This is a genomic window from Cyanobium sp. BA5m-10, from assembly GCF_024346255.1.
GTDB classification, from domain to species: Bacteria; Cyanobacteriota; Cyanobacteriia; order PCC-6307; family Cyanobiaceae; genus Cyanobium_A; species Cyanobium_A usitatum.
In genome coordinates this window covers 1-54,040 of the sequence record NZ_JAGQCP010000009.1, presented here as the reverse complement: position 1 = coordinate 54,040, position 54,040 = coordinate 1, and the positions used below count along the sequence as shown (strand labels likewise).

The following is a 54,040-nucleotide window of genomic DNA, read 5'->3' as shown; positions in this document are numbered from 1 at the left end:
AGCAATAACTGTCTGGCTGGTTTCTGGATCGGTGGAGACCCGGAAAGTGGGGTCTTCTTCTGAAAGTGACTGAAGAGCTTTGGAAAGCTTCTCCATATCACCCTTGGTTTTTGGCTCGACAGCCACCGAGATCACTGGCTCTGGGATGAAGAGCGATTCGAGGATGATCGGGTCAGATTCGATGCAAAGTGTGTCTCCAGTGGTGGTGTCTTTAAGGCCCAAGACTGCTCCAAGATCACCTGCACGGAGCTCGTCCACCTCTTCGCGGTCAATAGCCTTGAGCAGGATCAAGCGGGAAATGCGCTCCTTCTTGTCCTTGGTGGAGTTGAGTACGTAGCTGCCTTTATTGAGTACCCCGGAGTAGATGCGTACAAAAGTAAGCTTGCCGTAGGGGTCAGCCATTACTTTGAAGGCCAACGCACTAAATGGTGCGCTGTCTTCGCAGGAGCGGTTTGCCTCGCTGCCATCTGCCAGTAGGCCAGTGATGGGAGGTAGATCAACTGGTGCTGGTAGGTAGTCAACCACTGCGTCTAGCACCAGCTGAACGCCCTTATTTTTAAAGGCTGAGCCACAAACAATGGGCACTAAGCCATGATGGATGGTGGCTTGGCGGATGCCTTTGACCAGCTGCTCTTCGGTGAGCTCGCCATTTTCCAGGAAGGGATCGATTAAGTCTTCGACGGACTCAGCGACCGTTTCCATCAACTTGAGGCGCCACTTTTTAGCCTCTTCAACCATGTTTTCAGGAATTTCACTCTCAATGATGTCGGTGCCGAGATCATTCGTGTAAATAATCGCCTTGTTGCGCACAAGGTCAATAATTCCCTTCAGATCTCCCTCGGCTCCGATCGGCAGTTGGATCGGGGCAGCATTGGCTTTGAGTCGATCCTTGATTTGCTCGTAGACCTTGAGGAAGTCGGCACCGGTCCGGTCCATCTTGTTGACGAACACGATCCGGGGCACGTTGTAGCGGTCAGCCTGACGCCAAACGGTTTCTGACTGAGGCTGAACGCCACCAACGGCGCAGAAGACAGCGACCACTCCGTCCAGGACCCGCATCGAACGCTCCACCTCGATGGTGAAGTCGACGTGCCCGGGGGTGTCGATGATGTTGATGCGGTTGTCTTTCCAAGTGGTGGAAATGGCAGCTGCGGTGATCGTGATCCCACGCTCCCGCTCCTGCTCCATCCAGTCGGTCACCGCTGCACCGTCGTGGACCTCGCCCATCTTGTGGACAACGCCTGAATAGAACAGAATCCGTTCAGTCGTCGTGGTTTTGCCCGCATCGATGTGGGCGGCAATACCAATATTTCTTACGCGTTCCAGTGGAAAGGCGCGGGCCACGGGGGAGGTCTCCGAAAGGTCAACAAAACGTGAGCGTCACTCTACAGACCGGGTCTGTAGAGGCTGAAGTCGCCCTGGGCTTCAGCAGTTTCAGGCAGGATCAGTAGCGGTAGTGGGCGAAAGCCTTGTTGGCTTCAGCCATCTTGTGGGTCTCTTCCCGCTTGCGAACCGCGCTACCGGCTTCGTTGGCTGCATCCATCAGCTCACCGGCCAATTTCTGGGCCATGCTGCGACCGTTGCGGGCGCGGGAGAAATTCACCAGCCAGCGCAGAGCCATGGCTGTACCGCGCTCCTGGCGAACTTCCATCGGCACCTGGTAAGTGGCACCGCCAACCCGGCGGGCACGAACCTCAACCAAAGGGGTGGCATTGCGTACAGCTGTCTCAAACAGCTCCAGGGGATCAGTACCGGTGCGGTCGTTGATCAGGGAGAAGGCATCCGAAAGGATGCGCTGCGCCGTGGACTTTTTGCCGTGCTTCATGAGCCGGGCCACGATCATGGAGGCCAGGCGGCTGTTGAATTGGGGGTCGGGAAGCACTGGGCGCTTCTCGGCGGCATTGCGGCGAGACATGGTCGACCGGAGCGGGGAGAACTAGGGGAAGGGAATGGAGCGGGCATCGGTGACGCCCTTTGCTGAAGTTGCTGCTCAGCGGCTGGTCACGCTGAGCTAGGCGGTTTCAGCTCTTTGGCGTCTTGGCGCCGTACTTGGAACGGGACTGGCGACGGTCCTTGACGCCCGCGGTGTCCAAGGTGCCGCGGATGATGTGATAGCGGACGCCAGGCAGATCCTTGACGCGTCCACCCCGGATCAGAACCACAGAGTGCTCCTGAAGGTTGTGTCCAATGCCGGGGATGTAGGCGGTCACCTCAAAGCCAGAGGTGAGACGCACCCGAGCGACCTTGCGCAGGGCCGAATTCGGCTTCTTGGGGGTGGAGGTGTACACGCGTGTGCACACACCGCGGCGCTCGGGACAAGCGCGTAGGGCGGGCGACTTGGTCTTCCGAGAAAGACTCTGGCGCTCAGTACGGATTAGCTGCTGAATGGTGGGCATCGAGGACCGGGGTCTGGTCGGAGAATATTGGTCGGACGTCCGACCGATTTCGACAATCCGCCACCTTACTGGGTCGCCTGTCGCCCTCCTCCTAAGCGGCTGAATGCAGTGCCGCAGGCGCAACTCACCGTGCCTTCGCCTGGACGTACCAAAAAGCCGCCGCCGCTGATGTCACCCCGGTAGTCCAGGCTCAGGCCGCTCAGCAGGTTCAGTTGCTCTGCTGGCGCATAAAGGGTGATGCCATCGGCGCGAGCAACCGGCGTGCCCGCCAGGTGGCCGGGGCGCAATCGAATCGCCCAGCGCTCACAGCGCCCATCAACTAAATCCAGATGCATCATCCCGGGGGTGCCCGCCACAGCCGCGTGGCGGCCCAGCTCGGCGGCGGCGGCGGCGGTCACGCGCAGGCTGTGCGCCTTGGCCATGGGGGTCTGCATATCTGAACTAATTTTGGCAGCTTTCTCACGGCACTAGGCCGACACCGTTGTGAACTGATCCGGCCACACCCCGACCTTTCACCTGCAGGGAACCCCCCAGCACCAGCCCGGTGGAGCTGCCGCCATCGAGATTTAGGGCATCTTGCAGGCCTAGCTGTTGCAGCAGCGCGGCGGTTTCCCCCAGGGAGGGGCCGCTGTCCTGGATCCCCTCCAGGGTGATCAGCCAAATCTGGCGGTCGTCTCTGGCCAGCACGGTGCGGGGTGCTCCTTGGCTGAGGAAGGCGGAACTGAAGTTTTCGGCGGCGCCATTGAGCACGATGCGGCCTGCCTGCAACAGCAATGGCCCCCCGCCAATCACGTGTGTTGCGAGGCCGAGGTTGCTGCTGGGGCGGCTTTCGATCTGGAGCCGATCGCCTAAGCCCCAGGGCAGCTCCGCTCCGCCCCTTCCCACCAGCAGCAGGTCATCGCCCCGTAGCGCCACACCCGCATCCAATTCGGAGGGGCCAAGCTGCTTTCGCACCAGGCCCCCTTGGATTAACAAGCCAGTCTCAGAGCCACTCAGGGCTCGGTAGTTGGGCCCCCAGTCGGCGGTATAGCGGCTGATACCTCGCTGCACGTAGCCACTGTTGACAACGGCGACCGGTAGACGCAGAGCTCCGGGGCCCACAACCCACTCTGAAAGCTGTAGCCGGCCAAAGCGGGGCATGGTTCGCCCGTCCCAGGCGGCGACTCCCCGGTTCAAAATTGGTCCGGAAAGCCAGCGGCCGTCTTGTTTGAGAGCTCCCAAGGGCAGGCGCCTTACCCGGTTGAAGTAACCCCCATTGATCGCTACCCAGGCCTGCTGCTGGTTGGCGAGCTGCACCAGGGAGCTGAGGCCCTCCATGCCTCCAGGTCTGGCCAGGGGCCGCAGCTGCAGTGAGGCCTTAAGTGGATCAATGCGGATCGCATTGATGCGCACCCCCTGGCGCACCAGGCGATCCCACTGAAGTTCTTTGCCAAGTAGGGCCTGCAGGCGCGGATCGATCGGGGCTGGACTGTCAGTGCGGCTAGCGGCCCCCTGATCCAGCCACTCGATCACCACCCGGTTGGGTTCGCCCAGGCTGAATACCCGCGTCAATTTGGCTGCGGAGGGTTTGAGCCTCAGCCCAGCGCTGTCCTGCCGGGCCTGGAGGCCCAGGCTCCCCAGCAGGGTTTGTTGGTCACTGCGGCTGAGCAGGTCAACCACCAGTCCGGCGTCGTCTCTACCAATGGCCGCCGGGCCACCCAGGTCGAGCACGATGCGCTTGACGGGGCCAGGGTTTGAGCTGCGCACCTGGAGCAGCTGGGGCCTGGCCAGCTCCAGGCTGAGCAGGCTGCCCTCGTGGCGTAGGCCCACGCCGACGCGGCCAAACAGGCTGCTCACGTCTACCGCTACTTCGTCTTCGAGGCTGCGCTGGGCGCTGGCGGGCACCTTGAGTTCCTGGCCAAACCACTCCAGCTCCAGAGCGCCATCGCTGCGGCTGCGGCTGGTGACTCCGAGCTGGTTCTCGAGCACCTCTAGGGGGATCCACAGTTGTTGGGGCGTGTCGCCCAAGCCCCTAACCCAGAGCCAGCGGGCGCTCTGGAGCCGGCCATTAATGCGGATACTGCTGCCCTGGCGCTCAGTTGTGGCGGCCGCACCGATTGGAACAAGAGGCGGCGGCGGTGGCGGCGTAATCGGCATGGCCTGGCCAACCCCTGGCAGGCACAGAACTAGGAGCCAGCCAGCCAGGAATGCAGTAGAGGCCATGGGCCAGCCTGGCCGACAGCCTTGAAAGCTAGCCCTCTTTAAGGGTTTGGGCGCACTGCTTTGAGGATGTGCATCCCTAGGATCAGCTGCTCTGCTGCTGCCAGCACCTGTGGGTGTTAGCGGCGCTGCCCTGACAGATCAACTGCCGGACCGTCTCGGGTTATGCCTCACTTCTCTCGCCCTGTTTGGCCCCATTGCGATAGCGCTGCGCCGACCGCTGTCGCTGGCGAAAAGGACGCCTGTGGTGTGGGCTTTCTGGCCAATCTTCAGGGCGAAGCCAGCCACTGGGTGCTGCAGCAGGCCCTGCGCGGCCTTGACTGCATGGAGCACCGCGGCGGTTGCGGTGGCGATGGTGATTCCGGCGATGGGGCCGGGGTGCTCTGCGGCATCCCCTGGAGCTATTTAGAAGAGGTATGGCCTGAGGCGGCGGCAGCGAAGGGAGCGGCTCGCGGGCTGGGCATGGTTTTCCTGCCAGCCGATGCTGCAAAGCGCGAGCAGGCAAAACTTTTCTGTGAAGATGAGGCCGCCAAGCTGGGCTTGGGCAGCCTGGGATGGCGTGCAGTCCCTCTGGATGCATCTGTTCTCGGCTCCCTGGCCCGCCAGACCGCTCCTGCCATTGAGCAGTGGCTAATTGCCGCAGACCAAGCCGGTGACGATCTGGAAGCGTTGCTATTCAGGCTGCGCCGCCGTTGCGGCGATCGGGCCCGCGCCGTTTGGGGGCCAGGGCCTGGTGAGCTCTATTTCGCTTCCCTGAGCAGCCGAACTGTTGTCTACAAGGGCATGGTGCGCTCAGCGGTGCTGTCTGCTTTCTATGGCGACTTGCGCGATGCACGCTTTGCCGTGAGCTTTGCGGTGTATCACCGCCGTTTCAGCACCAACACCCTGCCCCGCTGGCCCCTAGCCCAGCCCATGCGGCTGCTGGGTCACAACGGCGAGATCAATACTTTGTTGGGCAACCTCAACTGGGCAAGGGCTTCGGAAGCAAATCTCGATGCGGTCTGGGGGGAGGCGGCTGCAGAACTGAAGCCAGTGGTGAACCCCGCCTTCAGCGATTCCGCCAACCTCGACGCCACCCTTGAGCTGCTGGTGCGCAGCGGCCGGCCGATCACCGAGAGCCTGCTCACCCTGGTGCCAGAAGCTTTCCGCGACCAGCCCGAGCTGGCAGATAAGCCCGATATCCAGTCGTTTTACGAGTATTCCGCCTGCACCCAGGAGCCCTGGGATGGTCCGGCCCTGCTGGTGTTCGCCGATGGCCGCTGCGTGGGAGCCACCCTCGATCGCAACGGCCTGCGCCCCGCCCGCTACTGCATCACCAGCGACGGTTTTGTGGTGATGGGCTCAGAAACCGGTGTGGTCGAGCTTGAGGAGAGCCGGATCATCGAAAAGGGTCGCCTCGGCCCTGGCCAGATGCTGGCGGTGGATCTGGAGCAGGGCCGCCTGCTGCGCAATTGGGAGGTGAAGGCCGAGGCTGCCGCCCGCCATCCCTACGGTGACTGGTTGGCGCAGCATCGTCGCAACCTCGTTCCCCAGCCCTGGACCAAGGAGCGTCAGCTGGGAGATCTGGAGCTGCTGCAACAGCAAACGGCCTTTGGCTTCACCGCCGAAGACTTCGAGCTGGTGATCGAGGACATGGCCGGCGCGGCTAAAGAGCCCACCTATTGCATGGGCGACGACATTCCCTTGGCGGTGCTTTCAGACAAGCCCCACCTCCTCTACGACTACTTCAAGCAGCGCTTCGCCCAGGTCACCAACCCGCCGATCGATCCCCTGCGGGAAAAGCTGGTGATGAGCCTGGAGATGCATCTGGGCAGGCGGGGCTCGCCGCTGCGCCCCGAAGCTGCCTCGGCGGCGGTGCTGCACCTGGCCAGTCCGATCCTCAATGAGGCGGAGCTTGCGGAGGTTGGCCGGCAGGGCCTGCCCACCACCACCCTTTCCACGCTGATGGCCGTCACCGACGGCCCCGGAGGTCTCGAGCTTGCGGTTCAGCGCCTGCGCAGCTCTGCCGAGGCGGCCGTGCGCGCCGGCAGCCAGATCCTGGTGCTGAGCGATCGGGGCGGCGAGGCTGGTGGGATCAATGCCACCACGGCCACCATTCCACCGCTGCTGGCTGTGGGCGCGGTGCATCACCACCTGCTCAACCTGGGCTTGCGCCTGCAGGCTTCCCTGGTGGTGGAAACGGCCCAGTGCTGGAGCACTCACCACCTGGCCTGCCTGATCGGTTATGGCGCCAGTGCCGTTTGCCCCTGGCTTACCTGGGAAACCAGCCGCCACTGGCTAGCCCACCCCCGGGTGCAGAAGCTGATCGAAACCGGCAAGTTGCCGGCGCTCAGCCCCGATCAGGTGCAGGCAAATGTGCGCAAGGCCCTAGAAGACGGCCTGCGCAAGATTCTCTCCAAGATCGGCATTTCCCTGCTGGCCAGCTATCACGGCGCCCAGATCTTCGAAGCCATCGGCCTTGGCGCCGATCTGATCCAGCTTGCCTTCAGTGGCACCACCAGCCGGGTGGCTGGCCTCAGCTTGGGCGAGCTGGCCAGCGAAACCCTCAGCTTCCATGCCAAGGCCTTCCCCGAGCTCCACCGCACCAAGCTCGAGTTCATGGGCTTCGTGCAGTACCGCACTGGCGGCGAGTATCACCTCAATAGCCCGGAGATGGCCAAAGCCCTGCATGCCGCCGTCAAGGCGGGCCCCGGCTACGACCACTTCTCCACTTACAAAACCCTGCTGGAGCACCGGCCAGTCACGGCCCTGAGGGACCTGCTGGAACTCAAGCCCGCTCTCGCCCCGCTGCCGATCGAGCAGGTGGAGAGCGTGGAGAGCATCTGCAGTCGCTTTTGCACCGGCGGCATGAGCTTGGGGGCCCTCTCGCGCGAGGCCCACGAGGTGTTAGCCATCGCCATGAACCGCATCGGCGGCAAGAGCAACAGCGGTGAGGGCGGCGAGGATCCGGCCCGCTTCGGGTTGCTCAGCGATGTGGACGGCGACGGTCATTCGCCGACCTTGCCCAGCCTCAATGGCCTGCGCAACGGTGATACCGCCTGCTCCGCCATTAAGCAGATCGCCTCAGGGCGCTTCGGTGTGACCCCCGAATATCTGCGCAGTGGCCGCCAGCTGGAGATCAAGGTGGCCCAGGGGGCCAAGCCGGGTGAGGGCGGCCAGCTGCCTGGTCCGAAGGTTGATCCCTACATCGCCTGGCTGCGCAACAGCAAGGCCGGTGTGGCCCTGATTTCGCCGCCTCCCCATCACGACATCTATTCAATCGAGGATCTGGCCCAACTGATCCACGACCTGCACCAGGTGCACCCCGCCGCCAAGGTGAGCGTGAAGCTGGTGGCCGAGATCGGCATCGGCACCATCGCTGCTGGTGTGGCCAAGGCCAACGCCGATGTGATTCAGATCTCCGGCCACGACGGTGGCACGGGCGCTTCACCGCTCAGCTCGATCAAACATGCCGGCAGCCCCTGGGAGCTAGGCCTCACTGAGGTGCACCGGTCGCTGCTGGAGAACGGCTTGCGCCATCGGGTGCTGCTGCGGGCCGATGGCGGCCTCAAAACCGGCTGGGACGTGATCATTGCCGCCCTGCTGGGCGCTGAGGAATACGGCTTCGGCTCGGTGGCGATGATTGCCGAAGGCTGCATCATGGCCCGCGTTTGCCACACCAATAACTGCCCGGTGGGCGTGGCTACCCAGAAAGAAAACCTGCGCAAGCGCTTCCCCGGCGTGCCCGAGCACGTGGTGAATTTCTTCCTGTTTGTTGCCGAGGAGGTGCGTCAGCTGCTGAGCGTGCTTGGCGTGGCCCGGCTCGAAGAGCTCATCGGCCGCAGTGAATTGCTGCAGCCCCGGGCCGTGGCTCTCGCCAAAACCAGCGCCCTTGATCTCTCTTGCCTGATTGACCCGATCCCCGCCGTTGCTGATCGCAGCTGGCTTCTGCACGACGCCCAGGCCCATGGCAATGGACAAATCCTGGAAGATCAGCTGCTGGCCGATGCTGAGGTGCTGGCGGCTATCGAGGGCCACGGCCGCGTGGCCCGCACCCTGGCGATTGTGAACACAGATCGCAGCGTGGGCGCCCGCCTCTCCGGTGAGATTGCCGCTCGCCACGGCAACAAGGGCTTCGGTGGCCAGCTCGACCTCACCTATGAGGGGGCAGCCGGCCAGAGCTTCGGGGCCTTCGTGCTCCAGGGCATGAACGTGCGCCTGGTGGGTGAAGCCAACGACTATGTGGGCAAGGGCCTCAATGGCGGACGCCTCACCGTGGTGCCCCCTGCCGGCGTCAACGACCCTGGTAACCAGGTGATCCTGGGCAACACCTGTCTCTATGGCGCCACAGGTGGAGAGCTCTTCGCCCTAGGCCGCGCCGGTGAGCGCTTTGGCGTGCGCAACAGCGGGGCCAAAACCGTGGTGGAGGGCGCCGGCGACCACTGCTGCGAATACATGACCGGTGGGGTGGTGGTGGTGCTGGGCAGCACCGGTCGCAACGTTGCCGCCGGCATGACCGGTGGTGTGGCCTTCATCCTTGATGAGAGCGGCGGCTTGGCGGAGCGGGTGAACCCGGAGATAGTGGCCATCGCTGAGCTCACAACCCCCGAGCAGGAGGCCCTGATCAAGCCCCTGCTGCAGGCCCATCTCGACGCCACCGGCAGCGCCATGGCCGCCGCCATACTGGCCGATTGGTCCACCTGGAAGGCCCAGTTCAAGCTGCTGGTTCCCCCCAGCGAGAAGACCACCGTGGGCCTGGCGGAACGGGAGGCTGCGCTGGCTTAGCGCGGATACTCCCGCATCAGCCGCTGCACCTCGCCGGCGTGATAGCTGCTGCGGGTGAGCGGGCTGCTTACCACCTGCAGGAAGCCGAGCTCCTGCTCACCGTGCTGCTTGAACGCCGCAAATTGCTCTGGGGTCACGAAGCGATCCACTGGCAGATGTTTGGGGCCTGGCGAGAGGTACTGGCCGATGGTGACGATGTCCACCTGGTGGCGGCGTAGATCGGCCATCACCTCTTTCACCTCAACGTCGCTCTCACCCAAGCCCGTCATCAGGCCGGATTTGGTGTAAGTGCGCGGCCAGCCCTCGCGCACCCTCTCCAGCAGCTCCAGGGAGCGCTCGTAGATGCCCTGGGGCCTGGCTTTTTTGTAAAGCCTGGGCACGGTTTCGATGTTGTGGTTGAGCACCTCAGGGGCGCCTTCCATCACGGTGGCCAGGGCATCCCAGTTGCCGCAGAAATCGGGGATCAGCAGCTCGATCGTGGTGAATGGTGAGCGCTGGCGCACTTGCTCAATGCAGGCCACAAACTGGCTGGCGCCGCCATCGGCCAGGTCATCGCGGTTCACCGAGGTGATCACCACGTGGCTCAGGCCCAGGCGTGCCACCGCTTCCCCCAGCCGTTCAGGTTCGCTGGGGTCGAGCTCCCGCACGCTCTTGTCGAAGTCGATGTCGCAGTAGGGGCAGGCGCGGGTGCAGCCCGGCCCCATGATCAAGAAGGTGGCCGTGCCGCCGGCAAAGCACTCGCCGATGTTGGGGCAGCTGGCCTCCTGGCAGACGGTGTTGAGCTTGAGATCCTGCAGCAGGTCTGCCACCTCGCCGATGCGCTCCCGCTGGGGGGCCTTGACGCGCAGCCAGTCGGGTTTGAGCAAGGCGCCAGTAGGGCCCCGGGGGGCCAGAAGAAGGGCTAGATCCAACTTTAGGAAGCCACCGGCAGGTCAAGGCCTACAGCCGAGTTGATCCCCTAAACTCCCCTCATCGGGATGTGGCGCAGCTTGGTAGCGCACTTCGTTCGGGACGAAGGGGCCGCAGGTTCGAATCCTGTCATCCCGATTTTTTCAGCTGAGTTCGGCTCCTGGGTAACCCCTGGGGGTCACCAAGCGTCCGTCTTTGGCATAGCTGCTGCTATTGCCAATCAGCACCAGGGTAAGCATGTCCACTTGCTCCACCGGTAATTCGCCCAGGCTGTGCAGGCTGACGGCTTCATTGGCTCGCCCTAGTTGGCGGGCCAGGGCTACCGGTGTTGAGGCCGGCCGGCCCTCCAGCAGCAGCTCTCTGGCTCTGGCCAGTTGCCAGTCGCGGCCCAGGGAGCGGGGGTTGTAGAGGGCTACTACAAAGTCCCCCGCAGCCGCTGCTTGCAGCCGCTTTTCGATCACTTCCCAAGGGGTGAGTCGGTCGCTGAGGCTGATGGTGCAGAAATCGTGCATCAAGGGAGCTCCGGCCTTGGCAGCGGCGAGTTGCAGGGCCGAGATGCCCGGATGCACGCTGAAGCTGGGCCGGACATCGGCTGGGCTGGCCAGCCAAAGCTCCAAGGCCAGGCCGGCCATGGCGTAGATGCCGCTGTCGCCAGAAGAGACCAGGGCCACATTTAGCCCCTGGCTCGCTAGCTCCAGAGCCAGGGCGCAGCGGGCCCGCTCCTCGGTGAGTTGGCCGTTCCAGCGCAGCTGATCAGGTCGTCGCAGCGGTTCAAGCAGGTCGAGGTAGAGGCCGTAGCCCACCCACACCGTGGCTTCCGCCAGGGCGCGGCGCGCATCCGCAGTGAGCAGCTCCAGGCTGCCCGGGCCACTGCCCACCAGGTGCAGCTGGCCCCGCTCGGGAGCCCATTGACTCTCGGCCAGAGCCACCGCCAGGGTGGCTGCCCCGAGCTCGCCTGGGTTGGCATGCTCGATGCGCTTGGTTTGCAGCAATTGGGCTGCGGGGCCAGCTGCCAGCAGGGCTGCGGCCTCGGCCACGCTGGCGGTGCCCATCTCCTTGGCCACCGCTGCCGATGGGGTGGGCACCGGCACTGCCGCTAGGGAATCGGCCCCAAACCAGCGCACTGGCCAGCCTTGTTTAGCCGCTAGGGCAAGCAGGGCCGGTTCATCGGCCTTGCGGTCGATGCTCGCTAAACCAGCTACGGATTCAGGTGCCAATTGCTGGTCGCCCAGGGTCTGTTCCAGCAAGCGCTCCAGCAGGCTCAGGCTGGTGTTGCGTTCACAGCCCATACCTAGCCACAGGCTCGGCGGATGCCAGCGGCAGCCAGCTCCGGTGTGGATATCTACGACCAGATCTGCCTCTGGGTTCTCGCCAGAGCCACCAGCTCGCTCCAGTAGGCAGGTGGCGGCTTCGAGCTCTAGCCAGCGGCGGCTGCCGTGGTGAGCTTCCAGCCGCAGCGGTTGATCCAGATGGGCTGCCTTACGCATCAGGGCGCTCCAATCGCCCTGCCCCCGCTGCCAACCCCAGTCTTTGCCGAAGCTGTCGAGGCTCAGTAAGCCTGCTGCAGCCGTTGCCCCGGTGAGCACAGCCTGGCCGCCTAGGCAGGCGGCAACCTGGTGGCTCAGTCGCTCGGCCCCGGCCGCGTGCCCCCCCAGCAGGGGAATGGCGAAGCGACCCTGTGGATCCACCACCACCACGGCGGGATCGCGCTCTTTATTCACGAGCAGCGGCGCAATCAGCCTGGTCACCAGGCCACAGGCACCAACGATCACAAAGCCGCTGGCCGTTGACCACTGTTCAACTAAGCAGTCCCCTGCGGTGATCTGGTCGTCAGTTCCCACCTGGGAGTCGATCAGGCCGGCCTGAAGGAGCTGGTCCAGCACGGGGGCGCTGGCAGGGCTGAAGCCCAGGCCCCAGCGGCGGGCGCGCGGCGCGGCCTGCTCGGGGCGGTTGTTTGGTGAATTCACGTACCTAGCTTCTGACGCAGCCCGGCCAGGGGACCCGGCGCCTTGGGCTTGAGCAGGGAACCATCTGGATTCAGCTGGCTGCGGGCCGATCCCCCCAGGTTGGTGGAGGTGCTGAGCCGATCAGTGGGGGCCCTAGGGGCGGGGGCAGTAGAGGTGGGGGCCGGAGTAGGGGCGGGGATCGCTTGTGGGGGCATTACAGGTGCGGACTCTGCTTGTGGAGCATCTTGCTGAGAAGGTTCGGTTAACTCAGCTTCAACAGTGGGCTCCAGCTCAGGCAGTTGTGCTGGGTCAGGTAGTTGTTCTGGGTCAAGTTGTTCTGGTTCCGGCAGGGGTTCCGTTTCCGGCGAAGCCTCGGGCTCAAGTGGGGGTTGGGGCTCAGTTACGGGCAACGGTTCAGCCACGGTTTGGGGCTCGCTGGCCGTCGGCGGATTGATTTCTATGGCTGCTACTGGTTCTTCTGGGACTGGTTCAGGTTCAGGTTCTGGTTCTGGAGCCGCCGGCGTTGCAGGCTCCTCTCCCAGCAGCTGGGCTAACTCGCTTGCATCCAGGCGCCCCCGCTGCCAACTGGGCGTGGGCCAGGAACTATTAATTGTCACCTCGCTCACCAAGGTGTTGAAAGGGGGGTTGAGGGGGGCGCCGCTGCCATCAACCAGCTCCATCAGCACACTGTTGCTGCCGCTGTGCCAGCCCTTGAGCCACAGTGGCGAGTTCTGATCTACCAAAAAACTGTCCCCGTTGACCGTCACCCGCAGGCGCCAGCTGCCGTCGTTGTCGCGCAGGCCCTGAAGGGGAGCGTCTATTGACAGCCAGTCGAGGAGCACAGGTTCGCGACCGGCCAGATCTGCTGTGCTTACGCCGATCAACTGGGGTGTGCCCAGCTGGGGAGTGGCCAGGGGATTGGCGGCCACCCGGTTCACCCGCACCTGGTCCCAGGCGCCTGGACTTTTCACCACTTCCCCCCAGGGTTTGGCCGCATAGGCGGTAAGGCGATGGCTGCCCGGGCCCAGGGGCGGTAGTTCGGCGTCCAGACGAGTTGGGAATTGCCCAGAGAGTGAGGTGGTGAGGCGTTGGGGCGGTAGGTCATCAACTTGCACCACGAGGTGAGGCCCCAGCCCGAGCACTCCCGCATCAACTAAGGGCCAATCACGAACCTGCACTTGCAACTTGACCGGCCCGCCAGGCAGATCGCTTCCATCGCGAGGGATCTGGATCGATACCTGGGGCTGGCGTTCGGCCAGGGCCGCTTGAACTTGTTGTACGGCGGCAGGTGGCGCGACTTCCTGCAATAGGCCACTTGGCCCCTGGACTGGAAGAGGCGCTGGGGCTGGGCCGCTGCTGCGGCTAGCCGCTACTCGGTTGCAGCCAGCCAACAACATCAACGCTGCCACTAGCAGGACCGCTAGCAATCTCTGCCGCCATCGCACGGGGCGACCCGGGAGAGCTGGATGGGTTGCGCTGCCTGCGCCCACGCTGGGTTGCTCAGCTTGTAGTGGAAGCATTCTGCTGGCCGATGCCACCCCGGGGGAAACGGATGCGGCAGGCGGCTGTTTTTGATGCTCTCTAAGTAATAAAAAACTGCCCACAAGATGGTTGAAATTGATGATTCTTTCTGTTCTGTAAAGCCCTGTGCTGGCCTGGGAAGCGCCGGGATTGAACCTTTGTAACTGCAGGCCAAAACCTCTCGGAAACGACCCCTATACTTCGGCGAGCGGTCCCCTAATTGGGGCCCAAAGCCCCAGTTGTGGTAAGTGGTTTCGCGTTTTCGCGGCCCCCCTTCCCGGCTGGTGCCCATGAACGCTTGGAGGCCTCGGTCGCCGGTCGTTCATGGGGCCCAACGGCAGGCTCTCCGGCCTGCTGCAGGGGTGGACCCACCACCTCGATCCCGTCCCTCGAGGAACGTCTCGATGACCATCAGCCCACCAGAGCGTGGGGAAAAGGCGAAGGCCATGGTCGACCGGAACCCAGTTCCGGCCACCTTCGAACTGTTCGGCAAGCCCGGCCATTTCGATCGCAGCCTTGCCAAAGGTCCCAAAACCACCACCTGGGTTTGGAACCTCCACGCCAATGCTCACGATTTCGACAGTCACACGAGTGACCTTGAAGAGGTCTCTCGCAAGATCTTTTCAGCTCACTTCGGCCATTTGGCCGTCATCTTTATCTGGCTGAGTGGCGCCTTCTTCCATGGAGCGCGCTTCTCCAACTACACCGGTTGGTTGACCGATCCCCTGCACGTCAAGCCTTCGGCGCAGGTGGTGTGGCCCATTTTCGGCCAGGAAATTCTCAATGGAGACATGGGTGCCGGGTTCCACGGCATTCAGATCACCTCCGGCCTCTTCCATGTATGGAGGGCCTGGGGCATCACCAATGAAACCCAGCTGATGGCCCTGGCCATCGGTGCTTTGGTGATGGCCGGCTTGATGCTCAATGCCGGCGTCTTCCATTACCACAAGGCGGCTCCCAAGCTCGAGTGGTTCCAGAACGTTGAGTCGATGCTCAACCACCATCTGGCCGGCCTGCTCGGTCTGGGATCTCTCTCCTGGACAGGACACCTGCTGCATGTGTCCCTGCCCACCACCGCGCTGATGGACGCCATCGACGCCGGCCAGCCGCTGGCGCTCAATGGCAAAACCATCGCCACTTACGCCGACATTCCCCTGCCCCACGAGTTCCTGAACCAGGACGTGATCGCCCAGATATTCCCCGGTTTCGGGGCTGGCGTTTCAGCCTTCTTCACGGGCAACTGGGCCGCTTACAGCGATTTCCTCACCTTTAAAGGTGGGTTGAATCCTGTGACCGGCAGCCTCTGGATGACCGACATCGCCCATCACCACTTGGCGATCGCGGTGTTGTTCATCGTGGCTGGCCACATGTATCGCACCAACTGGGGCATTGGTCACAGCATCAAGGAGATTCTCCAGGGCCAGAAGGGCGATCCCCTGCTGTTCCCCGCTCCCAATGGTCATGACGGACTCTTTGAGTTCATGACCACCAGCTGGCACGCCCAACTGGCTGTGAACCTGGCGATGCTCGGCTCGCTGAGCATCATCGTGGCCCAGCACATGTATGCGATGCCTCCCTATCCCTATATAGGGATTGATTACCCCACCCAGCTGTCGATCTTCACCCATCACATGTGGATCGGTGGTTTCTTAGTTGTGGGTGCTGGAGCGCACGCCTCTATCGCAATGATTCGCGATTACGACCCCGCCAAGCACGTCGATAACGTGCTGGACCGGGTGCTTAAAGCTCGTGATGCCCTGATCAGCCACCTCAACTGGGTGTGCATCTGGCTTGGCTTCCACAGCTTTGGCCTTTATATCCACAACGACACCATGCGTGCCTTGGGGCGTCCCCAAGACATGTTCAGCGACTCCGCCATTGCCTTGAAGCCTGTCTTCGCGCAGTGGATTCAGGGTCTTCACGCTGCCGCTGCAGGTAGTACTGCGCCCAACGCCCTAGCTGGTGTGAGCGAAGTGTTCAACGGCACCGTTGTAGCGGTGGGCGGCAAGGTGGCCGCCGGTCCGATTCCTTTGGGAACGGCCGACTTCATGGTCCACCACATCCACGCCTTCACGATCCACGTCACCGTGCTGATCCTGTTGAAGGGTGTGTTGTATGCGCGTAGCTCCCGCCTAGTCCCTGATAAGGCGAATCTGGGCTTCCGCTTCCCCTGCGACGGCCCTGGCCGTGGCGGTACCTGCCAGGTGTCGGCTTGGGACCATGTGTTCCTTGGCCTGTTCTGGATGTACAACTCCCTGTCGATCGTCATTTTCCACTTCTCCTGGAAGATGCAGAGCGACGTGTGGGGCACCGTCAACGCTGATGGCAGCGTCCAGCACATCACCAACGGCAACTTTGCCCAAAGCGCCATCACCATTAATGGTTGGCTGCGGGACTTCCTCTGGGCTCAAGCCGCACAGGTGATCAACAGCTACGGCTCGAGTTCCAGTGCTTATGGCTTGATGTTCCTTGGAGCCCACTTCATCTGGGCCTTCAGCCTGATGTTCCTGTTCAGTGGCCGCGGCTACTGGCAAGAGCTGATCGAGTCCATCGTCTGGGCTCATAACAAGCTGAGGGTTGCACCCGCCATCCAACCGCGGGCGCTTTCCATTACCCAGGGCCGTGCTGTCGGTGTCGCTCACTATTTGCTGGGCGGTATTGCAACAACCTGGGCATTCTTCCTGGCCCGCATCGTCGCGGTCGGCTGACCTTTTCTGACCTCTCCCAATGGCAACGAAATTTCCTTCGTTCAGCCAGGGTCTGGCACAGGACCCGACAACCCGCCGGATTTGGTACGGCATTGCCACGGCTCACGATTTCGAGAGCCACGACGGCATGACCGAGGAGCGGCTTTACCAAAAGCTGTTCTCCACCCATTTCGGTCACCTGGCCATCATTGGCCTCTGGGTTTCGGGCAACCTGTTCCATATCGCCTGGCAGGGCAACTTTGAGCAGTGGGTCGCCGATCCTCTGCATGTACGTCCCATCGCTCACGCGATCTGGGATCCCCACTTCGGTCAGGGAGCTATCGCCGCCTTCACCCAGGCTGGTGCTACCTCCCCTGTGAACATTGCTTATTCCGGTTTGTACCACTGGTGGTACACGATCGGGATGAAAACCAACGCTGAGCTTTATCAGGGTTCCATCTTCATGATGATCCTGTCGGCTTGGGCGCTGTTCGCAGGCTGGCTCCACCTTCAGCCCAAGTTCCGTCCTTCCCTGGCCTGGTTCAAGAACGCTGAGTCCCGCCTAAACCACCACCTGGCGGTTCTGTTTGGTTTCAGCTCGATCGCTTGGACCGGTCACCTGGTTCACGTGGCTATCCCTGAGGCCCGTGGTCAGCACGTTGGGTGGGACAACTTCCTCTCAGTGCTGCCTCACCCCGCTGGTTTGGCTCCGTTCTTCACCGGCAACTGGGGTGTATATGCCCAGAACCCCGACACCGTCTATCAACAGTTCGGAACTGCTGAGGGTTCTGGCACCGCGATCCTTACCTTCCTGGGTGGCTTCCACCCCCAAACGGAAGCCCTTTGGCTCACGGACATTGCCCACCACCACCTGGCGATCGGTTGCATCTTTGTGATCGCTGGCCACATGTACCGGACAAACTTCGGTATCGGCCACTCGATTCGCGAGATTCTTGAAGCCCACAACCCACCCAAGGGCACCCCTGGTGACCTCGGTGCTGGCCACAAGGGCCTCTACGACACGATCAACAACTCGCTCCACTTCCAGCTTGGTCTGGCTTTGGCATCTCTGGGTGTGGTCACCAGCCTGGTGGCCCAGCACATGTATGCGATGCCGTCCTACGCGTTTATCGCTAAGGACTACACAACGCAGGCTGCGCTTTATACCCACCACCAATACATCGCCATCTTCCTGATGTGCGGTGCGTTCGCCCACGGTGCGATCTTCTTCATCCGCGACTACGACCCGGAAGCCAACAAAGACAACGTGTTGGCCCGGATGCTCGAGCACAAGGAAGCCATAATCAGCCACCTGAGCTGGGTCTCCCTGTTCCTTGGCTTCCACACCCTGGGTCTCTACGTCCACAACGACGTGGTCGTGGCCTTTGGTACTCCCGAGAAGCAGATCTTGGTGGAGCCCGTCTTTGCCCAATTCGTCCAGGCCGCTTCCGGCAAGGCGATGTACGGCATGGATGTGCTTCTATCAAATTCCGCATCCGCAGCTAGCACTGCCAGTGCGGTTTATCTGCCCGGTTGGATCGACGCCATCAATGGTGGCAACGACCTCTTCCTGCAGATCGGTCCTGGTGACTTCCTTGTTCACCACGCAATTGCGCTTGGTCTGCACACCACGACTCTGATCCTGGTGAAGGGTGCCCTGGATGCCCGGGGTTCCAAGCTGATGCCTGACAAAAAGGACTTCGGCTACTCCTTCCCCTGCGACGGCCCCGGCCGTGGTGGTACCTGCGACATCAGTGCCTGGGACTCTTTCTATCTGAGTGTCTTCTGGGCCCTGAATACCGTCGGTTGGGTCACCTTCTACTGGCACTGGAAGCACCTCGCCATCTGGCAGGGCAACGTGGCTCAGTTCAACGAATCCAGCACCTATCTAATGGGTTGGTTCCGCGACTACCTGTGGCTTAACTCCTCCCAGCTGATCAACGGTTACAACCCGTTTGGCAGCAACAACCTGGCCGTCTGGTCTTGGATGTTCCTGTTCGGTCACCTGGTGTGGGCCACCGGTTTCATGTTCCTGATCTCCTGGCGCGGCTATTGGCAGGAACTGATCGAGACCATCGTCTGGGCTCATCAGCGCACCCCGCTCGCCAACCTCGTTGGCTGGCGCGATAAGCCTGTCGCTCTTTCGATCGTCCAGGCTCGTGTTGTGGGTCTTGCTCACTTCACGATCGGCTACATACTCACGTATGCCGCCTTCCTGATTGCTTCTACCTCTGGCAAGTTCGGCTAACTGCGGCCTACTTGCTCCCTCGAGGGACGAATTAACCCCGGCGCAAGCTGGGGTTTTTTATTGTCCATTGTTTTATTGACCATTGTTTGTTGGTTAACTTGCCCCTCACCGCACCCCCCGGCTTCCCCCTAAGGGAATAGTTCTTGCCCCGAAGGCTTGGCTTGTGGCCCAGCAGCCACTGTCTATCGGGCTGCCCCCAGACAAGATCAGCCCAATCAAAGGCCCAGTAAAGGTTCAATAAAAACGCCCAATAAAAAAGCCCCGCCTTAGCGGAGCTTTCAGGGGATTGGAAAACCGCTTGGGATTCAGTTGACGCTCCAGACGCCGCCAGCGATATTGACCAGTGGGGCAACGATCGCAGTGCCGGCTAGGAACCAGGCAAAGGCGGCGCCACCGCAGCCACCCAGCCAGAAACCACTGGCGAATTCTGCCCAGCCAGCCTTGGTGAACAGGTCTGCGGGCGGGTTGTCGATGGTGGCGTCAGCCGGCTGGATGTTGGGTCCGTTGCCAGCGGTGCCGTAGATCGAGAGACATACGGTCAAGATCGACACCAGTCCAATGGCGGCGAGTAAACCAGCGGTGCTGGCGTACTCGGTGAGCCGCAGGGGACCACAGACGGCGAAGGGTCCGTAGAGAAAGAAGCCATGGGCCATGCCCACTTCCAAACCACGACGGTTCGGAGATAGGGAGGGGCGGTAGGCGGGCAGGGCATTGATGAAGGCCCGGCTGAAATAGCTGCTGTTGACGGGGGTTGCCAGATTGCCGACGCAGGGGTCGGCCACGGGGGTCACGGTCATGGTGGCGGGGGTAGGCGGTGAGGCTGAGCGACGGCTTGGGTCGGGCTCAGTCGCGGGCTTCGATTACGTTGAAAAGCAAGGCCATGGCCACGGCTGGGCCGAGGATTCCAACAAGTGGGACTAACACCGAGGGCAACCAAGCGGCAGCAAATTCTCCAGTCATGGCGCGGGCCAATAGCAACCGTTAATACTGTACGAAGCCCACCCGTGGCAGCTTGTGGGGCCGGCTAGGGCGACATAAAAATTCAATCCCTTTGCCCCGCCTCTCAGCTGTCGGATCCGCGCACGATGCCGCGCACCCGGTAGATCGGTCGTCCCTGACTTTCGTGGTATGTGCGCATCTGCAGTTCGGCCAGCAGGCCAAAGCAGAAAAGCTGCACCCCCGTCAGAAAACTCAGTAGGGCCATCAGCAGTAGGGGGCGATCGCCGATGTCTGAGCCAAGCAGTAGTTTCTCGCCTACAAGCCAGATGCCGATTAGCAGCCCTGCGCCCATGGCGGCCAGGCCGCCCAAGCCGAAGACGTGCATCGGTCTGGTCAGAAAGCGCTTCATGAACCAGACCGTCAGCAGGTCCATCAGTACCCGGAAGGTGCGGTCGAGTCCGTATTTGCTTTCCCCATAACGCCGGGGATGGTGGTTTACTTTCACCTCGCTGATCCGGGCACCTTCGATGAAGGCCAGGGCAGGCAGGAAGCGGTGTAGTTCGCCGTAGAGGTTGAGGTCACTCACCACCTCGCGCCGATAAGCCTTGAGGGAGCAGCCGTAGTCGTGGAGTCGCACCCCAGTTACCCGGGCAATCAGGCTGTTGGCGATGCGGCTGGGCAGTAGCCGTTGCATGGCCGCATCCTGGCGCTGGTGGCGCCAGCCGCTTACCAGGTCGAAGCCTTGGTCGAGCTCAGCTAGCAGTAGGGGGATATCGGCGGGGTCGTTCTGCAGATCGCCATCGAGGGTCACGATCACCGCCCCGCCGCTGGCGTCAAAGCCGGCCGCCATTGCCGCCGTCTGGCCGTAGTTGCGGCGCAGCAGCACGGCCACCAGCTCCGGAACCGTGGCGGCCAGCTGGCTGAGCACCTTCGCTGTGTCGTCCCTGGATCCGTCGTCTACCATGACCAACTCAAAGCCCAGCTGCAGCGGTCGCAGTGCCGCCAGCAACTGCTCCACCAACTGGGGCAGGCTCTCCTCCTCGTTGTAGAGGGGCACCACTACGGAAAGCTCGGCCTGGCCTTCCCTCGTTTGCTGCATGTCTTTGTCAGCCTTTGGCGTCGACCCTAGGTGGGTAGGGGACTGCCGTTATGGCTGTGCATTACCCGCCCCGCTCCCCGCAGTTCCAGTCGGTAGTGGCGCGCCACCGGGTCGGGGTTTTGGGGCGCCAGGTCGTCGATGCCGATGCCGTTGCGGCCGTGGGCGACGCCGGAGCTGTGTAAATAGCGGCCGCCACCTAGGTGCAGCCCCACGTGGCTGCAGCGCTGGGGTGTGCCAAAAAAGATCAGGTCGCCAGGCTCCAGCAACTGCACCTGACCCGGGTGCACCGCCACAGGCTGACAGAACCGCTCCTGCAGGTAGGCATCGCGCGGAATCCAGATGCCAGCTCTGGCATAGGCCCGCTGCATCAGACCGGAGCAGTCGTAGTTGGGGCCCAGGCTGCCGCCCCACAGGTAGGTGTTGGCTACGCGCTGGGCGGCCTGCGCGAAGCTCAGCACCTGCTCCATCCGCTGGACAATGCTGCAGCGCTGCAGGAGTTGCGGCTGGGGCGGGGAGCACGCCACTGCTCGCCCTAGCAGGGCATCGGGTTCAAGCCAGCCTGGGTAGCCATCGTCGAGGAGTCGTACCCGTAGGCGCATTCCTGGCCCTTTAGCTGCCGGACTGGTCAGGATTTGCAGGTGGCGGCCAGTCCAGGCCTGGCTGGCTAGCCCCTCACCGCGGGCCTGGTTGTAGAGGTCGACGCTGCCAGTGAGCTGCCAGTTCGTGCCTGGAATGAGCCATTCCGGCGCGGCTGGGGTGCCGGCAGCCAGCTGGGCAGGGTTGAAGGTGTCTACTGTCAGCACAGCTAATCTCGCCACAACGTTGGCCGGCGGTGATGGCTTTTTACAGCCCCGATCCAGCCATGGCTCAGATCCTGGCCGATCTGGTGTGGGCTCTTGAGCTGGAGGGGCGGCCTGGCTTAGCCCAGCACCTTTCCATTACCTGGCTTCGCTACGACCAGCCCTTGCTTGGCCGAGCTGCCGATCTGGATCCCGATCTGTTCTGGGCCCAGCCGGTGCAGGGGGCGAGCTGGGCTGGGGATCGTCCTCGCTACCCAGCCAGCGTGGTGAAGCTGGTGTACCTGGTGGCGGCCGAGGCCTGGCGCCAGGCTGACTTGCTTGCGGATACGCCCGAGCTGCGGCGTGCCCTTTCAGACATGATTCGCGACTCCAGCAACGACGCCACCTCCCTAGTGGTGGATTTGCTTAGTGGCACCACCAGCGGCCCTTCTTTGCCCCCCGAGCGCATGGCCCACTGGGTGGAGCAGCGTCAGCTTGTCAATGGCTGGCTGAGCGAGCTTGGCTGGCCGGAGCTGCAAGGCTGTAATGCTTGCCAAAAAACCTGGGGTGATGGTCCCTACGGGCGCGAGCGGGTCTATTACGGCACCGAGCTGGAAAACCGCAATCGCCTCAGTACCGACGCTGTAGCCCGTCTGTTGCAGGCCGTGCTGGCGTCGGCCCTGGTCTCGCCGCCGGCTTGTGCCCGGATGGCAGCTCTGCTGGCGCGCAGCCTGGATCCGGCCTTGAGGCTTGCGGATCCAGAAAACCAGGTGGATGGCTTCATAGGTGAGGGTTTGCCTCTTGGCTCTCGCCTCTGGAGCAAGGCGGGCTGGATGAGCCAGGCCCGGCACGATGCTGCCTACGTGGAGCCGTCAGCTGAGGGTTCTATGCCAAAAGCTGCGCCTTTCTTGCTGGTTATTTTTTCTGAGGGCCAGGCCTGCGCACAGGATCACAAGCTCCTACCCGAGATAGCTACCCGGCTGGCCGCAGCCAGCCGTAAATAAGCATTCGGGCTTGACAACGGAGAGGGAGGCCCTCGTTGTGACTCTCAGAGCGAAGTGGTGACACGGGAAGAGACAACGCTTCCCATTGGAGGCGGCGGATTCCAATGCTATTTCCAACACCAATCCCAACACTATTTCCAACACTACATAGAACTTGCAAATTCAGGGCGCTGGCAGCAGGTCAATACCAGCGCTGAGCCCTTGCAGTCGTCACGGCGCCCTATCAGCATCTCCCTGGTTGTTCAGCGGGTGTAACTCTTTCAGCAGTGCCCGATTTAGGTGGTCATCGCATCCCACCACCAACTGCGGGTAGATGGTGCCGTCCTTGTAGGGGGCATAGGCGTGGGCGCAGATCGCTCGGGTGGTGTCCTGCCACTGTTGGAGCATCTGCCTGGGCAGCTTTTGCTTCAACTGGTCTGTGGATTGCTCCCAGGACTGACCAGCGCAGTGGCGCATCTCTACCGTATTATCGCCAGGGCATTTGATCTTCTGTGCTTGCGCGTGGGTAGAACCATGAGGCAGCATCAGTGCGCCAAGGAGCAACAGGTGCTTCATTAGGTCTTGTTCGGTCTTGTTAGCAGGGTATGGATGCTTTCTGCTATTGGCGGCTGTCTTGGCGGCAAGGGACTCAATGAGCTCCTGGACTCTGCAATTCCACGTCTTGGCATTACTGATGCAAATAAGTTCGCTTTGTCCAGCCACAATCTTTGCCAAGGATTAGATTGCTGCCTTTCCACTCAAATACTTTTTTCAGCCTTAGGTTGAATGGGTGTTCAGTCGGGTCAAGAGTCCTATAGTCTCCCGTCTTTATTTCTCTGTTGTTTACTGGTGAAAAAGGACTTCGCAGCTTTAGAAGAATTTTCCCGAATGCGGATACGCATGGAATGTCATTAGTGATTAATGCATATTTAAAGTTTGGAAGAATTGACAAAATATCTTGAACTTCCTTCGTGCTTAAATGCATTAGAACGTCTTTGCAAACTAACAGTTCGGCGGAGGGAAGTTCATTGTAATCCTCTGGAAGATTGGCAAAGGAAACCCCTGGTCGCGAAAACGACCTCTGATTATTTGTGATTACATTTTTAGATGCATCGATGCCAATATATGTTGCGCTGCTAAAGTCTAGAAATTGAGAAAACTGCCAGTCGCCGCAACCAAGGTCAACGACTGATTTAATATCGTGTTGACGAATAAAGTCTTCTAGGAATATCTTGTAGGGTTGAGTTGCTTCAGGGGAGCTTCCGCCCCCTGACCCCTTGCCCCAGTATGAATTCTCATAAATCTTATCAAAAATATCTGGATCGCCAAATTCAAAACCCATAAAAGTCGCTAAATTCTGAATTTTTAATTTAGCACTTAAGAAGATTTAATAGTTGCAAATTATAACATTTATAGGGTTCTATGGCAAAAGTTTGTGCTGTCGTCGTTGTCTGCTTTCCTGAGACCCTCCGCCTAGTCGCCAGCGCCCCCAGTCGCCAGCTTCGCGTCGTAGTGGAAGAAGTGCTTTGGGACGAGTTTGATTGAAGTGTCGCAGTTGTTGCAGACGGTTGTTTTGGCAACTTCATAGATACGCAACCATTGCGCCGCTACCCCTGCCGCTGTTCCTTCTTCCAGATCCGTTCCAGTGATTTGCGGAACTCTCCACCGCTTTGTGGACGTGCCAGGTCGCGCCTCCAAAAGACGCTGCTAATCCACCACACCTGAAGACCGCCAAAGATCAGGGCGACTAGGCCCAGTTGGATGTATCCCCAGTTCAGGTGCTCCATTGCGCCCGTTGCTGATTCTTCGCCCAGATGCGTTCAAGGGTCTTTCGGAACTCCTCTGTGCTCTTGCTCGTGCCCTCAGGGCATTTTCTAAGCTGAGCCGCCAGGCGCCAGAACTTGATTCCTGCTGCGACGGCAAAGACCAACTAGAGCACCAGCATCGATAGGGGCTGAAATATCACTGCTTGTCGCTTTGGGTCGAGGTTTCCTGGTGCCCGTGCTTCTGGTCGCAGTGGGCGCTGGCAGTTGTGCCCATCAGCAGCGTCGCAGCGGTCAGGGCGAGTAGCAGCAGGCGCTTCATCTGGTCTTGTTGGGGCTTGTGAGCAGGGTACGGGTGCTTTCGGCTGTTGGCGACTGCCTTGGTGCTATGGGACTCCTTGGACTCATGCCCCCAGCGCGAATGGTGCAGGTGTATCCGCTTTTCTGCTATTGCTGCTGCTCTCCCTGGGCCACCTGGTGCCCCCTCTGAGCAATGGGAGTTCCTTGAGCGTGTCTGCATGAACACCTGAGGTAATCACTCCATGGCCTGAGCGTAAGTACCTAGTAGCGTTAGTTAGTCGTGATGAGCGACGGGAAGCGTATCCCTGGCGGAGTCGAACACGCCAGGGATTTTTTTGTGAACAAACCTTGCTGCTGCTCGCGCCCAATACCAGTGCCTAACTCAAATAACTGCCTATGGCGGCGTTCGACCCGTCCATAGGTCGAGGAAGTGGGCGGAGATTGCGTCCCCGTCGCTCACGCCCCACTTTTCTCTTAAACAGCGTCAGGTATGGGTCTCCCTGGGTGAGGTGGCGTGGAACCATCGCTCATACCCGCTGCTATCCAGTGCTGGGCTGCCTTTCCGCAATTCGGGCATCCAACACCACAAGACTGGGCACCTAACACCACTTCCAACACCCATGGGCGGGTACTGGGTCGCACTAGTGGAAAATCACTGACTCACCAATGTCAGTCGCAAGCGGGACTCGCGGCCGTGGTGACTCGCCGTGAATCCTGCTTAAAACGGAGAGGGAGGGATTCGAACCCTCGACAAGAGTTGCCTCCTGTAACTCCTTAGCAGGGAGCCGCTTTCAACCACTCAGCCACCTCTCCAGGGGCTTGACGACTTTATCAGTGAGCCCTATCGCCTGGGGCCTCCCAGGCGGCTTGGGCGGCGGTGAGTCGTGGCAGGCGGTGCTTAAAGCCGCAGAGGATTTCCCAGGGGATGGTCTGGCAGCGATCGCTCCAGTCGGTAGGGGTGATTTGTTCGCTTCCCTCCTGGCCCAGCAGAGTCACCACCGACCCCACCTCCAGTCCCGGGCAGTCGGTTGCATCGAGCACCAGTTGGTCCATGGTGATGGCTCCCACTTGGGGCAGACGTTGGCCTGCAAACAGCACTTCCAGCTGGTTGGAGAGCTGGCGAGGCACGCCATCGGCGTAGCCAATGCCAACAACGGCCAGACGGCTGGGGCGGCTGGTGCGGAAGCGATGGCCGTAGCTCACCCCCACCCCGCTGCCCGCCTCCCGAATCAGGCTGACGCGGGCGTGCAGGGTCATCGCTCCCTGCAGGGGAGTGACAGAAGCCAGGTGGGCCGCCGGACTGTGACCATATAGCGCCAGGCCGACTCGCACTAGGTCGTAGTGCAGCCCTGAGCTGCGCAGGGTGCCGGCCGAGTTGGCCAGGTGGCGGATGCCAGCCGGCAGACGCTGGTGCTCCAGGGCCTGCAGTACCGTCTCGAAAAGCCGCTGCTGTTGATCGGTGAGCCCGTCATCGGCGTCCGCTGATGCATCGGCACTGGCGAGATGGGAATAGAGACCGGCCAACTGCACGGCTTCCAGTTCCGTGATCGCGGCCACGAGTCTGGGCCCCTCCTGCCAATCGGCCCCGAGCCGAGCCATGCCAGTGTCGAGCTTGAGCTGCAGGGCCATCGGGCGGCCTTGGCCGCTGGCGAGGTTTTGGCAGAGCAGGGCTTCGCGCATGCCGCTGATAGTCGGCATGAGCTGCCAGTGCAGACAGCTGCGCAGCTCCTCTACCTGGGTGAGGTTGCCGAGCACCAGGATTGGTGCTTCGATGCCGGCCCTGCGTAGCTCGATGCCTTCGCTCAGGGTCGCGACACCGCACTGACTAGCTCCACCAGCGAGGGCGGCCCTGGCCACGGGGATCGATCCATGGCCATAGCCGTCGGCCTTGACCACAGCCATCAGCTCGGTGCCATTGCCTATGCAGCGTTTCAGGCTGCGGGCGTTGGCACTTATGGCGCCGGTATTCACCTCTACCCAGGCCCGTTGCCGAGCCAGGCTGGCCTCATGGGCCTGGGCACTCCAGCTGGTCTCAGTCGCCTGGGTCACGGATTACAGCGAAGATTTCCACTAGCATGCCGCCGATCACGGGTGCTGGCATGGGCCATGTTCTCGTTCTAAACGCGTCTTACGAGCCCCTCAACATCACCACCTGGCGTCGTGCGGTGGTGATGGTGCTGAAGGGGAAGGCGGAGGGGCTTGAGCATGACCCGGTGCGCAGGATTCGCGAGGACACCCTGCTCCCCACCGTGATCCGCCTGCGTCATTTCGTGCGGGTGCCCTACAAGCCGTTGCCCCTGACCCGCCGCAACCTGTTTCACCGCGATGGCCATCGCTGCCAGTACTGCGGGGCCAGCGCTCAGCAGCTCTCTGTCGACCATGTGGTGCCCCGCAGCCGCGGTGGCCTCGATACCTGGGAAAACGTCACCACAGCCTGTCTGCCCTGCAATGTTCGCAAGGGCAACCGCACGCCGCGGGAGGCCGCGATGCCCCTGCTGCGTCCACCTCATCGGCCCCTGGGCAGCTTCAGCTTTGAAGCCAGTCGCCAGATTTCGGCAGGGCAGCATGGCGAGTGGGCCAAATATGTAATTGGGGCTTGAGAGCGCTCAGCTGGCTACCTGTTGGGCCAGCTCCTCGAGCTGGCGGCTCTGATCGGCGGCGATTGAGGCACTGATCAGGTCGTGGAGCTGGCCGTTGAGCACCGGCTCAAGCGCGAAGTTGCGGCCTAGGCGGTGGTCGGTGGTGCGGCTGTCTTTGAAGTTGTAGGTGCGGATTTTCTCGCTGCGGTCGCCGCTGCCTACCTGGGCCAGCCTGGTGGAGCGCTGCTGGGCGTTGGCTTCTGCCAGCTGGCGCTCATAGAGCTTTGCGCGCAGGATTTCCATGGCGCGCTCGCGGTTCTGCAGCTGGGAGCGTTGCTGGGTGCAGAACACCCGAATGCCGGTGGGCTTGTGCAACAGGTCTACGGCAGTTTCGACTTTGTTGACGTTTTGGCCGCCGGCGCCACCGGAGCGGGCGGTACTGATTTCGATGTCGCCGGGGTCGATCTGAACCTCCACGGGATCGGCCTCCGGCATCACGGCGACCGTGGCGGTTGAGGTGTGCACCCGGCCCTGGGACTCGGTGGCCGGCACCCGTTGCACCCGATGCACGCCGGCCTCAAACTTCAGCTGGCTGAAAACCCCATCCCCCTTGATGGCGAGGATCAGTTCTTTGTAGCCCCCGAGCTCGGCTTCGGAGGCGCTCACCGGTTCCACCCGCCAGCCCACCCCTTGGGCGTAGCGCTCATACATGCGGGCTAGATCGCCGGCCCAGATCGCCGCTTCATCGCCACCGGCGCCGGCGCGGATCTCCAACATCACGCTGCGCTCATCGCGGGGGTCTCGGGGCAGCAGGGCCACCGTGAGCTTGTCGAGCAGGCTGGCCGTGGCTTCCGCCAGGGTTGCCAGCTCCTCGTTGACCAGTTCCTCCATGGCGAGGTCGCCCCGATGTTCTTTCAGCAGGGCGCGAGCTTCTCGTTCTTCCTGCTGCAGTTTCTGCAGGCTCAGGTGGTCCTGCACCAAGGGCTCAAGGCGAGCCCTCTCGCGGGCGATGGCCTGCATCTGGCTGGGATTAGCCGCCACGGCTGGATCGGCCAGCTGGCGTTCCAGGGTCTCGAAGGTGCGGCGGGCCGTCTCCAGACGCTCATGCAGCAGGGAAGGATCCATCAGCGAGATAGGAGGAGCCCGCATGGGCACCAGACAACACAAAGCCGGGTGCCCGTAAGCACCCGGCTGGGGGGTTCAATCAGGCCTGCAGAGATCAGGCTTCGGCCACAGCGGGGGCCTCGGTCTCAACTTCGGTTGCAGCTTCGGCCGAGGCCTCAACCTGGGTCTCCTGCTTAGCAGCGGCGTTGGAGAGTGAATCTGCTCCACCCATGCCGTACTTGCGCATAAAGCGGTCTACACGGCCCTCGGTGTCGAGGATCTTTTGGGTGCCTGTATAGAAGGGGTGGTTGCCACTCCACACATCGACGTGGAGTTCGGGGGAGGTGGAACCGGTGGTCATAACCACCTCTCCGTTGCAAATCACCTTGGCATCGGGATACCAGGTGGGATGAATTTCGGCCTTGGGCATGACGGGGAAGGGGCTGATGGCGGAGGGAAGAAATCAGCGCTTGGAGAACTGAGGCGCCTTACGAGCTTTCTTCAGGCCGTACTTGCGACGCTCCTTGGCGCGGGGGTCGCGGCTGAGGTGGCCTTCTGTTTTAAGGGGTTTGCGGTTGTCCGGGGACAATTCACACAGGGCACGAGCTGCACCCTGCTTGATGGCGTCGGCTTGGCCGGTAAGCCCACCACCACGCACATTCACTAGCAGGTCATAGTCAGTTGCAAGCCCGAGAGTCTGCAGTGGTGCTTTGACCGCTGCGAGATAAACAGGGTTGTAGTTGAGGTAATTGTCCCCAGGGCGACCGTTGATGGTTACGGTGCCGGTCCCGGGAACCACACGCACTCGGGCTACTGCCGTCTTACGACGACCCGTACCCCAATAGACGACTTTGTTAGTGCTCATCGGGCGGCAGTGGCGGGATCGAGGGCTAGGGCTTGGGGTTGTTGGGCAGCATGGGGATGCTCAGTACCCTTGTAAACCTTCAGCTTGCGGAACAGCTGACGGCCCAGGGCGTTGTGGGGAAGCATGCCTTTGATGGCTTTCTCCACGATCCGCTCAGGTATCCGGGCTTGCAGGTGGGCGAAGGTCTCGGTCTTCATGCCACCGGGCCGGCCGGAGTGGCGGCGGTAAATCTTCTGGGTCGACTTGTTACCGCTCACCTTCACCTTGTCGGCGTTGATGACGATGACGAAGTCGCCGGTATCGAGGTGGGGGGTGTAGCAGGGCTTGTTCTTGCCGCGCAGCACTTGGGCCACTTCGCTCGCTAGGCGACCGAGGGTCTGATTCTCTGCGTCCACCAGATACCACTGGCGGTCGAGGGAATCAATGGAGGGCAGGGGGGTCTTGTTCATTTCGCCTGATCAGGCACCGGCAGGCCGGAAGTGGGGCAGGACAGCTGGTCGTTGGAAACCCAACGCCCGAGTTCAGTGACCTTACCGCCTGGTCGGCGCGCCCCAAGGAGGTAGCTGCGCTGAACTGACGAAAGGCTGGGCTGAACCAGGCTGGAGATCCGGAGAATCGGAAATCTCGAGCTGAAACCGCGGTTGGCAATCATACCAGGCAGCTTGGGGGAATATTGGCTTGGGGTAGCCCACCCGCAGCAGGCAGAGGCCCTGAGGTGGAGCGGCCTCTTTTACTTCCAGGCGCTGGCACTCGCGCCAGCGGCGCTCGAAGTCGGCGCCGCTGAGCCGCCCCTCGCCAACCGCCACGAGTTGACTAAGCACCAGACGCACCATGCCGTACAGAAAACCGCTGGCTTGCAACTCGACGCTGATCAGGTCACCCTGGCGCTCCAAACGCACCTCCTGAAGGGTGGTGCGGCCGTGGGCGCGGCGGCTGCCGGCTCGTTGAAAGGCAGAAAAGTCGTGTTCGCCGAGCATGGCCTCCAGGGCCTGGCCCATGGCTTGTTCATCGAGCCGGCGCTGATAGCGGTGCCAGCTCCAGGGGGCCAGGAACAGGTTGGGGGTGCGGGCGTTGTAGATCGTGTAGCGGTACCGCCGGTAGCTAGCGCTGAAGCGGGCGTGCCAGCTGGGCTCAACCTCAACAGCCGCCCGGATGCGGATCGTGGCCGGTAGCCGACCATTGAGGGCCTTGGCCCAGCGCTCCGGTGGAATTGGTCCAGCCGCTTCGAAGTGTGCCACCTGGGCAGCAGCATGCACGCCCGTATCGGTGCGGCCAGCAGCCATGGTGCGATTGGGTCCTTGGGGGTCAAGCCCAGCTATCGCTTGCTCCAGGGTCTGCTGCACGCTGTGGGCATTGCGTTGCCGCTGCCAGCCGCAGTAGGCGGAGCCGTCGTATTGCAGGCAAAGAGCGATGCGGCGCAGGGCGGCGGGGGCGGGAGTCAGTGCGGGAACCATGCAGCCATTAAAAAACCGCGGTGGGGTTACGCCACCGCGGCAGTTTGGGATCTCGCCAGACGGGGAGAGGTTTAGACCAGTTCGATGATGGCCATCTCGGCGTTATCGCCGCGGCGGGGAACGGTACGGATGATGCGGGTGTAGCCACCTTGGCGCTCGCCGTAGCGGTCTTGGGCTTTGTCAAACAGGGCATGGACCAACTGCTTGTCATAGATGTAGCCGATGGCGCGGCGACGGGCAGACAGGCTGCCGTCCTTGGCCAGGCTGATCATGCGCTCCGCTTCATCGCGCAAAGCCTTGGCACGGGCTTTGGTCGTGGTAACCCGACCCTCGCGGATCAGCTGGGTGGTGAGACCCCGCAGCATGGCTTTGCGTTGATCGGCGGGGCGTCCCAACATGGGGACTCGGCACTGGTGTCTCATTGGGCTGACTCAGGTGAGAAGGCTGTCGGTAAAAGGTGCCGCCAATCAGGCGCTAGTGCGGCTCTGGGGCAGGGTGATGCCGATGCGCTCCAGCGCTTCGATCACCTCATCGGCTGATTTGGAGCCGAAGTTTTTGATCTCCAGTAGATCTTCGTAGCTGAAGCCCATCAGGTCGGACACGGAGTTGACCTGGGCGCGCTTCAGGCAGTTGTAGGCCCGCACGGAGAGGTTGAGTTCTTCGAGGGGAATTTGGGCCTCGGCGGAGGGCTCGGGCTCAAGGCCGGGCTCTTCCACCATGGTCAAGCTGGCCAGGGGCTGGAACAGACCGATTAGCTGGTTGGCTGATTGGGCCATGGCGTCGTCTGGTGTGACGCTGCCATTGGTTTCGATCTCCAGGCGCAGTCTTTCGCGAGCGGATCCACCTTCGCCAACGGCGGTTTCATCCACCGTGTAGTTGACCCGGCGCACGGGCTTGAACACGGCATCGATCTGCAGCAGGTCGATGGCGCTGGTGTCCTCGCTGTGGCGATTGACGGGCCGGTAGCCGACACCACGCTCCACGTGTACTTCCATTTCGAGGCTGTGGCCTTCAGCCACGGTCGCGATCAGGCGATCTGAATCGATTACCTGCACTTGGGAGGAGAACTGCAGATCCGCGGCGGTAACCGTCGCGGGGCCGTTCACCACTAGGCGGCCGATCTCTAGCTCGCGATTGCGGCTGCTAACGGAGATCTGCTTGCAGTTGAGCAGAATGTCGAGCACGTCTTCACGAACCCCGGGCACGGTGGCGTACTCGTGGTTGACCCCGGAGATGCGAACTGCGGTGATGGCACTGCCTTCAAGGCTACCGATCAGGACGCGGCGCAGGGCATTCCCAAGCGTGGTGGCCTGGCCGCGATCGAGCGGGCCGATCAGGAAGGTGCCGGTCTGGGATCGGTCTTCCGCGACCTGATACTCAATGCGATCGATTTGGTAATGCAGCACGTTCTGAAGGGTCGAAAGGTTGGAGAAAGCCCGGGGGCAGGAACGAAACGACGACTCAGACGCGACGGCGCTTGGAGCGACGGCAACCGTTGTGAGGCAGGGGAGTCACGTCACGGATCAGGGTGATTTCAAGGCCGGCCACCTGCAAGGCTCGGATTGCGGTTTCGCGGCCTGAACCAGGACCCCGTACCAGGACTTCGATCTGGCGCATGCCCTGCTCTAGGGCGCGTCGGGCGGCTGCTTCAGCTGCGGTTTGGGCGGCAAAGGGTGTGCCTTTACGGGCTCCTTTGAAGCCGCTGGCGCCGGCCGAACTCCAGGAAATCACCTCTCCGGCCGTGTCAGTGATCGACACGATCGTGTTGTTGAAGGTGCTCTGAATGTGGGCAACGCCGTTGGGGACGTTGCGCTTCGTTTTCTTGGCGCCGGATTTTTTGGCTGGCTTTGCCATGGCGGAAAGGCCTGCTGGTGCAGGAGGTGATCAGGGGAACGTCGGGGGGGCACCCTGGTGACGCCGGTCGCTTACGCAGTTGGCGGCAGGGTGGGAGCAGTTGAAGGAAGGCGGGGCCTTACTTCTTCTTGCCGGCCACGGTTTTGCGAGCACCACGACGGGTGCGCGCATTGGTGCGTGTGCGCTGGCCACGCACGGGCAGACCCATGCGATGGCGGCGACCGCGAACGCAGCCGATGTCTTGGAGGCGCTTGAGGGCCATGCCCTCTTGACGGCGCAGGTCGCCTTCGAGGGTGAAGGTTTCGGCCGCACCGCGCAACTTCTGGACGTCAGCGTCGCTGAGGTCTTTTACCCGGATGTCTGGGCTGACACCGGATTTGGCCAGAATCTTCTGGGCACGGGTAAGACCGATGCCATACACGTAGGTGAGAGCAATCTCGACGCGCTTTTCGCGTGGGATATCAACGCCGGCAATCCGAGCCACGTAGGAATTCGATGAGGGGGCAAGGGGCTCCGCCTGAGCGGAGCGGGGAAATGATGCACAGCTGGCCCCCAAGGGGGCCGGCCAAGGCTTGTCAGCCTTGGCGCTGTTTGTGCTTGGGGTTGGTGCAGATCACCATCACCCTGCCGTGGCGACGAATCACCCGGCATTTGTCGCACATTTTCTTGACCGAGGCACGCACCTTCATGGGAGTTGTGCTCTCCTAATTTGCAAACCGACAAGCTACCACACAGGTCAACACCCTCTGGTGATTCAACTGAGCAGGGCGGCGATCCGTTCGGCGATCGCCACGACGCTGCCATTGGCCTCAATGGCCTGCAGCAAGCCAAGCTGCTGGTAATGGTTAATCAGGGGTGCGGTCTGTTCCCGGTAGACCTCCAGCCGGTGGCGAATCACGCTTTCGTTGTCGTCAGAGCGCCCCCGGCTCAGGAGCCTTTGGATCAAGACGGCGTCGTCGAGCTCCATCAGCACCACCAGCTCGATCGGTTGCTGCAGCTCATCGAGCAGCAGCCCCAGAGCCTCGGCTTGAACGAGGTTGCGGGGGAAGCCGTCCAGTAACCAGCCGCCGCCGCCGCTGGCGGCCAGTGCTTCCAGCCGGCCCCGCACGATCGCCAACACCAGCGCATCGCTCACCAGCTCACCACGGGCCATCACGGCCTCGGCTTCCTTGCCGAGATCGCTGCCAGCAGCAACCTCCGCCCTCAGCAGGTCTCCCGTAGAGAGGTGCAGCAGCTGGCGATCGGCGGCCAGTTGCTGGGCTTGGGTGCCCTTACCAGCTCCTGGGGGGCCAAGGAAGAGGAGACGTTGCTTCATCGCTGAACTTGCGAGTTGGAGGAAGGGGTTGCTGCGAGGGCCGCAGCAAGGGGCTGGTGGTCACTGGCGCACCATGCCCTCGTAGCGCTGGGAGATCACGTAGGTCTGCACCTGTTTGGCTGTGTCGATTGCAACGCCCACCAGAATCAGCAGGGAGGTGGCCCCCAGCCCCTGGAAGGTGCGCACCTGGGTGGCCCCTTCCACGGCCGAGGGAATGATCGCCACGGCGCCGAGGAACACACCACCCAGCAGGGTTAGTCGGTTTTGCACCCCGCTGAGGTAGCTGGCAGTGGCTGAGCCGGGGCGCACGCCGGGGATGGCTACGCCGCTGCGCTTGAGGTTGGTGGCGATGTCCACCGGATTCACGGTGAGTGAGGCGTAGAAAAAGCCGAAGCCGCAGATCAGCCCGAAGAACACCAACGCATACAGCCAGGGAGTGCTGCTGTTGGGGTTGAGGTATCCCGCCAACTTGATCAGCCAAGGGTTGCGGGTGAGGTTGGCAATGGTGAGCGGTAGAAACACCACGGCCGAGGCAAAAATGATCGGCATCACGCCGCCGGCGTTGAGCTTCAGCGGCAGGTAGCTCTGCCGTGCCGCAAGCACCCCAGCGCCTCCCACTTGGCGCTTGGCGCTCACAATTGGGATGCGGCGGTTGCCTTCCTGCACAAAGATGATCCCCACGATCGTCAGCAGGAAAACCAGCACCAGCACGACGATGCCGCCAACTGTGCTGCGGTCCCCGCTCTGGGCCAGCTCGATCGTTGATCCCAGGGCCTTGGGCAGGGTGGCCACGATGTTGACGAAGATCACCAGGGACGCCCCTTGACCGATGCCCCGCTCGGTGATCACCTCGCTGATCCACATCACCACCATGGAGCCAGTCACTAGGGCGAGGGCCGTCTGGATTACAAACACTGGCTCCGAGAGGCCCTCTGTGGCGTATTGCCGCAGGATCAGGGCAAAGACCAGGCTCTGCAGGATGCCCCAGCCCAGAGCCACATAGCGGGTGATCTGGGCGATCTTGCGCCGGCCTGCCTCGCCCTCATTCTTCTGGAGGTCCTCCAGTTGGGGCAGGGCCGCGGTTAGCAGCTGAATGATGATCGAGGCGTTGATGAACGGCAGGATGCCCAGAGCAAAAACGCCGAGGGTGGACAGGCCGCCCCCGGTGAAGATGTCCAGGAACCCGATCAGCTGACCGCCTTGGGAGAGGAACTGCTGAAAGGCCACCCGGTCGATGCCTGGCATCGGGATGTAGATGCCCAGCCGGACCAGCAGCAGCAGGCCGAGGGTGGTTAGCACCCGGTCGCGCAGCCCCTTCGACTGGATCAGTTGGCTGAGGATTTCCCCGGCACTTGGGTTGCGACCCCGGCTAACAAGCATGGCGGCGTGTGATGGACATGAAAAAACCGCCCGTCAAGACCCGCGGCGTGCCCGGGGCTCGACTGGACGGCTCAGACCTTAGGGCGGAGGCCCGCAAGGCGATCAGATGACTTCGCAGCTGCCACCGGCAGCTTCGATCTTGGTGCGAGCGCTGGCAGTAAATGCGGCGGCATGCACGGTCAGCTTGACGGAGAGTTCACCGTTGCCAAGCACCTTGAGGGGATGCTTGGGGCTGGTCACGAGACCTTCCTTCACCAAGGAATCGAGGCTGATAGTGCTGCCGGCTTTGCAGTCGGCGAGCTTGGCCACGTTGATGATCGTGAACTCCTTCTGGTTGACCAGCTCAAAGTGCTTAAGCTTGGGGATGCGGCGGTAGAGAGGCATTTGGCCACCCTCGAAGCCAGGACGGGTCGGACGACCCGAGCGGGACTTCTGGCCGCGCATACCGAAACCGCAGCTGGCTCCCTGGCCTGCAGCAATGCCGCGACCCTTGCGGAGCTTGCGGCGCCGGGCGCCAGGGTTGGGTTTGAGGGACTGGAGATTGAACGTCATGGCGAGGCCTTAGGAGTAGATCTGCTCTAGGGAGATGCCCCGCTCCTTGGCGGTCTCCTTGTGGGTGCGAAGGCCGGCCAAAGCCTCCATCGCAGCGCGGGCGTTGTTGAGGGGGGTCTTGGATCCGAGGCGCTTGGCCAGCACATTTTTGATGCCGGCCAGTTCGAGCACCGTGCGGATCGAGCCGCCCGCAATTACCCCGGTTCCGGGCGCTGCCGGGCGGATCAGCACGCTGGCGGCACCGTCGCGGCCGTTGCTGAGGGTAGGGATGGAGCTGTGACGGGTGAGGGGCACCTTGACCAGGTGCTTCTTGCCATCGGCTACGCCCTTGCGGACTGCGCCGATCACGTCGCCGGCCTTGCCGACGCCCACACCTACTTGACCCTTCTCGTTGCCAACGACAACGATGGCCCGGAAGCTCATCTTCTTGCCGCCTTTAACGGTCTTGGAGACGCGGCGGATTTGCACCACCCGCTCCTGCCATTCGGAGTCGCGCTCCTGTCCGCGACGGTTGTCGCGCCCGCGGCCGCCACCGCGACGGCTATCGCCGCCGCGGCCTTCAACCCGACCACCGCGACGATCCTGCTGGCCTTCGGCAGCAGCAGGTACATCCGAAGCGGCCGGGATGTCGTTGGACTGAACTTGATCGTTGGTTTCGGTCATGGTGAGAGCAGGGATCAGAACTGAAGGCCCGCTTCCCGGGCGGCGTCAGCCAGGGCCTTGACCCGGCCGTGGTACAGGTTGCCGCCTCGATCGAAGACCACCTGCTGGATGCCCTGGGCGAGCGCCCGTTTGGCTACCAGCTCGCCTACCGCCACGGAGGCATCACAGGTAGAGCTGGCGTCGAGGTTGGTGCGCAGGTCCTTGTCGAGGGTCGAAGCCGCACAGAGGGTGTTCTGGGCGGCGTCGTCGATGACTTGGGCGTAGATGTGATTGTTGGAGCGGAACACGGCCAACCGGGGACGGGAGGACGTGCCAGTGAGCTGACGACGCAGGCGGCGGTGACGCTTCTGGGTCTGCTGTTTGCGGGAGATGGATGACATTGCGATACAGGGTAACGACGCTCAGGCAGACCTCATTTCTTACCGGTCTTACCGGCCTTGCGCAGGATGCGCTCACCCTCGTACTTGATGCCCTTGCCCTTGTAAGGCTCAGGCGGACGAATGGCACGCACCTTGGCAGCTTCATTGCCCACCAATTCCTTGTTGGCACCGGAGACAAACACGGTGGTGTTTCCCTCTACGGCGAAGGTGACGCCCTCGGGGGGCACCATCTCCACTTGGTGGCTGTAGCCAGCTGAGACCACAAGCTTTGTGCCTTGGACGGCGGCGCGGTAGCCCACGCCAATGATTTCCAGCTTGCGGGTGTATCCCTGGCTGACGCCTTCCACCATGTTGGCGACAAGAGTGCGGCAGAGACCGTGGCGCTCGCGGGAGCGACGGTTTTCGCTGCTGGGGCTCACCACCAGGGTGTTGCCGTCCTGGGAGATCTGCACCCCTTCGGGCAGGGTGCGGCTGAGTTCGCCCTTGGGACCCTTCACGGTGACCGCCAAGCCATTGAGGCTGACACTCACCTTGTCGGGGAGGGGAATCGGCGCTTTACCAATACGAGACATGGATCAATCTCCCAGATTCAGTAGACGTAGCAAAGCACTTCGCCACCGACGCCCTGCTTACGGGCATCGCGGTCGCTCATCACCCCTTTCGACGTAGAGATGATTGCAATTCCCAGGCCGCCCAAAACTTTGGGCAGCTGGCGGTTGTTCTTGTAAATGCGCAGGCCTGGCTTGCTGACTCGCTGGACAGAGCGAATCGTGGGCTGGCGATGCTTGCCGCTGTACTTGAGCTCAAGCACCAAGTGCTTCATGACGCCTTCACCTTCTTCGGTGATTGCGGCAATGAAGCCTTCCTGCTGCAGCACATTGGCGACATTACGCACCAGTCGGGATGCAGGAATCTTGGTGGTCTCGTGGCGCTTCTCACTCGCATTGCGAATGCGGGTGAGCATGTCTGAAATTGGGTCGTGATTGGCCATGGTCGGGTCCGAAGAGGGCTCAGTTGCTGCGGAACGGCATTCCCATCTCGCGGAGGAGGGCCCTGCCCTCTTCGTCGTTACGGGCGTTGGTCACAATCGTGACGTCCATCCCCCGGATCGCATCGATTTTGTCGAAGGAGATCTCAGGGAAAATGATTTGTTCGCGGATCCCCAGGGTGTAATTCCCCCGGCCGTCAAAGCTCTTGGGGCTCACACCGCGGAAGTCGCGGATGCGGGGCAGAGCAAGATTGATCAGGCGCTCCAAGAAGGCATACATCCGCTCACCACGCAGGGTGACGGCGACACCGATTGGCATCCCCTGGCGAATTTTGAAGCCGGCGATTGCCTTTTTGGCTCGAGTCACCACCACTTTTTGGCCAGTGATTGTGGCCAGTTCGGTGATTGAGGCCTCGAGGGCTTTGGCATTCTGGGCGGCTTCACCGAGGCCCCTGTTGAGGGTGACTTTCACCACCTTGGGAACTTCGTGAATATTGGAGAGATTCAGGTCCTTGAGGAGTTTGGGCTGAATCGACTCCCGGTAGCGCTTTTTCAGTGACATGACGGGGAGAGGGGGGTGCGCTTCTGGTCTGGGTCAGAAGGCTGACAGGGACTGGAGTTGAAGTTGGCGGGGCCTGTGCGAGTGATCGCGAGGCACGCTTCTGGAGCTCAATCGAGGATTTCTCCTGTCTTCTTGAGGCGACGCTTTTTAGTGCCGTCTTTCTCCACCACGATTTCGACGCGGCTTGCCACCTGTTTTGAGCTGGAGTAGAGCATCACATTCGAGGCATGCACAGAGGCTTCCTCGGTGACGATGCGGCCACTCTCGCCTTCCTGGGTGGGCTTGACGTGGCGGGTGCGGAGGTTGATTCCCTGCACTACGACACGATTTTCGTAGGGAAGGGTGCGTAGCACCTCTCCGGTTTTGCCCTTGTCCTTGCCGGAGATCAGCTGGACGGTGTCACCCTTTTTGAGGCGCATCTTGATGCGCTCAGCGGGTTTTGCCTTGGGAGTTGCGGTCGCCATTTCAGATGACCTCCGGAGCGAGGGAAACGATCTTGGTGAAGTTGCGCTCGCGCAGTTCACGGGCAACCGGGCCGAAGACTCGGGTTCCCTTGGGGTTGTTGTCGTTACCCAAGATCACGGCTGCGTTGTCGTCAAACCGGATTGAATTGCCGGTGTCACGGCGCAGGGTGGCTTTGGTGCGCACCACTACGGCCTTGACCACATCCGATTTTTTGACACCCATGTTGGGCATGGCATCCTTGACGGCTGCCACGATCACGTCGCCCACGTGGGCGTAGCGACGGTTGGTGCCGAGAACCCGGATGCATTGGATGCGCTTGGCGCCGCTGTTATCAGCGACGTTTAAATAGGTTTCTTGTTGGATCATTAGGAGTTCTCCTCAACCGGCGGTGCTGTTGGTGAGAACTTCGGCCACGGTCCAGCGCTTGGTGCGACTGAGCGGGCGGGTCTCGGTGATGCGAACCCGGTCACCCACTTTGCAGCTGTTCGCTTCATCGTGGGCTTTGTATCGGGTGGTGCGGCTGACCGTCTTTTGATAGATGGGATGGGGGAAGCGGTTTTCCACCGCCACCACCACCGTTTTGTCCATCTTGTCGCTGACGACGGTGCCGACCCTTTCCTTGAGTGCCATGGGGATCGAGGGGGTATCAGGAGGCTGAAGCAGCCGTGGCGGCGGAGCGTTGCTGCTCCTGTTGCACCGTCATCAGGTGGGCCAGCTTTATGCGAGCCTCCTTGAAGCGGTGAGTAGTTTCCAGCCGGCGGGTGGCTTGCTGGAAGCGCAACTCAAACAGTTCACGCCTGGTGGCGTTGACCTGTTCGTTGATCTGGTCACCGGTGAGCTTGCGCACATCGGCGATGTTGGGTTTTGCCATCGGTCAGGCCTCCACTGGGGCTGCGGTTTCCTGATCCGCCAGGCTCAGGAATTTGGTCTTGAGGGGAAGCTTGAACTGCGCCAGGCGCATGGCTTCCTTGGCGATCTCGGGGGTGATTTCAGGACCACCCATTTCAAACAAAATGCGCCCCGGTTTGATTACGGCTACCCAGAATTCCGGGTTGCCCTTACCGGAACCCATACGGGTTTCGGCGGCGCGCATGGTAACTGGTTTGTCAGGGAAGATCCGGATCCAGATCTTGCCGCCGCGTTTGACGTGGCGGGTCATGGCTCGGCGGCTGGCTTCAATCTGGCGGGAGGTGATCCAGCCACACTCCTGGGCCTGCAGTGCAAACTCCCCGAAGGCAATCGTGTTGCCCCGGGTAGCGACACCGCGCATGCGGCCTCGCTGTTGTTTGCGGAATTTGACGCGTCTTGGACTCAGCATGGTTCAGGGCTCCGGATCACTCTTTGTTAGAGCGGTCTTCAAACTGTTGCGGCTGCCGGCTGGTCCGGCGGCGGGGCGCAGCACCCACGGGCAGCTGCTCTTTCTGGCCAGGCAGCACCTCGCCTTTGAAAATCCACACCTTGATTCCCAGCACTCCGTAGGTCGTGCTGGCCAGCTTGGTTGCGTAGTCGATGTCGGCACGCAGGGTGTGTAGGGGCACGCGACCTTCCCGGGTCCATTCGGTCCGGGCGATCTCGGCGCCGTTGAGGCGGCCGGCCACCATGATTTTCAGGCCGAGCACGCCAGCCCGCTGGGCCCGTTGCACGGCCATGCGGATGACGCGGCGGAAGGCAACGCGCTTCTCCAGTTGCTGGGCGATGTACTCGGCCAGCAGGAACGAGTCGGCATCGACCCGCTCGACCTCCACCACGTTGATGCGCACCTGACGGTTGGCATCACCGAGGGTTTTCTGAATACCGGTGCGCAGCTCTTCAATGCCGCTGCCCTGACGGCCAACAAGCACGCCGGGACGGGCGGTCTTGAGTTCAACTTCCAGTTGATCTGCCTTACGGGCAATCAGCACGTCGCTGATGCCTGCGGCGCCGTACTTCTTATGGACGAACTTGCGAATGCGGTCGTCTTCCTGAAGCAGGATTGGATAGGTCTTACTTGGGGCGTACCAACGCGAGCGGTGTTCCTGGGTAATCCCCAGGCGCAGGCCGGTTGGATGGATCTTGTGTCCCATCTTTCGGTGTCCTCGGGGGTTAGGTGGAAGGAGCCACAGCAATGCTGATGTGGCAGGTTTGTTTTTTGATCGCGTAGGCACGACCCTGGGCGCGTGGGCGGAAGCGCTTCAGGCAGGGACCCATGTCGGCGATCGCTGAAGCGATTACCAATGTCGAGGGGTCCAGGCCGAGATTGTTCTCGGCGTTAGCCACAGCCGAGCGCAACACCTTGGTGATTGGGCCGGTTGAGCGGTAAGGCATGAACTCGAGCATGATCAGGGCCTCGCGATAGCTGCGGCCACGGATCTGGTCGAGAACTCGTCGCACCTTGGATACGGAACCGCGGATGAAGCGGCCGTGGGCGAGAGCCTGGTTGGAAGGTGTGTTTGCCATAGCGTCAGCGGCCTCCTTTCTTATCCTTGATGTGGCCCCGGAAGGTGCGGGTGGGGGCAAATTCCCCGAGTTTGTGGCCCACCATCTGTTCCGTCACGTAGACGGGAACATGGGATTTGCCGTTGTGAACGGCAATGGTGTGGCCGATCATCATCGGCAGGATGGTGGAAGCACGTGACCAGGTTTTGATCACGGACTTGTCATCTGCGCCGTTTTGCTTTTCAACCTTGCGAAGCAGGCTGTCGGCAACAAACGGTCCTTTTTTGAGCGAACGTCCCATGGTTGATTAAGCGAACAGCAAAGCGGTGTTGATCATCAGGAATCGCGTCCGCCACGGCTCCGTTTGGAGGTACGGCGACGTTTCCGGAGCACAAACCGATTGCTGGGTTTGTTCCGCTTACGGGTTTTGTAGCCAAGGGCAGGCTTGCCCCAGGGGGTGACCGGACCAGAGCGTCCGATCGGGGCGCGGCCCTCACCACCACCGTGAGGGTGGTCGCAGGGGTTCATCACCGATCCACGCACTTCAGGCCGGCGACCAAGCCAGCGCTTGCGACCAGCCTTGCCCAGGCTGGTGTTGCGTACTTCGGAGTTGCCAACTTCACCTAGGGTGGCGTAGCACTCGCGGCGCACAAGGCGCACCTCGGTGGAAGGCAGCTTGAGGGCTACGTAGTCGCCCTCTTTGGCAACCACTTGGGCACTGGCACCAGCCGTGCGGACCATCTGGCCGCCCCGACCGGCATAGAGCTCGACGTTGTGGACGCTGGAGCCGAGGGGGATGGCAGAAAGAGGCAGGGCATTCCCCGTTTCAATCGGCGACTCGGGTCCGGAGATCACTTGCTGTCCGATCTCAATGCCAGCCGGAGCAAGGATGTAGCGCTTCTCGCCATCGACGTAGAAGAGCAGCGCTAGGCGGGCGTTGCGGTGCGGGTCGTAGTGAATGGCCGCCACTTTGGCGACGACTCCCAGCTTGTCGCGGCGGAAGTCGACGATGCGGTAGAGGCGCTTGTGACCACCGCCGCGGTGGCGGCAGGTGATCACGCCACGGTTGTTGCGGCCTTTGCGGCGGTGTTTGGCGACCACCAAGCCTCGCTCCCGTTCGCGGCCAGTTACTTCGGAGAAGTCACTGGCGACACGGGTACGGGTGCCGGGGGTGATGGGTCGGTATTTACGGATAGCCATTTCTTTTCAGACCCCTCAGGACTCAGGGAACAGCTGGATGGCATTGCCTTCGGCGAGGCGCACCACTGCTTTCTTCACTTGGGCACGTTTGCCGGCGAAGCGGCCCACCCGCCTGGAGCGGCGAGGGGGATTCATGGTGCTGATGCCGATGACTTTGACGTCGAACAGCTGTTCAACGGCAGCCTTGATGTCGGGTTTTGCAGCCCGATGGTCCACCTCAAAGGTGTACTGGTTCTGCTCGAGGGCCCGGGTGGCCTTCTCGGTGATCAGCGGCCGACGGATCACATCCGCAAGCCGGCTCGAAAAACGTTCAGCCATCGCCGTAGACCTCCTGAATCTTCGCGAGTGCTTCCTCGCTCACCACCAACTTGTTGGCGTGGAGCAAATCAAACACGTTGAGCTGATCCGCAGCGATCAGCTTGACCTTCTCGAGGTTGCGCACCGAGCGGCGCACTGCCTCGGAGGCTCCGTCGAGCACCACCAGCACCTTGGTGCCGGCTTCGATACCAAGCCGGCCGAGACCGGCGGTGATTTCCTTGGTTTTGGGGGTATCGAGCCCAACGCCAAAGCCCTTGACAACGGTGATGTCGTTGATGCGACTCATCAACGCGGTGCGCAGGGCCAGGCGACGCTCCTTGCGGTTCATCGCCAGGGTGTAGCTGCGGGGCTTGGGACCAAACACCACACCACCGCCGGGGCGGAGGGGGGTTCGAATCGAGCCTTGGCGGGCCCGACCTGTGCCCTTTTGCTTGTAGGGCTTGCGGCCGCCACCGGCTACTTCAGCGCGGGTAAGCGTGCTGGCCGTGCCCTGACGGGCGTTTGCCAGCTGACGCACCACGGCGCGATGCACCAAGTCTGTGGCAGACGATTCCTTAGCGACTTTGAGTTCAAGGGCAGCCTTGCCGGCCTCCTTGCCTTGCCAGTCGCGAATTACACAATTAGCCATTGGTTTTCTCCTCAGTTCCCGGCTTTGGCGCCCACCCGGTTCGCCGGGCGGATGTTGAGCAGGGCGCCAGGCTTGCCGGGCACCGAACCCTTCACTACCAGCAAGTTGCGCTCCACATCCACTTTGAGGATGACGAGGCCGCGGGTGGTGATTTGTTTGCCGCCGTAGCGGCCCGCCATGCGCTTGCCGGGGTAGACGCGGCCCGGCGTGGTGCCGGCGCCGATCGAGCCAGGCTCTCGGTGGTTCTTGGAACCGTGGGTCATGGGGCCCCGGCTGAAGCCGTGGCGCTTTTGGAGGCCGGAAAAGCCACGGCCCATGGTGTCGCCGCTCACATCAACCTTTTGACCAGGCTCAAAGGCCGTCACGGAGATGGAGCCACCCAGCTCAAGGCCATCCACGCTGTCAACCCGATATTCCTTCAGGTGGCGCAGGACCTCATCACCAGATTTGGCTAGGTGCCCCTTGGCTGGCTTGTTCACGAGCTTTTCGCGAATGTCGCCAAAACCAAGCTGAACGGCGTTGTAGCCGTCGGTGCTGGTGCTTTTGAGTTGGGTGATGCGGCAAGGACCCGCCTCGATCAAGGTGACCGGGATGGACTTGCCCTCGTCGTTGAAGAACTGGGACATGCCCAATTTCTTCCCAAGAATGCCGATAGACATAGGAGGGGAAACAACGCCAGCTGGACCACCGGGCGCAGTGAGCAAGGGCCTCATGCACGACGGTGAAACTGAAGCGGTCAGAATGTTGCCTGGCTCGGCCGAGGGGCCGCTCTTCGCCGCGGAAGCCTGGGCCTCCATCAACGGGTTGCGATTTCCAAGGGCTAGCGAGGCTGATCTGATTCGGATCAGCGCGGCTGGGACTTATCGGAACCGGACTGGACTCAACAGACTTGAGATCAGTGCGTTCTGGCAGTTTCCCGACGGGACCTGCAAACTTTTAAAGCTGCTGGAACCGTGCTGGCCGAGGACGATCACCACCACTGGTGATCGTGTGCCGTGATCTGGAGGCCCGGCTAGCGGTCGGGCACATATCAATGGCACAGTTGATGAACATACCCCACCGCCTAACCCTGCTTGGGCTGTCAAAGTGGTGTGTAGCTAGCAATTACCCGTAATGCCCCTGCTGCTCTCCGGTCGCGGTTTCCGCCAGGACCTTGAGCGCGCTGGTGCTCTGGCCCTATTTGCACCCCTTGAGGGTGGCGCAGAGACCCGCTTGATGCGCCGGATGCGGGCTGTTGGTTATCGCGCCCAGCTCACATCGGCGCGGGGGCTTGGTGATCCTGAGGCCTTTCTTTTGCAGTTGCACGGTGTGCGTCCGCCCCACCTGGGTCACCAGAGCGTGGGCAGGGGTGCAGCTGTGGGCGAGGTGCAGCGGGTGATGCCCCAATTGGGGGCTTTGCTCGAGGGCACACAGCCCATCCTGCTTTGGTTGTTGGAGGGTCAGGTTCTGTCTCAGGCTGAATTGGGGTCCCTGATCTCTCTCTGCCAGCGTGAGCCTCGCCTCAAGCTTGTGGTGGAGATGGGCGGTTCCCGTGAACTGCGCTGGCAGCCCCTTGAGCAGCTGCTTGACGCCTGAGGAGGCTCTCGCCTTAGGCCGCTGGGTCAAGTTGATCTGTGGGGCTAGCAACCAGGATCTGGCTGGGATCGAAGACCTCTGCGGCATTTTTTCTCTGGCCGGGGTGCACTGCATAGATGGCGCGGTAGATGCGGCTGTAGTGGCCGCGATCCGCCGCGGGATTGATTGGGCTGAAGCCCGTGGCGCCAGTCGCCCCTGGCTGATGTTGAGCCTCAGCGATGGCGACGATCCCCATTTCCGTAAGGCTTGGTTCGACCCCGCCTGCTGCCCGCCGGTCTGCCCCCGCCCCTGTGAGCGGGTTTGTCCTGCCTTGGCCATCGGGCTTGCTGCTACTGGCGCTCCAGGAGTGTTGGCGGAGCGCTGCTATGGCTGTGGCCGCTGCCTGCCTGCCTGCCCCCACGGAATGATTGAGGAGCGGAGTCAGGTGCTGGCAGGGGCGGATGTGCCTCCCCTGCTTGCGGAGTTGCGCCCTGATGCGGTGGAACTCCACACCCACCCCGGTCGCGGCGTGGCCTTTGCAGAGCGGGTTGGCCAGCTGCGGGCCAGTGGCGTGCAGCTGCAGCGGCTGGCGGTGAGTGCGGGTCTTGAGGGCACAGCCCAGTCGCCCTCTGCGTTGGTGGCGGAGCTATGGCAGCGCTTCAGCCTGCTGCGCGGCGCCGGCTTTCGTCCCCTCTGGCAGCTCGATGGCCGGCCGATGAGTGGTGATGTGGGGGCGGGTACGGCTCGAGCGGCCGTCAAGTTGGTTGCGGCCGTGCTCCCCCAGGCTCCCCCCGGCCCCGTGCAGCTGGCTGGGGGCACCAACGCTCACACGCTGCCTCAGTTGACGAGCTATCCCTTGCAGCATCGAATCGCTGGCGTCGCCTTTGGTGGCGTGGCTCGCCGACTGTTGCAGCCCCTGCTATTAGAGGCCCAGGGGCGGGGACGCTCTTTGCTGGCCGATGCCGAGCTTTTCCCCCTTGCCCTGGGGCTGGCTCGGGAGCTTGTTAATCCCTGGCTAGAACGTACCTAGTGCCTTGCGATTCGGTGTCCAGCCCTGCTTTGATCGCCCCCCAGCGCGTCACCGACGACCTCGATCGCCTGCTGGCCCTGCTGCCTGAGGTGGTGCAGGCGGCCTTGGCGACCGCCGAGTCGCGTGAGCAGTTACTGGAGGTTGTGCTCGACCTGGGCCGGGTGCCCGAGGCCCGCTACCCGGGCCAGGTAAGCGCCCTGGGCAATCAGCCCCTGGAGCGCGCCGACCTGGCTGCAGTGGTGGAGAGATTAGGCAGCTTCGGCGGCGACAACCGTGCCGGCATTGAGCGCACCCTGCATCGCATCAGTGCGATCCGCAACCGCACCGGCACGATCGTGGGACTCACCTGCCGGGTGGGCAGAGCAGTGTTTGGCACAGTGGCCATGGTGCGCGACCTGCTCGATGCCGGCGAGTCGCTGCTGTTGATGGGGCGCCCTGGTGTGGGCAAGACCACCGCCCTGCGCGAGATCGCCCGGGTGTTGGCCGATGACCTGGGCAAGCGGGTAGTGGTGATTGACACCAGCAATGAAATCGCTGGGGATGGCGACATTCCCCATCCCGCCATCGGCGGCGCCCGGCGCATGCAGGTAGCCCGGCCGGAGCTTCAGCACCAGGTGATGATCGAGGCCGTGGAAAACCACATGCCCGAGGTGATCGTTATTGACGAGATCGGCACCGAGCTTGAAGCCCAGGCGGCTCGCACCATTGCCGAGCGTGGCGTGATGCTCGTGGCCACGGCCCATGGCAATGCCATCGAAAACTTGATTAAAAATCCCACCCTCTCCGATTTGGTGGGTGGCATTCAGGCGGTGACGCTCGGCGATGAGGAGGCCCGCCGCCGTCGCACGCAGAAAACCGTGTTGGAGAGGGCTGCCGAGCCCACTTTTGCCATGGCGGTTGAGATGCACAGCCGCCATCGTTGGCATGTGCACAGGGACGTGGCCCGCACGGTGGACATGCTGCTGCGGGGCCAGGTGGGGCGCCCCGAGATTCGGGAGCTCGGCGCCGATGGGCAGCTGCAGCGGCAACTTGAGTCAGCGCCTGCCCCGGCTGCCAGGGAGGCGGTGGCGCCGCGGCCCCATGGGCGACCACGGCTGGCCGCCGCACCCCTGCCCGAGTTGGAGGACGCTGACGCGGCGTCAGAGCTCCCAGCGGTTGAAGCCGCGGCAGCGATGTTGCGGGTGTACGGAGCGGGCCTCAGCCTGGGGCCGCTGGAGCAGGTGGTGCGGGCCCGTCAGTTGCCAGTGGAGCTGGTGGGCAGTGTCGAGCTGGCTGACGCGGTACTCAGCCTGCGCCAACATCTCGGCAGTGATCCCCATGTGCGCCGTCAGGCTCAGGACCTGGGCCTGCCGATTTTGGTCCTGAAGTCGGCGGCCCCGCCCCAGCTGCAGCGCGCCCTAGAGCGGCTGCTCCAGCGTCATCGTGAGGGACAGGCGCAAAAGGATCCAGTCGCAGTGGCTGCCTGCAGCGCCCAGGCCGATGACGCACTCGCCGGGCTTGAGGAATGCCGGCTGGCGGTTGAACAGGTGGTGTTGCCCCACGGCCAGCCCGTAGAGCTGCTGCCCCGCAGCGAGAGGGTGAGACTGATGCAGGCGGAATTGGCTGATCGCTACCGGCTACGCACCGCTGTGTTTGGTCGCGGTGTGGAGCAGCGACTGCGGCTATTTCCTGTCTGAGCTAGGAGCCGGTGGCTGCGGCGGTTGACGAAGGACCGGGCGCTATGGGTAACTATCTTGGTACCCGGAAATTCCGGTTGAGCCCATCCGTTAGGTTTGGTTCAAGCTCTTTCAGAGCGCCATTGGGTCGTCGCCAAGCGGTAAGGCAGCGGTTTTTGGTACCGCCATTCCTAGGTTCGAATCCTAGCGACCCAGTTTTGATCCATGTCTTTCGCTCCCCCTGCTGCGACTGGCTTTTGGGCTAAATCTGGCCCCTTGATCGTTTTTGATTTCGACGGGGTGTTGATGGATGGCATGCCCGAATACTGGTGGTCGGCCCGGGCGGCGGCCCTGCAGCTGGCTCCAGAGCTGGTGCTCCCCGAGCAGGCACCGGCAGGTTTCACCAGCTTGCGGCCCCTGATTCACAAGGGTTGGGAGATGGTGCTGATTGCAGCGGAGTTGGGCCGCCCGGATCTCAACTTGGAGGAGTTGCTGGCCGATTACGACGGGGCCTTGCCTGCCGCTCTGGCTCGTTGGGGGTGGCAGCCGGAGCGGCTGCAGCGCCAGCTCGAGCAGGTCCGCAATGCCGCCATCGCTGAAGCGCCTGCTGCCTGGCTTTCCCGCCACAGGTTTTACCCGGGGGTGAAGGAGCGATTACAGCGCTTGGGGCAGGAAGGGGCCGACTGGGTGGTTCTCACCACCAAGGGCGCCGCTTTTGCGGCCAGGCTGTTGGCGGCTGCGGCTCTAGAGCCTTCCGCCCTTTATGGCCACGAGCACGGCAGCAAGCCCGAGGTGCTGCACCAGCTGCTGGATCAGGGGCGCCCGCTCTGGTTTGTTGAAGACAGACGCCCCACGCTGGCAACGGTGCGGGCCGATTCCCGCTTGGCATCGGTCCGTTGTTTTTTGGTGAGTTGGGGGTACTTGGGTCCCCAGGACGCTGAGGCTTTGCCGGCTGGCATCGGCTGGCTGACGCCGGAGCTATTTGCTGCCCCCCTGGCGCAATGGCCCCAGTGAGCTAGAGTACGCTCGTACTATTAGCAATTGATACGCCGGCCCGCTTTAGGGGCACTAGCTGCTTAGAGGCCGCAGGATGGCCGTCTTCGGGTTTGCCTGGAGGTCGTGCCTGCGGGTCATGCCGATTTACGGCTAGCTCCCCGCCCTGCTTTGCGTCTTTGCGGCCTGTTCCTTCGCATTTGATTGCTGTTATGCCCGCTACCCCTAACTCCTCCTCCAGCCCTTCCGTGCCCCCTGCTTCCCGCGCCTCAGCCAGTTCTGCTTCGGCTTCTGCCTCTTCTGCAGCTACCGCCTCTTCAGCTACTAATTCTGCGGCTACGGCCTCTTCATCTAATAATTCGACTGCCGATAGCCGGGCAGCAGCCGAGCGCGACAAGGCCTTGGGGCTTGTCTTGAATCAGATCGAGCGCAATTTCGGCAAGGGTTCGATCATGCGCCTGGGGGATGCCTCCCGCATGCGGGTGGAAACCATCGGCACTGGGGCCCTCACCCTGGATCTGGCCTTGGGTGGGGGCTATCCCAAGGGTCGCGTAGTTGAGGTCTATGGGCCGGAGAGTTCCGGTAAGACCACCCTCACCCTGCATGCCATTGCTGAGGTGCAGAAGCGAGGTGGTGTGGCCGCTTTTGTGGATGCGGAGCATGCCCTCGACCCCGTCTATGCAGCGGCCCTTGGCGTTGACATTGAAAACCTGCTGGTCTCCCAACCGGATACCGGTGAGATGGCTTTGGAGATCGTCGACCAGCTGGTGCGTTCAGCGGCCGTGGACATCGTGGTGATCGACTCGGTGGCGGCCTTGACCCCCCGCGCTGAAATTGAAGGTGAAATGGGGGACCTGGCTGTGGGTGCCCAGGCTCGCCTAATGAGCCAGGCCATGCGCAAGATCACCGGCAACATAGGTAAATCCGGCTGCACCGTGATCTTCCTCAACCAGCTGCGCCAGAAGATCGGTGTCACCTACGGCAATCCGGAAACCACCACCGGTGGTAACGCCCTCAAGTTTTATGCATCGGTGCGCTTGGACATTCGCCGGATTCAGACCCTCAAGCGGGGCACCGAGGAGTACGGCATCCGCGCCAAGGTGAAGGTGGCAAAAAACAAAGTCGCCCCGCCCTTCCGGATCGCCGAATTCGACATCCTGTTTGGCCGTGGCATCAGCACCCTTGGCTGTTTGCTCGACTTGGCCGAGGAGACCGGTGTGGTGATCCGCAAAGGTGCCTGGTACAGCTACGAGGGCGACAACATTGGTCAGGGCCGGGACAACACGATCACCTGGTTGGAGCAAAACCCAGCCCAGGCTGAGGTGATTGAGCAACTCACTCGGCAAAAGCTGAAGGAGGGCTCAGAGGTCACCGCCAATTCCATGAAGCCCCTGGCCGCGGCTGCTAAGGCGGCTGTTGCATCATCAGGGCTCGCTGAAGCGGGCGATGGCCTCGAAGAGTTGCTGGTGACTAGCTGAGCTGCTTGTCCCAGCTCAAGGGAGCGTGAATGCTCCCTTGAGCTGGTTGGGGTTAGGCGGGTTGGCTGGCGATTGAGCTCGCGATCCCTTTGCTGCCACGGGGCTTTGGAGCACTTGGGCTACTCGCTGTAGCTCCTGGATGGCTTCGGCTCCTTCTAGCTTCACCAGTTCGTGGCCATCGCGGGATTCCACCCAGCTGATGCCGAAATCGGAAACTAAAAACCGCACCATGTGGTTCGCGTCGAGGTTGGCGACGAAGGAGGCCCCGTGACCGTCCCGGCCATCACCGCAGACGTAGCAGGTGGCAGCAATGCCTCGGTCTTGAAGGCTTTTGGCGAGAGCCTGAAGACTCATCACCAGGTCGTACACCACAGATCTGTACTGCTCGGCTAAGCGTGGGAACACGACGACCAGACGGATTCAAAAGATCCTAATCTTTTCTTCAGGATTTCGCGGGTCAGCCGTCGGACAGGTTCCACCAGCCGGCTGCGGGGCCGACAAAACGCACCGTCAGCCAGAACACCACCAGGGCGCCGATGCCTATCCAGGCCCCTTTGGTGGTGAGGGTGACGAAGCGATCAGCCTGGTTGCGCGTCAGGGGCAGCCAGGCTGCGACGCGTGGCGAGGTGTCAATTTCTTTTGGCCGTTTTGGCTTAACCAGCTTGGGTGGCAGACCCTGAATGCTGCGACGCTTGGCTTCCCCCATGGCTCCGCTACTTGGATGGTGAAGTCAGGATCCCACGTCAGTGAGGCAGTAAGCGGGTCAGGTTGATCCAGGGTTCCAGGGCCGCAAGCACCTGGCGGCCCCAGCTCCGCCCCCGCAGCCGCCCATCCAGTACGGCCAGTCGGCCAGCGCCCTCGCGCCTAAGCCCCGCTACACCGAGCTGCAAACGGGTTAGGGCATCTGGCAGCAGGCCCTCTCGGAACCAATCGCGGCCCTCCTGGCGCAGGGCCATTACTCGCGCAGCGGTGAGTGGATCTTCGAGGCTGGCGATCGGCAGCAGGGCGATCACGATCTGGCTTGGCAGCGGCAACCGGGCCTGCTGCTCGAGCCACCAGCACCAGCGGCCACAAATCACCCCATTGCTCTCGGGCGCGGTGCTCTCGTGCCCTACGCGACTGCCGAATTCCGCTGCCAGCCCACTGGTCAGTCCTAATCGCAGGGCTTCGTCATCGATCAGCACGACCGTTAGCCCAGCTTGGCCAAGGATCAGGCGCCGGCTTTGCTCGAGCAGGTGCTGTCCGTAGTTCGGGCTATTCGGCAGCGGTTGGCGCAGCGGCGCAAATAGGGGCAGGGGGTCGGCAAGGGGTGCATCGCCGAGATTCAGCTCCACATCCGGCTGGAGCCCCAATTCACTCCCCGGCGCAAGTTGGCCCAGCAGCACCGCACCCCGCCCCTCCAGCAGACCGCGCAGCACCGCCAAGGGCTCGAGGGGGTGGCGGTGCAGTTGCCATTGCAGCAGTTGGGGATTCAGCTGGGCCCAGCTGGTCCAGCCGTCGCCCTTGGCGGCCAGCCAGTCGGGCCATGGCGCGGGTAGGGGGCTTAGCAGCTGCAGCAGATGGCGCAGGGGGGCTTCGTCGTCTGGGGCCAAGGCCACCAGCTGGTTGGGACGGCGGGGGGCGCTGAGCACCCTGCGATTGAGCCGTTGGTGCAGGCTCAGCAGGCTGGACTCGGCCGCGGGCTGGGCCCGCCGCAGTTGATCCCAGTGCTGGTGTGTGACCACCACCTCCAGGGCTTGGCGCAGCAGGGCGTCGAGCTGTTCCGCCTCCGGGATCACCAGTTGGCGCTCCCCCAGCCCCCCCTTTTGCCAGGCCGCGACCAGCTGCTGATGGCTAAGCAGCCAGACGCGGGCAGCTTCTGGTGCTTGGTCGCCCTCGAAGCAGGGCAGGGCCATGCTTGGTTCGGCCTTTGCCAGCCTGGGCAGCTCCACCTGTAGCAGCCGTTGGCGTTGGGCCTCGCCCACCACTATTGCCAGGGGGCACTCGCTTAGGGCCAGGGGCACCAGCAGGCTGATCCACCAGCTGGGCTCGCTGCCTGGTGCTAGTCGCACCAGGGTGTGGTCGCCGCGGCGCAGGCTGCGGGCCACCAAGCGGCTGAGGCTGAGGTGGTGGGGCCAGGGAGCACTGCCCTCCTGGCGCAATAGGTCCTTGAGTTGCTGATGGGCGCGGGCTTCGAGCATTCCCAGCCAGCCAACAGATCAAAAGCGTAGGAAGCTGGCGGCATGGCTCCTGCCCCCAGATGACTCCCGATTCCCTGCCCAGCCCCCAGGCTCGTGCTCGCAGCACCGCCAATCCGTGGCGGCAGGGGCCCGTGGGGATCGTGGGCTTGGGATTGATTGGTGGCTCCCTGGGCCTGGATTTGCAGCACCAAGGCGTGGAGGTGCGCGCTCTAGTGCACCGTGATGCCACCGCCGAGCGAGCCCGGCAGCGGTTCCTGGCCACAGAGGTGGGCACCAACCCCGCCGTGCTGGCCGGCTGCAGCCTGGTGGTGCTGGCCCTGCCCCTAGACCGGCTGCTGGAGCCGACGCAGGAGTTGCTGGCGGCGTTGCCACCCCAGGCGGTGATCACCGATGTGGGTTCGGTGAAGGCGCCGGTGCTGGAGCTCTGGCAGGGCCTGCATCCCCGTTTTGTCGCCAGTCATCCGATGGCCGGTACGGCTGAGGCGGGCGTTGAGGCGGGGCGGCAGGGGTTGTTTCGCGGGCGCCCTTGGGTGGCGACCCCCTCTGCCGCCACTGATCCGCAGGCGCTGGCGTTGGTTCAGGGCTTGGCCCAGGCTGTGGGGGCCCACTGGCTCAGTTGCGGCGCCGCTGAGCACGACCAAGCGGTGGCGCTGATCTCCCACCTGCCGGTGTTGGTGGGTGCCGCCCTGCTGCAGACGGCTGATCGGGCGGGCGCTGCGGGCGCCGGGGATCTAGCTGGCCTAGTGCGCGCCCTAGCTTCAAGCGGTTTTGCCGACACCAGCCGGGTGGGCGGCGGCAATCCGGAGTTGGGCACCCTGATGGCCCGCTGCAACCGCGAGGCGCTGCTGGTGGCGCTGGCGCTCTACCGGCAGCAGCTGGAAGCCCTCGAGCAGCAGGTGAGCCAGGGGGATTGGCTGGGCTTGCGGCAGGAGCTCGATCGCAGCCAGGAGTTGCGGCCGCAGTTTCTCTGATCCCCCTGACACGGCTATGTGTTCAGGTCGCTGAGGTTCAGGGATTGGCCCCGCTCTGCCAGCAGCTGCCGGCAGGCCATCAGGGCTGATAGGCCCACGGCGGCGGTGCCCTCGCCGGGGTGGATCGAATCGCCGCACAGCCACAGGCTCGGTAGGGGGGTGCGGCTCGCCAGGCCGAAGGGCCCGAAGCGGCTGGGGTGCTGTCCCAGGCCGCCCACAAAGCCAAAGGGCCGCCCGGTCCAGCGCTCAAAACCCCTGGGTGTGGCTAGCTCAGCGTGGCGCCACTGTGCTGGGCTGATGCCCAGCAGCGACTCCAATCCCCGCTGTATGGCGGCCAGCGCTTCCGCCTTGGCTTGTTCGTAGGCGGTGGCTTCGAGGCCAAACCAGGGCCTCGCTGGTGTGAACACGCTGGCGATCACCGTGGCCAGGCCCGCCGGCGCCCGGCCGTCGCCCTCGTGGCTCACCGACACAAACAAGGTGCCCGGATCGGCCCAATCGAGTTGTAGGTGGGAGTGGCAGTTGGCAGGCAGCAGGGCTCGCTCCACTGCGCCATAGAACACCAACGCGCCGGAGGGATCGGGGAGCTGGGCCAGCCGTTGCCGGTAGCCCGCGGGCAGCTGCTTGCCCAGCAGATCGGGCAGGCTCTGCACCGGCAGCGCCAGCACCACATCGGCGGCCTGCCGTTCGAAGCGCTCGCCCCGTACCCGCCAGCCCGCGCCGCCTCCAGGCTCGTTGCTGCGCTCCAGGCTGCCAACCCGGTGGCGCAGTCGCAGCTGGCCGCCGCCGGCCGCTAGGGACTGCTCCAGCTGCTGGCTGAGCACCTGCATGGAGCCCTGCAGGTGCCAGAGCCCAAGCGGTGCCTGGCCCATGGCCAGCACGGTGGCGCCATAGAGGGCGGCGGTGCGCTCTGCTGGCTCCTGGGAG

General features: G+C 62.6%; 61 protein-coding genes, 3 tRNA genes and 1 pseudogene (1 of these 65 cut by a window edge). 13 read left to right on the top strand and 52 right to left on the bottom strand.

What is annotated here, in order from left to right; all coding sequences use genetic code 11:
• From fusA to KBY85_RS05615, 5 genes are all read right to left on the bottom strand, one after another.
• On the bottom strand, positions 1-1,344 hold the 5' portion of the coding sequence (gene fusA, locus KBY85_RS05635; protein WP_254960528.1) for an elongation factor G. Its footprint begins 732 nt before the window's first position; the window shows 1,344 of its 2,076 coding nt (coding positions 1-1,344); the start codon lies at positions 1,342-1,344; its stop codon lies beyond the left edge, outside the window.
• A gap of 100 nt (positions 1,345-1,444) precedes the next feature.
• A complete protein-coding gene (rpsG, locus tag KBY85_RS05630; RefSeq protein ID WP_106632418.1) occupies positions 1,445-1,915 on the bottom strand; it encodes a 30S ribosomal protein S7 in 471 nt (156 codons plus the stop codon).
• Positions 1,916-2,021: 106 nt separating this feature from the next.
• Positions 2,022-2,396 (bottom strand): 30S ribosomal protein S12, encoded by a 375-nt coding sequence (gene rpsL / locus KBY85_RS05625; protein WP_106632417.1) that lies wholly within the window; start codon positions 2,394-2,396, stop codon positions 2,022-2,024.
• A 65-nt stretch (positions 2,397-2,461) separates the two neighbouring features.
• Complete coding sequence (locus KBY85_RS05620) at positions 2,462-2,818, bottom strand: AIR synthase (protein WP_254941763.1); 357 nt, start codon at positions 2,816-2,818, stop codon at positions 2,462-2,464.
• A gap of 37 nt (positions 2,819-2,855) precedes the next feature.
• Positions 2,856-4,598 (bottom strand): phosphodiester glycosidase family protein, encoded by a 1,743-nt coding sequence (locus KBY85_RS05615; protein WP_254960527.1) that lies wholly within the window; start codon positions 4,596-4,598, stop codon positions 2,856-2,858.
• Between the two features lie 162 nt (positions 4,599-4,760).
• Between KBY85_RS05615 and KBY85_RS05610 the strand changes: the two genes are divergently transcribed.
• Complete coding sequence (locus tag KBY85_RS05610) at positions 4,761-9,359, top strand: glutamate synthase-related protein (RefSeq protein WP_254960526.1); 4,599 nt, start codon at positions 4,761-4,763, stop codon at positions 9,357-9,359.
• On the opposite strand, the gene lipA is transcribed toward KBY85_RS05610, so the two are convergent.
• Entirely contained in the window at positions 9,356-10,225 is an 870-nt protein-coding gene (gene lipA / locus KBY85_RS05605; protein ID WP_254960525.1) for a lipoyl synthase, read from the bottom strand. The genes KBY85_RS05610 and lipA overlap by 4 nt on opposite strands.
• A gap of 107 nt (positions 10,226-10,332) precedes the next feature.
• On the opposite strand from lipA, the gene KBY85_RS05600 reads away from it, so the two are divergent.
• Positions 10,333-10,406 (top strand) — tRNA-Pro (locus KBY85_RS05600).
• Positions 10,407-10,411: 5 nt separating this feature from the next.
• Here the strand turns inward: KBY85_RS05600 and cobJ are convergent.
• Positions 10,412-12,235 (bottom strand): precorrin-3B C(17)-methyltransferase, encoded by a 1,824-nt coding sequence (gene cobJ / locus KBY85_RS05595; RefSeq protein ID WP_254960524.1) that lies wholly within the window; start codon positions 12,233-12,235, stop codon positions 10,412-10,414.
• The gene (locus KBY85_RS05590) at positions 12,232-13,734 is read right to left on the bottom strand and encodes a hypothetical protein (protein WP_254960523.1); all 1,503 of its coding nucleotides are present in this window, start codon (positions 13,732-13,734) and stop codon (positions 12,232-12,234) included. Before KBY85_RS05590 ends, cobJ begins: the two co-directional genes overlap by 4 nt.
• 405 nt (positions 13,735-14,139) lie before the next feature.
• On the opposite strand from KBY85_RS05590, the gene psaA reads away from it, so the two are divergent.
• Both psaA and psaB read left to right on the top strand, forming a co-directional pair.
• Complete coding sequence (gene psaA / locus KBY85_RS05585) at positions 14,140-16,443, top strand: photosystem I core protein PsaA (RefSeq protein WP_254960522.1); 2,304 nt, start codon at positions 14,140-14,142, stop codon at positions 16,441-16,443.
• Between the two features lie 19 nt (positions 16,444-16,462).
• Positions 16,463-18,670, top strand: a complete 2,208-nt coding sequence (gene psaB, locus KBY85_RS05580; RefSeq protein WP_254960521.1) for a photosystem I core protein PsaB — start codon at positions 16,463-16,465, stop codon at positions 18,668-18,670.
• Between the two features lie 305 nt (positions 18,671-18,975).
• Here the strand turns inward: psaB and KBY85_RS05575 are convergent, their stop codons facing one another.
• From KBY85_RS05575 to KBY85_RS05560, 4 genes are all read right to left on the bottom strand, one after another.
• Entirely contained in the window at positions 18,976-19,467 is a 492-nt protein-coding gene (locus KBY85_RS05575) for a photosystem I reaction center subunit XI (RefSeq protein ID WP_106632411.1), read from the bottom strand.
• A gap of 46 nt (positions 19,468-19,513) precedes the next feature.
• The gene (locus KBY85_RS05570; protein ID WP_106632445.1) at positions 19,514-19,630 is read right to left on the bottom strand and encodes a photosystem I reaction center subunit VIII; all 117 of its coding nucleotides are present in this window, start codon (positions 19,628-19,630) and stop codon (positions 19,514-19,516) included.
• 103 nt (positions 19,631-19,733) lie between these two features.
• Positions 19,734-20,708 (bottom strand): glycosyltransferase family 2 protein, encoded by a 975-nt coding sequence (locus KBY85_RS05565; RefSeq protein ID WP_254960520.1) that lies wholly within the window; start codon positions 20,706-20,708, stop codon positions 19,734-19,736.
• Between the two features lie 26 nt (positions 20,709-20,734).
• Positions 20,735-21,526, bottom strand: coding sequence for a C40 family peptidase (locus tag KBY85_RS05560; protein ID WP_254960519.1), 792 nt, complete (start codon positions 21,524-21,526; stop codon positions 20,735-20,737).
• A gap of 17 nt (positions 21,527-21,543) precedes the next feature.
• On the opposite strand from KBY85_RS05560, the gene KBY85_RS05555 reads away from it, so the two are divergent.
• A complete protein-coding gene (locus KBY85_RS05555) occupies positions 21,544-22,491 on the top strand; it encodes a serine hydrolase (protein WP_254960518.1) in 948 nt (315 codons plus the stop codon).
• Positions 22,492-22,701: 210 nt separating this feature from the next.
• Here the strand turns inward: KBY85_RS05555 and KBY85_RS05550 are convergent, their stop codons facing one another.
• The 5 genes from KBY85_RS05550 to alr form a co-directional block, all read right to left on the bottom strand.
• Positions 22,702-23,205 (bottom strand): hypothetical protein, encoded by a 504-nt coding sequence (locus tag KBY85_RS05550; protein WP_254960517.1) that lies wholly within the window; start codon positions 23,203-23,205, stop codon positions 22,702-22,704.
• Positions 23,159-23,812, bottom strand: coding sequence for a methyltransferase domain-containing protein (locus KBY85_RS05545; RefSeq protein ID WP_254960516.1), 654 nt, complete (start codon positions 23,810-23,812; stop codon positions 23,159-23,161). Before KBY85_RS05545 ends, KBY85_RS05550 begins: the two co-directional genes overlap by 47 nt.
• Before the next feature lie 620 nt (positions 23,813-24,432).
• On the bottom strand, positions 24,433-24,555 hold the full coding sequence (locus tag KBY85_RS05540) for a hypothetical protein (protein WP_254960515.1): 123 nt from the start codon (positions 24,553-24,555) through the stop codon (positions 24,433-24,435).
• A gap of 702 nt (positions 24,556-25,257) precedes the next feature.
• Positions 25,258-25,346 (bottom strand) — tRNA-Ser (locus KBY85_RS05535).
• A gap of 18 nt (positions 25,347-25,364) precedes the next feature.
• Positions 25,365-26,582 carry an alanine racemase gene (gene alr, locus KBY85_RS05530; protein ID WP_254960514.1) on the bottom strand — a complete coding sequence of 406 codons (1,218 nt, stop codon included), beginning with the start codon at positions 26,580-26,582 and terminating at the stop codon, positions 25,365-25,367.
• A 50-nt stretch (positions 26,583-26,632) separates the two neighbouring features.
• Between alr and KBY85_RS05525 the strand changes: the two genes are divergently transcribed.
• On the top strand, positions 26,633-27,133 hold the full coding sequence (locus KBY85_RS05525) for an HNH endonuclease (RefSeq protein ID WP_254941855.1): 501 nt from the start codon (positions 26,633-26,635) through the stop codon (positions 27,131-27,133).
• 6 nt (positions 27,134-27,139) lie between these two features.
• On the opposite strand, the gene prfA is transcribed toward KBY85_RS05525, so the two are convergent.
• The 30 genes from prfA to rplC all read right to left on the bottom strand — a co-directional run bounded on the left by prfA (position 27,140) and on the right by rplC (position 43,914).
• Positions 27,140-28,237, bottom strand: a complete 1,098-nt coding sequence (gene prfA / locus KBY85_RS05520) for a peptide chain release factor 1 (protein WP_106632405.1) — start codon at positions 28,235-28,237, stop codon at positions 27,140-27,142.
• A gap of 94 nt (positions 28,238-28,331) precedes the next feature.
• Positions 28,332-28,646 (bottom strand): 50S ribosomal protein L31, encoded by a 315-nt coding sequence (gene rpmE, locus KBY85_RS05515; protein ID WP_254960513.1) that lies wholly within the window; start codon positions 28,644-28,646, stop codon positions 28,332-28,334.
• Between the two features lie 33 nt (positions 28,647-28,679).
• Positions 28,680-29,081: a 30S ribosomal protein S9 gene (gene rpsI, locus KBY85_RS05510; protein ID WP_254960512.1), complete on the bottom strand. Its 402-nt coding sequence runs from the start codon at positions 29,079-29,081 to the stop codon at positions 28,680-28,682.
• Positions 29,078-29,530 (bottom strand): 50S ribosomal protein L13, encoded by a 453-nt coding sequence (rplM, locus tag KBY85_RS05505; protein ID WP_254960511.1) that lies wholly within the window; start codon positions 29,528-29,530, stop codon positions 29,078-29,080. Before rplM ends, rpsI begins: the two co-directional genes overlap by 4 nt.
• A gap of 81 nt (positions 29,531-29,611) precedes the next feature.
• Entirely contained in the window at positions 29,612-30,535 is a 924-nt protein-coding gene (truA, locus tag KBY85_RS05500; RefSeq protein WP_254960510.1) for a tRNA pseudouridine(38-40) synthase TruA, read from the bottom strand.
• A 71-nt stretch (positions 30,536-30,606) separates the two neighbouring features.
• On the bottom strand, positions 30,607-30,957 hold the full coding sequence (gene rplQ, locus KBY85_RS05495) for a 50S ribosomal protein L17 (RefSeq protein ID WP_106632400.1): 351 nt from the start codon (positions 30,955-30,957) through the stop codon (positions 30,607-30,609).
• A gap of 45 nt (positions 30,958-31,002) precedes the next feature.
• Positions 31,003-31,941 carry a DNA-directed RNA polymerase subunit alpha gene (locus KBY85_RS05490; RefSeq protein WP_254960509.1) on the bottom strand — a complete coding sequence of 313 codons (939 nt, stop codon included), beginning with the start codon at positions 31,939-31,941 and terminating at the stop codon, positions 31,003-31,005.
• A 55-nt stretch (positions 31,942-31,996) separates the two neighbouring features.
• Complete coding sequence (gene rpsK, locus KBY85_RS05485) at positions 31,997-32,389, bottom strand: 30S ribosomal protein S11 (RefSeq protein ID WP_010311626.1); 393 nt, start codon at positions 32,387-32,389, stop codon at positions 31,997-31,999.
• Between the two features lie 118 nt (positions 32,390-32,507).
• Positions 32,508-32,873, bottom strand: coding sequence for a 30S ribosomal protein S13 (rpsM, locus tag KBY85_RS05480; RefSeq protein ID WP_106632398.1), 366 nt, complete (start codon positions 32,871-32,873; stop codon positions 32,508-32,510).
• Between the two features lie 91 nt (positions 32,874-32,964).
• Positions 32,965-33,078, bottom strand: a complete 114-nt coding sequence (gene rpmJ, locus KBY85_RS05475) for a 50S ribosomal protein L36 (protein WP_006173336.1) — start codon at positions 33,076-33,078, stop codon at positions 32,965-32,967.
• Between the two features lie 65 nt (positions 33,079-33,143).
• A complete protein-coding gene (locus KBY85_RS05470) occupies positions 33,144-33,704 on the bottom strand; it encodes an adenylate kinase (protein WP_254960508.1) in 561 nt (186 codons plus the stop codon).
• A gap of 60 nt (positions 33,705-33,764) precedes the next feature.
• On the bottom strand, positions 33,765-35,084 hold the full coding sequence (secY, locus tag KBY85_RS05465; protein WP_254960507.1) for a preprotein translocase subunit SecY: 1,320 nt from the start codon (positions 35,082-35,084) through the stop codon (positions 33,765-33,767).
• A 102-nt stretch (positions 35,085-35,186) separates the two neighbouring features.
• Complete coding sequence (rplO, locus tag KBY85_RS05460) at positions 35,187-35,636, bottom strand: 50S ribosomal protein L15 (protein WP_254960506.1); 450 nt, start codon at positions 35,634-35,636, stop codon at positions 35,187-35,189.
• Between the two features lie 9 nt (positions 35,637-35,645).
• Positions 35,646-36,299, bottom strand: coding sequence for a 30S ribosomal protein S5 (rpsE, locus tag KBY85_RS05455; protein WP_254960505.1), 654 nt, complete (start codon positions 36,297-36,299; stop codon positions 35,646-35,648).
• Positions 36,300-36,313: 14 nt separating this feature from the next.
• On the bottom strand, positions 36,314-36,679 hold the full coding sequence (gene rplR, locus KBY85_RS05450; RefSeq protein ID WP_254960504.1) for a 50S ribosomal protein L18: 366 nt from the start codon (positions 36,677-36,679) through the stop codon (positions 36,314-36,316).
• Between the two features lie 32 nt (positions 36,680-36,711).
• Positions 36,712-37,251, bottom strand: a complete 540-nt coding sequence (rplF, locus tag KBY85_RS05445) for a 50S ribosomal protein L6 (protein WP_254960503.1) — start codon at positions 37,249-37,251, stop codon at positions 36,712-36,714.
• 17 nt (positions 37,252-37,268) lie between these two features.
• A complete protein-coding gene (gene rpsH / locus KBY85_RS05440) occupies positions 37,269-37,670 on the bottom strand; it encodes a 30S ribosomal protein S8 (RefSeq protein WP_254960501.1) in 402 nt (133 codons plus the stop codon).
• 19 nt (positions 37,671-37,689) lie between these two features.
• Positions 37,690-38,229, bottom strand: coding sequence for a 50S ribosomal protein L5 (gene rplE / locus KBY85_RS05435; RefSeq protein WP_254960499.1), 540 nt, complete (start codon positions 38,227-38,229; stop codon positions 37,690-37,692).
• Between the two features lie 107 nt (positions 38,230-38,336).
• The gene (gene rplX, locus KBY85_RS05430; RefSeq protein ID WP_254941847.1) at positions 38,337-38,693 is read right to left on the bottom strand and encodes a 50S ribosomal protein L24; all 357 of its coding nucleotides are present in this window, start codon (positions 38,691-38,693) and stop codon (positions 38,337-38,339) included.
• A gap of 1 nt (position 38,694) precedes the next feature.
• A complete protein-coding gene (gene rplN, locus KBY85_RS05425; RefSeq protein WP_106632388.1) occupies positions 38,695-39,060 on the bottom strand; it encodes a 50S ribosomal protein L14 in 366 nt (121 codons plus the stop codon).
• A gap of 12 nt (positions 39,061-39,072) precedes the next feature.
• Positions 39,073-39,324, bottom strand: a complete 252-nt coding sequence (rpsQ, locus tag KBY85_RS05420) for a 30S ribosomal protein S17 (RefSeq protein ID WP_094560052.1) — start codon at positions 39,322-39,324, stop codon at positions 39,073-39,075.
• A gap of 16 nt (positions 39,325-39,340) precedes the next feature.
• Positions 39,341-39,565, bottom strand: a complete 225-nt coding sequence (gene rpmC / locus KBY85_RS05415; RefSeq protein ID WP_106632387.1) for a 50S ribosomal protein L29 — start codon at positions 39,563-39,565, stop codon at positions 39,341-39,343.
• A gap of 3 nt (positions 39,566-39,568) precedes the next feature.
• Positions 39,569-40,012: a 50S ribosomal protein L16 gene (gene rplP / locus KBY85_RS05410; protein WP_254941846.1), complete on the bottom strand. Its 444-nt coding sequence runs from the start codon at positions 40,010-40,012 to the stop codon at positions 39,569-39,571.
• Positions 40,013-40,028: 16 nt separating this feature from the next.
• Entirely contained in the window at positions 40,029-40,757 is a 729-nt protein-coding gene (rpsC, locus tag KBY85_RS05405) for a 30S ribosomal protein S3 (protein WP_254960498.1), read from the bottom strand.
• A gap of 19 nt (positions 40,758-40,776) precedes the next feature.
• Entirely contained in the window at positions 40,777-41,130 is a 354-nt protein-coding gene (rplV, locus tag KBY85_RS05400) for a 50S ribosomal protein L22 (protein WP_106632384.1), read from the bottom strand.
• Between the two features lie 4 nt (positions 41,131-41,134).
• The gene (rpsS, locus tag KBY85_RS05395; protein ID WP_106632383.1) at positions 41,135-41,410 is read right to left on the bottom strand and encodes a 30S ribosomal protein S19; all 276 of its coding nucleotides are present in this window, start codon (positions 41,408-41,410) and stop codon (positions 41,135-41,137) included.
• Between the two features lie 35 nt (positions 41,411-41,445).
• On the bottom strand, positions 41,446-42,309 hold the full coding sequence (gene rplB, locus KBY85_RS05390; RefSeq protein WP_106632382.1) for a 50S ribosomal protein L2: 864 nt from the start codon (positions 42,307-42,309) through the stop codon (positions 41,446-41,448).
• A 15-nt stretch (positions 42,310-42,324) separates the two neighbouring features.
• Entirely contained in the window at positions 42,325-42,627 is a 303-nt protein-coding gene (locus KBY85_RS05385; RefSeq protein ID WP_094560045.1) for a 50S ribosomal protein L23, read from the bottom strand.
• Entirely contained in the window at positions 42,620-43,255 is a 636-nt protein-coding gene (gene rplD / locus KBY85_RS05380) for a 50S ribosomal protein L4 (RefSeq protein WP_106632381.1), read from the bottom strand. The genes KBY85_RS05385 and rplD overlap by 8 nt, the downstream gene beginning before the upstream one ends.
• 11 nt (positions 43,256-43,266) lie before the next feature.
• Complete coding sequence (rplC, locus tag KBY85_RS05375) at positions 43,267-43,914, bottom strand: 50S ribosomal protein L3 (RefSeq protein WP_106632380.1); 648 nt, start codon at positions 43,912-43,914, stop codon at positions 43,267-43,269.
• A 454-nt stretch (positions 43,915-44,368) separates the two neighbouring features.
• On the opposite strand from rplC, the gene KBY85_RS05370 reads away from it, so the two are divergent.
• From KBY85_RS05370 to KBY85_RS05350, 5 genes are all read left to right on the top strand, one after another.
• Positions 44,369-44,830, top strand: coding sequence for an NAD(P)H-quinone oxidoreductase subunit N (locus KBY85_RS05370; protein WP_254941844.1), 462 nt, complete (start codon positions 44,369-44,371; stop codon positions 44,828-44,830).
• Positions 44,808-45,839 (top strand): LdpA C-terminal domain-containing domain, encoded by a 1,032-nt coding sequence (locus tag KBY85_RS05365; RefSeq protein ID WP_254960497.1) that lies wholly within the window; start codon positions 44,808-44,810, stop codon positions 45,837-45,839. The genes KBY85_RS05370 and KBY85_RS05365 overlap by 23 nt, the downstream gene beginning before the upstream one ends.
• 32 nt (positions 45,840-45,871) lie before the next feature.
• Positions 45,872-47,515 (top strand): AAA family ATPase, encoded by a 1,644-nt coding sequence (locus KBY85_RS05360; protein WP_254960539.1) that lies wholly within the window; start codon positions 45,872-45,874, stop codon positions 47,513-47,515.
• Positions 47,516-47,638: 123 nt separating this feature from the next.
• Positions 47,639-47,710 (top strand) — tRNA-Gln (locus KBY85_RS05355).
• Positions 47,711-47,719: 9 nt separating this feature from the next.
• Positions 47,720-48,508: an HAD family hydrolase gene (locus KBY85_RS05350; RefSeq protein WP_254960495.1), complete on the top strand. Its 789-nt coding sequence runs from the start codon at positions 47,720-47,722 to the stop codon at positions 48,506-48,508.
• A gap of 1 nt (position 48,509) precedes the next feature.
• On the opposite strand, the gene KBY85_RS05345 is transcribed toward KBY85_RS05350, so the two are convergent.
• The gene (locus KBY85_RS05345) at positions 48,510-48,884 is read right to left on the bottom strand and encodes a hypothetical protein (protein WP_254960494.1); all 375 of its coding nucleotides are present in this window, start codon (positions 48,882-48,884) and stop codon (positions 48,510-48,512) included.
• Positions 48,885-48,888: 4 nt separating this feature from the next.
• Between KBY85_RS05345 and recA the strand changes: the two genes are divergently transcribed.
• Positions 48,889-49,965: a recombinase RecA gene (gene recA, locus KBY85_RS05340; RefSeq protein WP_254960493.1), complete on the top strand. Its 1,077-nt coding sequence runs from the start codon at positions 48,889-48,891 to the stop codon at positions 49,963-49,965.
• A gap of 15 nt (positions 49,966-49,980) precedes the next feature.
• Here recA and KBY85_RS05335 read toward each other — a convergent pair whose 3' ends face one another.
• Genes KBY85_RS05335 through KBY85_RS05325 form a run of 3 tightly spaced genes read right to left on the bottom strand, consistent with a single transcriptional unit; the run spans position 49,981 to position 52,145 of the window.
• The gene (locus KBY85_RS05335; RefSeq protein WP_254960491.1) at positions 49,981-50,370 is read right to left on the bottom strand and encodes a DUF1815 family protein; all 390 of its coding nucleotides are present in this window, start codon (positions 50,368-50,370) and stop codon (positions 49,981-49,983) included.
• A gap of 52 nt (positions 50,371-50,422) precedes the next feature.
• Positions 50,423-50,671 (bottom strand): DUF2839 domain-containing protein, encoded by a 249-nt coding sequence (locus tag KBY85_RS05330; protein ID WP_254960490.1) that lies wholly within the window; start codon positions 50,669-50,671, stop codon positions 50,423-50,425.
• Between the two features lie 37 nt (positions 50,672-50,708).
• Complete coding sequence (locus KBY85_RS05325; RefSeq protein WP_254960489.1) at positions 50,709-52,145, bottom strand: helicase; 1,437 nt, start codon at positions 52,143-52,145, stop codon at positions 50,709-50,711.
• Between the two features lie 59 nt (positions 52,146-52,204).
• On the opposite strand from KBY85_RS05325, the gene KBY85_RS05320 reads away from it, so the two are divergent.
• The gene (locus KBY85_RS05320) at positions 52,205-53,116 is read left to right on the top strand and encodes a prephenate/arogenate dehydrogenase (RefSeq protein WP_254960488.1); all 912 of its coding nucleotides are present in this window, start codon (positions 52,205-52,207) and stop codon (positions 53,114-53,116) included.
• A 14-nt stretch (positions 53,117-53,130) separates the two neighbouring features.
• Here KBY85_RS05320 and KBY85_RS05315 read toward each other — a convergent pair.
• Positions 53,131-54,040 (bottom strand): annotated as a pseudogene (locus KBY85_RS05315) (FAD-dependent oxidoreductase); the annotation flags it as partial.

Excerpts from the sequence above, each read along its gene's own strand:
- KBY85_RS05545 (WP_254960516.1), bottom strand. The coding sequence starts at position 23,812 with ATGGGTTTTGAATTTGGCGATCCAGATATTTTTGATAAGATTTATGAG.
- rpsS (WP_106632383.1), bottom strand. The coding sequence starts at position 41,410 with ATGGGACGTTCGCTCAAAAAAGGACCGTTTGTTGCCGACAGCCTGCTT.
- KBY85_RS05555 (WP_254960518.1), top strand. The coding sequence starts at position 21,544 with ATGGCTTTTTACAGCCCCGATCCAGCCATGGCTCAGATCCTGGCCGAT.
- KBY85_RS05575 (WP_106632411.1), bottom strand. The coding sequence starts at position 19,467 with ATGACCGTGACCCCCGTGGCCGACCCCTGCGTCGGCAATCTGGCAACC.
- rpsH (WP_254960501.1), bottom strand. The coding sequence starts at position 37,670 with ATGGCCAATCACGACCCAATTTCAGACATGCTCACCCGCATTCGCAAT.
- psaA (WP_254960522.1), top strand. The coding sequence starts at position 14,140 with ATGACCATCAGCCCACCAGAGCGTGGGGAAAAGGCGAAGGCCATGGTC.
- rpsL (WP_106632417.1), bottom strand. The coding sequence starts at position 2,396 with ATGCCCACCATTCAGCAGCTAATCCGTACTGAGCGCCAGAGTCTTTCT.
- KBY85_RS05620 (WP_254941763.1), bottom strand. The coding sequence starts at position 2,818 with ATGGCCAAGGCGCACAGCCTGCGCGTGACCGCCGCCGCCGCCGCCGAG.
- KBY85_RS05385 (WP_094560045.1), bottom strand. The coding sequence starts at position 42,627 with ATGGCTGAACGTTTTTCGAGCCGGCTTGCGGATGTGATCCGTCGGCCG.
- rplQ (WP_106632400.1), bottom strand. The coding sequence starts at position 30,957 with ATGAGACACCAGTGCCGAGTCCCCATGTTGGGACGCCCCGCCGATCAA.
- KBY85_RS05525 (WP_254941855.1), top strand. The coding sequence starts at position 26,633 with ATGGGCCATGTTCTCGTTCTAAACGCGTCTTACGAGCCCCTCAACATC.
- rpsI (WP_254960512.1), bottom strand. The coding sequence starts at position 29,081 with ATGAGCACTAACAAAGTCGTCTATTGGGGTACGGGTCGTCGTAAGACG.
- KBY85_RS05590 (WP_254960523.1), bottom strand. The coding sequence starts at position 13,734 with ATGCTTCCACTACAAGCTGAGCAACCCAGCGTGGGCGCAGGCAGCGCA.
- rpsG (WP_106632418.1), bottom strand. The coding sequence starts at position 1,915 with ATGTCTCGCCGCAATGCCGCCGAGAAGCGCCCAGTGCTTCCCGACCCC.
- rpmC (WP_106632387.1), bottom strand. The coding sequence starts at position 39,565 with ATGGCAAAACCCAACATCGCCGATGTGCGCAAGCTCACCGGTGACCAG.
- rplM (WP_254960511.1), bottom strand. The coding sequence starts at position 29,530 with ATGAACAAGACCCCCCTGCCCTCCATTGATTCCCTCGACCGCCAGTGG.
- rpsK (WP_010311626.1), bottom strand. The coding sequence starts at position 32,389 with ATGGCAAAGCCAGCCAAAAAATCCGGCGCCAAGAAAACGAAGCGCAAC.
- prfA (WP_106632405.1), bottom strand. The coding sequence starts at position 28,237 with ATGGATCCTTCCCTGCTGCATGAGCGTCTGGAGACGGCCCGCCGCACC.
- KBY85_RS05615 (WP_254960527.1), bottom strand. The coding sequence starts at position 4,598 with ATGGCCTCTACTGCATTCCTGGCTGGCTGGCTCCTAGTTCTGTGCCTG.
- rpsC (WP_254960498.1), bottom strand. The coding sequence starts at position 40,757 with ATGGGACACAAGATCCATCCAACCGGCCTGCGCCTGGGGATTACCCAG.
- psaB (WP_254960521.1), top strand. The coding sequence starts at position 16,463 with ATGGCAACGAAATTTCCTTCGTTCAGCCAGGGTCTGGCACAGGACCCG.
- rplN (WP_106632388.1), bottom strand. The coding sequence starts at position 39,060 with ATGATCCAACAAGAAACCTATTTAAACGTCGCTGATAACAGCGGCGCC.
- KBY85_RS05325 (WP_254960489.1), bottom strand. The coding sequence starts at position 52,145 with ATGCTCGAAGCCCGCGCCCATCAGCAACTCAAGGACCTATTGCGCCAG.
- rplE (WP_254960499.1), bottom strand. The coding sequence starts at position 38,229 with ATGTCACTGAAAAAGCGCTACCGGGAGTCGATTCAGCCCAAACTCCTC.
- rpsE (WP_254960505.1), bottom strand. The coding sequence starts at position 36,299 with ATGACCGAAACCAACGATCAAGTTCAGTCCAACGACATCCCGGCCGCT.
- rplV (WP_106632384.1), bottom strand. The coding sequence starts at position 41,130 with ATGGCAAACACACCTTCCAACCAGGCTCTCGCCCACGGCCGCTTCATC.
- KBY85_RS05320 (WP_254960488.1), top strand. The coding sequence starts at position 52,205 with ATGACTCCCGATTCCCTGCCCAGCCCCCAGGCTCGTGCTCGCAGCACC.
- KBY85_RS05370 (WP_254941844.1), top strand. The coding sequence starts at position 44,369 with ATGCCCCTGCTGCTCTCCGGTCGCGGTTTCCGCCAGGACCTTGAGCGC.
- KBY85_RS05565 (WP_254960520.1), bottom strand. The coding sequence starts at position 20,708 with ATGCAGCAAACGAGGGAAGGCCAGGCCGAGCTTTCCGTAGTGGTGCCC.
- rplP (WP_254941846.1), bottom strand. The coding sequence starts at position 40,012 with ATGCTGAGTCCAAGACGCGTCAAATTCCGCAAACAACAGCGAGGCCGC.
- rplR (WP_254960504.1), bottom strand. The coding sequence starts at position 36,679 with ATGTCATCCATCTCCCGCAAACAGCAGACCCAGAAGCGTCACCGCCGC.
- rpmE (WP_254960513.1), bottom strand. The coding sequence starts at position 28,646 with ATGCCCAAGGCCGAAATTCATCCCACCTGGTATCCCGATGCCAAGGTG.
- KBY85_RS05610 (WP_254960526.1), top strand. The coding sequence starts at position 4,761 with ATGCCTCACTTCTCTCGCCCTGTTTGGCCCCATTGCGATAGCGCTGCG.
- rplC (WP_106632380.1), bottom strand. The coding sequence starts at position 43,914 with ATGTCTATCGGCATTCTTGGGAAGAAATTGGGCATGTCCCAGTTCTTC.
- KBY85_RS05540 (WP_254960515.1), bottom strand. The coding sequence starts at position 24,555 with ATGAAGCGCCTGCTGCTACTCGCCCTGACCGCTGCGACGCTGCTGATG.
- rplF (WP_254960503.1), bottom strand. The coding sequence starts at position 37,251 with ATGTCTCGTATTGGTAAAGCGCCGATTCCCCTCCCCGACAAGGTGAGT.
- rpmJ (WP_006173336.1), bottom strand. The coding sequence starts at position 33,078 with ATGAAGGTGCGTGCCTCGGTCAAGAAAATGTGCGACAAATGCCGGGTG.
- rplD (WP_106632381.1), bottom strand. The coding sequence starts at position 43,255 with ATGGCTAATTGTGTAATTCGCGACTGGCAAGGCAAGGAGGCCGGCAAG.
- rplB (WP_106632382.1), bottom strand. The coding sequence starts at position 42,309 with ATGGCTATCCGTAAATACCGACCCATCACCCCCGGCACCCGTACCCGT.
- KBY85_RS05350 (WP_254960495.1), top strand. The coding sequence starts at position 47,720 with ATGTCTTTCGCTCCCCCTGCTGCGACTGGCTTTTGGGCTAAATCTGGC.
- rpsQ (WP_094560052.1), bottom strand. The coding sequence starts at position 39,324 with ATGGCACTCAAGGAAAGGGTCGGCACCGTCGTCAGCGACAAGATGGAC.
- truA (WP_254960510.1), bottom strand. The coding sequence starts at position 30,535 with ATGGTTCCCGCACTGACTCCCGCCCCCGCCGCCCTGCGCCGCATCGCT.
- KBY85_RS05330 (WP_254960490.1), bottom strand. The coding sequence starts at position 50,671 with ATGGGGGAAGCCAAGCGTCGCAGCATTCAGGGTCTGCCACCCAAGCTG.
- KBY85_RS05570 (WP_106632445.1), bottom strand. The coding sequence starts at position 19,630 with ATGACTGGAGAATTTGCTGCCGCTTGGTTGCCCTCGGTGTTAGTCCCA.
- rplO (WP_254960506.1), bottom strand. The coding sequence starts at position 35,636 with ATGACGTTCAATCTCCAGTCCCTCAAACCCAACCCTGGCGCCCGGCGC.
- KBY85_RS05470 (WP_254960508.1), bottom strand. The coding sequence starts at position 33,704 with ATGAAGCAACGTCTCCTCTTCCTTGGCCCCCCAGGAGCTGGTAAGGGC.
- secY (WP_254960507.1), bottom strand. The coding sequence starts at position 35,084 with ATGCTTGTTAGCCGGGGTCGCAACCCAAGTGCCGGGGAAATCCTCAGC.
- rplX (WP_254941847.1), bottom strand. The coding sequence starts at position 38,693 with ATGGCGACCGCAACTCCCAAGGCAAAACCCGCTGAGCGCATCAAGATG.